The organism is Kocuria gwangalliensis, assembly GCF_039544365.1.
Classification (GTDB): domain Bacteria; phylum Actinomycetota; class Actinomycetes; order Actinomycetales; family Micrococcaceae; genus Kocuria; species Kocuria gwangalliensis.
Map to the genome: position 1 here is coordinate 114,851 of NZ_BAABLN010000009.1, position 57,671 is coordinate 172,521.

The window sequence follows — 57,671 nt, forward strand, 5'->3', positions numbered from 1 at the left end:
CCATGAGTTCTTCGGCCTTCTTGTCCGGTCCGAACGCCGTTCGGCTGACCACGGAGAACACGATGGCGGCAATCACGGCCAGCAGAATGATCGACCCCACGATGATGGCCAGCAGACGAATCCGCTTTTTCTTGGCCGGATCCATGGGTTCCCTGGGCGTTGGCGGTGCCGCCGAGGGGGCAGCACCCGAGCCGTACGTGGGACCGGAGCCGGGCTCGGAAGCCGGCCGTGCGGCGTCGTCGTCGTCGTGCGGAGCGTGTCCCGCAGCCGTTGCCGCCGCACCGCCCGCCATGGCGGCGGCCGCGGCGACAACGGAGGACCGGCCCCGCGCTCGGTCCGAGCCGCGCAGGGCCCGGTTCACGCCGCCGGGGAGCACACCGACGAACGCCGGCGCCACGAACCGTGCGAGCGCCTCGATGGCGGCGCCCCAGAGCAGAAACACGATGCACGTCCACGCGACGGGACGCACGGCCAGGACACCGTCCAGGCCGAGCAGCCCGCCCAGCTGGCCGGAGGCGCGCAACAACCACGTGAGCAGCAACCCGAGCAGCAGATAAGCAACCGGCAAAACTGCCCACGACTGCACCGTGCGGGCAACCCGCTGATCCACAGGACGCACGTGCGCCCAGCTCAGCGCGGCACACACCGCCGAGACCACTGCCAGCAGAATTAGGAGGAGCATGGCCCACACGGGCTGATCACCGTCGGTCCACAAATAGGCGACGTTCGAGGATCCCGAGGCCTCCGCGAGCCAGCCGCCCGCACCGGTGATGGTGACGGCGGACAGGTGCGAGAGCACGAACAACATCCCGGCTGCCACGGGCACCCAGAGGACCGCCGAGAATCCCGCCGCGGCGCCACCCTCCACCAAGGCGTAGGTCACGATTCCGAGGCCCGCCAGGACGCAGAACACCAGGAGGTGAACCACAATGGGGCGGAGCACATGGAGCAGGCCCGGAGCATACCGCTCGGTGGTGGTCACCACGCGACCGGGTGCGGGTTGTGCGACACGAACGTCGAGGGCCGCGGCAGTGCTCAACACCCCCACCAGGAAGGCCACGGCGACCAGGGCAAAGCTGACGCCGGTCAATCGCATCTCAAGGGTGGACAGGAACAGGGGAACCTCCGTGCGCACCACGGTGATGGCCGTGACGATGAGTGCCGTAACCGCCCACGCCAGGCCCGCGATGGCCGCCATGAGCCACTGGACCACGCGGTTGTCGAGGGTGAGGCGGCCACTGAGCTTGCGCGCCAGTAGCCACGCGGTGGCAATGCCGCACAGCAGCGGGAGGTAGAGGGGGAAAATCAGCCCCATGGAGGCGCCTTCCCCGGCTCCACTCATGACCAGACGGAGCGGGGCCAGGAACGCGAGCGCCGCCAGTTGGAAGGGGAGACAGAGGAGCACCCACAACTGGTTGCCGTCCGTGGTCGTGTCCAGACCCCCGGTGACGTCCGAGGTGAGGTCATTGGTCGACGAATCCCCGGACAGTGCGAGCCCCACCACGGTGATCAGAAGGGCGAGCACCGTGGCAAGGACGGTGGCCAGGTAACCGCCGACTCCCGCCAGCACCGGAACGAGCCAGTGCCTGCCGGTCATGGCGCGCAGGGGCGCGGGCAGTTGCGACCCTGCGGCACCCGGGGCGGTGGCAGGGCTCTCGCCCGCGGGTCCACCGACCGCCGGCATGGCCTTGGTTGTTTGCGAACCCTGCGGTTCGTGCTCCGGTCGCGGTTCGCCCGCCGGACCGTACGCTGATGAAGACATAGCCTCTCCCCTTACTGAGTGTTTCTTACAGATCCTGCGGTCCCAACGGGATGCCCAGCACGTACCAGACCACGAACAGCGCAAACCAGCCGACCAGCATGGCAAGGGAAATGGGAAGCACCAGTGAGATCAGCGTGCCCACGCCGGCATCCTTCTGGTAGCGCCGCAAGTACCCCAGGACCAGCGCGAAATACGGGCTGACCGGGCTGATCACATTGGTGGGTGAATCGCCGATCCGGAACAGCGCCTGCGTCATTTCCGGTGACACGTTCAACAGCATGAGCATGGGGACCATGACCGGCGCCAGCAGCGTCCACTGCGCGGAACCGGAGGTGATCAACAGGTTCATGACCGCCACGATGGCCACCACACCGGTGAACGTGATGATCGGGTGCAGCCCCAGTCCGCCAATGAAGTCCGCGCCGTAGACCGCGAGCACCGGGCCGATTCCGGACCATTGGAAGTACGCGGTGAACTGCGCGGCCGCGAAGAACAGCACGAGCACCGGCGCCACGGAGGACAGCCCCTTGGCCATGGCTTCCGGGATCTGCCGGGCCCGGGTCATGGTGCCGGCGGCGCGACCGTAAACCCAGCCCATGACCGCGAACATCAACGCGATCACAATGCCCACGTTCAGCAGCAGCGGGGACATCAGGATGGAGCCGTCCTCGGCGCGCAGGGGTGAGCCCGGGGTCAGCAGTAACGCCAGGTACATGGCGAGCATGACGGCAAAGGCAATGCCGCTGTTGCGCAGGCCGCGCTTCTCACGGGGGGTGAGAAACATGTCCTCGAAGCTGCCCATGTTCTGTTCCTTGGTGTCCGTGTCCTCCTCGATGGCCTCCCCACGTTTGGCCAGCACGGTTTCGGTGACCACGGTGATGATCGCGGCCAGCACCAGGGATGAGACGAACGTGAAGAAGTAGTTGGAGATGGGGGTGACCAGCACGCTGTCGTCGATGAGGCCCGCAGCCGCCGTTGTAATGCCCGCGAGCAACGCGTCCGACGCCGTGGGCAACAGTGACGCGTTGAAGCCCGCCGCGACCGCGCAGAACGCAACGATCAGCCCGACCACCGGCGAGCGCCCGGCAGCTTTGAAGGCGAGCGCGCCGAGCGGGATGAGCACCACGTACATGGCGTCCGCCGCGATCGAGCCGGCGATCCCGGTCAGCGCGAGCACGAACGTCAGCCACTTGGGGCCCACGCGCGAGACCGAACCGCGCAGCGCGGCCGAGAGCATCCCGGATTCCTCGGCCACCGCAACGCCCAGCAGGATCACGACCACCAGGCCCAGCGGCGGGAACTCCACAAAGTTGGTGACCGCGTCCGAGACGATCTGCCGCAGGCCCTCCGGGGCCAGGAGGTTGGTGACCTGGATGGTTTCCTCCGTGGCCGGGTTCACCGCGCTCAACCCCACCGCGGAGAGGATCCAGCTGAGCAGCAACACGATGCCCGCCAGGATGAAGAACAGCCAGAACGGATCCGGGAGTTTGTTGCCCACCCATTCGATCCAGTTGAGCGCCCTGAGCAGCGGGCCCTCGCCGCTCTTCGGCTTCTTCCGGGCGGTGGTTGGCTGCGATGACGAAGACATGGCGCTGCTCATTTCTCGAGGCGGTCACGATCGGTTGACGCCCAAACTACCCGCCGGTTGAATGTCCGCCAGTGATGGCGGGCCGTGGCGCGCTTGTGCGCGCGAGCGTTACGAACCGTGCATCCCGCGTCACCTCGCCCGCCGCCGAGTTAAGAAGCCGGGTCGAGAAGGAGCCCGATAACGGGTGTAGCCTCCTAGAGGCTTCCGTGCCGCGCGGCACGCATTTTCTGAGCAAAGCCTGAGCAGAATCACCTACTGAAGGTAGTCCCGTGAGCGAATTCCCCGCTGCCCTCAAACGCGGCCTGACCGTGCGCCACGTGCGTTTCATGGCGCTGGGCTCGGCCATTGGAACCGGCCTGTTCTACGGTTCCGCCTCCGCCATCCAAGCCGCCGGTCCCGCCGTGCTGTTCGCGTACATGATCGGCGGCGCGGTGGTGTTCCTGGTAATGCGCGCGCTCGGCGAGATGGCCGTGCTGCACCCGGTGACGGGTTCGTTCGGTCAGTACGCGGGCCGCTACCTGGGACCGCTCGCCGGTTTCATCACGGGGTGGACGTTCGTGTTCGAAATGGCCATCGTGGCCCTGGCGGACGTCACGGCCTTCGGCATTTACATGCAGTTCTGGTTCCCGGACACACCCCAGTGGATCTGGGTTCTGGCCATCGTTTTACTCATCACGGGCTTGAACCTGCTCAACGTCAAGGTGTTCGGTGAGCTGGAGTTCTGGCTGACCCTTGTGAAGGTCACGGCCATCATTTTGATGATCGTGGGCGGTTTCGCCATCCTGGTCTTCGGCTTCTCCGTCCCCTCCAGCACACCGCCCGGGCTGCACAACCTGGTTGATCACGGCGGCCTGTTCCCCAATGGCCTCACCGGCCTGTTGCTGTCCTTCTCCGTGGTGATGTTCGCGTTCGGTGGCATCGAGACCATTGGCATCACCGCCGGTGAGGCCAAGATCCCCTCCAAGACCATCCCCGCCGCAATCAACACGGTTCCCGTGCGCATCCTGCTCTTCTACGTGCTCACACTCTTCGTGCTCATGTGCTTGTTCCCCTGGAACGAGGTCACCGGTGAGATCAGCCCCTTCGTGCAGATCTTTGATTCCCTGGGCGTGCCCTTCGCCGCGCACATCCTCAACGCGGTGATCATCACGGCCGCGATCTCCGCCATCAATTCGGATATTTTCGGTTCCGGTCGCATGGTCTACGGTCTGGCCCAGCAGGGTCACGCGCCCCGCGCCTTCACGCATGTGGGCCGCACCGGCGTTCCGACCCTCACGGTTGTCTTGATGGCCGGAGTTCTGGTGATCGGCGTGATCCTCAACGCCGTGATCCCCGAAAACGTCTTCCTGATCATCGCCTCCCTGGCCACGTTCGCCACGGTATGGGTGTGGATCATGATCCTGCTGTCCCACGCGGGCATGTCCCGCGAACGGGCCCGCGCCGGTGCCCCGCGCAGCTCCTACCCGCTACCCGGCGGCCGCGTGAGCACCTACCTCGCATTGGCGTTCATGGCTTTCGTGATCGTGCTGCTCGCCTTCACCCCGGACACTCGCATTGCCCTGATCGTGGGCCTCGCGTGGCTGGTCATCATGACCGGCGTGTTCTTCACGTTCGTCAAGGGCAAGGGTCGCCAGCGCACCATTCTTCCCGACGACGACGCCGCTCTCACCGGCGACCCCACCGGCGACGGTTCCAGCGCGAGTGCCGTTCAGTAAGTATTCCGATCCCTGAATGTCGCCACTAGCCTTGTGATGACACGACATTCAAGGAGGCATCATGGCCACCGTGATCATCCGGAACCTCGAGGCCCAGGTCATTGCTGCGCTCCAACGCCGCGCAACTTTTCACGGCCGATCCTTGGAAGCGGAAATCCAATCAATCCTGTCGGAGTCCGTGGCTGAATCATTGGGCCGCCAGACCCAGGGCCTGGGAACGCCAATCCAAGAATCATTGAGGTTTTCTCACCAGGATTAGCTTTGGGGCGGCGGCATCAATCAGCACCCGGGGCGAGGTGACATGGCGTAGGGCCCTCGCCCAGGATGGGTAGTCGACCAAGACCGCCGTCCGCTGCAAGGACCCTACGTGTTCAACTATTCTGCCATCTGCGACGTCCCTGTCGAGACCTTGGAGTTCCTCACCGGCCTGCTCCACCGCCACCGCACCACCCACGACCGCCGCCCCGCTCAGCGAGCCGGCACTGTTGGCACCCAAGCCAAGCTGATGCTGCAGCAATTTCCGCGACGCTACCCGCGTGGCGGCCCTGGGCCGGGACCATGGGCTGTCCCAGGCCACGGCCTACCGGTATATCTGCATGAGGGCATTAAGGTGCTCGCCGCCCAGGCACCTGACCTGCATGAAGCCCTTGCCCGGGCGAAGACCGACGAGCTGCCTTATCTGACCTTGGACGGCACGCTCATTCCCACCGACTTCGCTGGCCGAACGCACCGAGGCCGGCAATCACGCCTGGTACTCGGGTAAACACAAAAAATTTGGCGGCAACATCCAAGTCGTCGCTGATCCGAGCGGCTTTCCGTTGTGGACCTCCCCAGTGGAGCCCGGTTCCACCCACGACATCACCGCCGCCCGAAAACACTGCCTGGGGGCGCTGTACCCGGTGGCTGCGGCCGGGTTGCCGACCCTAGCGGACAAGGGCTACCAAGGAACTGGCATCGGGGTGCACACCCCGATCAAGGGCGCCAATCTGGGGATTGGCAACCGTACGTACAACGGGCTGCTCACCAGGATGCGGGCCATCGGGGAACGGGCCAACGCGCTGCTGGGCCAACGCTGGACCGCCCCACGCCGCGTCACTCTCTCGCCCTCACGAATCGGGGATATCGTCGCAGCCGCTCTCGTGCTCACAACCCTTGAACATGGAACCCGGTGAGAAAACCTCCCTGTGGCTCCTGTGGGGTCCTTTCCCGCAGCTCCCAGCTTCCCCAAATCCGGGTCATAATGCATCAACATACCGGGATGCCTTGGAACAGACCGCCGGGACGCGCCTGCTCCCCTCCTCATCAAGGACAGCTCAATCTTCCACGCCCTGGCGGCCAGTCCTTGATATTCATCATATCCCTATGGTACCTAATCCTTCGCGCCACTGGGAAGGCGTTCTTTTGTGGACTCAAAATATGTGATCCAAATTTTGAATTTCGCATCCAAGCATGCGAATAGAGTGGCAAAGTCGCCACCCTATTCGCATGCGTCTAAAGAATCTTGAATAGCTCAATCCTCAAGCGCTAGCTCCTTGCGCCCGTTTCGATAATTCTTGAAAGCGAGAACTGAACTCGTTGCAAAAATTCCAAAGGCGAATATCCATAAAATGCCAGAGAAGTCTTTCATGGAATCAAGGGATGCTACCAGCAGACATATAATTCCGAGAATGAGAAAAAAGTTGATTTGATATTTTTTCCCCATCATGCCATGGCCTGACCGGCGCAACCGCCAATAGTAGTACCCGTAATTCCTGCTGTGGAGGTTGCACAAACGACGCAGCCGAGTCCTGCGGTTGCAGCGCAGGCAGCTCCGCATGCAACGCCAATTGCAGCGATGGCCCAGGAGGCAATACCAGCATTTGAAAGGCAGCTGTTGAACGTGTCCCAGTTGAAGCCGACAGTCGCCACACCGTTGCTGCTTTGACTTTGCTGGGGATCCTCTACTAACTGGTCAACTTGCTTGGTACCGTCTTGCCAGAGTTGCACCGTTCCGGAGGTTGAACTCTTTTCGGTGAGGACAATTTCACCGGTGGATACTAGGTTTTCATCAGAATCAAAGTAGTAGCTCGCGCCAGACTCCTTCAGAACTCCATCCGCGCCCTTGAAAGGTACACGTAGCATGGAGTACCCTTCCTCCGTTTTTAGAACAAAGGCGTTTTCCGCGTCGAGCTGAAGTCCACTGTCGGAATTAATGCCCTTTTCTTTTATATCCGCTAGAAGGTTTTCAGTTTCCTGGGAGCTGCCCTTTGTAGTATTTTTAAGCAAACTCTCTGCATTACTCTCAAACGAGCCGCTTCCCTCGACGAAACTGGAAGCAAGCTCCTGCTGGGAGGATGATGTAGTGGTACTGATCTCACTTTGAGCAGGCGGGCCAGAGGAGAATAAGACTGATGATGCAGCTAAGGAAAGACCAGTGGCAAATGTGGTAATAGTCGTTAACATAAATAAAAGTACCTTTTTTTATCGATTTAATGCTCTTGGCATCCAACGTAACTCAATATGCACCCTAGATCCACGGCTTCCAAAGGTGTGTCGTACGACATGCACCGACCCACGCACCTAGCCGTGTCGGTCACCGTGGCGACCGTGATTTTCGCCCTGGCACATGTGGCACCTCAGCTCATGCCCTACATGCTGGTTCTTGGATTGTCGACGTGCTGGTTGGGGATTTTCCACCGGAATATCTGGGCTCCTTTAATCCTGCACGTCACTCTCAACGCCATAGCATCCTCGGTGCTACTTAGTGCCCTGTGAGAGCCCCGGGGTTACACCCTCGTCCGACCGAATCACCACTTTTACCTGAGCGGTCTGCCCTGCCTCGATCGACAAGCCCTCACCCCGCCACCACCCCATGAATTCACGAGCGGTGAACACCGGCTTGCCCCACTTCGCCGCATTCTTGGCCTTGTTGGATTGAGAACCATCCTCGGCGGTGACTAGAACATCGCAGCGGGTCTTGGTCACATTGACGACCGGGCGCAATCCCCGCTCCACGGCCATGTCCTCCAGGCCCTCCCGAGGGACTTCTCGCCCATCAGCACCGATGACCGTTCCGGTGAAGCAGATGCGAGCGCCGGGAACCAGCACGGAGTCGATGTCCTGGGCTGAGTCAGCAGCCTCGCCCAGGATGTGCTCACCGGTTTGCTCTTCCACCACACGGATGACGCCGAGACTGTCGGCCGACAGTCCTCCGCGCTTCACAGCTTCCCGTAGCTTCTCGGCGAGAACGCCATGCGGATTTCCCGCGGCATCCGCACTGCACCGAACGGTGAACTCCGCCCCCTCACCGGGCCTGGGCATCAGATACCCGGAATGATCCTGAGCCTCCGGGAACGGATCCGCCATGGCCTCGGAGACGTCCTGTCCCGCGACCAGGTCCCGCACCGCTCGGGCACGCTCAAGGGCGGTCGGCGCGTCGAGGGCGCGGCGCTGCTGCGCGGAAAGTCGCGTTGCGGCGACGTCGTACCCCATGGGCATGCGCGTGACGTAACCGGTGCGTTTGAGTTCGTAATCGAGGTACCCGAGCTGCCGATCGATGTTGATGCCCACCGGAATGCGGCCGGCCAGGTGCGGGGCGAGCGCGGCCCACGCATCCGTGAGGAGGGGCGCGAGTTGCACCTGACCGGCGGCGATGTCGTAGGCAACGCGGGCGTCGCCCATGTCGCGGGTGGGGTTGACCAGGGTGCTGAGCTCCAGGCCGTCGTCGGTGACCAGGGCGAGTTCCGCGGGGCGGGGACGCCAGCGATCACCTTCGTCGCCCACGCTGCAGATGCCCAAATAGACGTTGCCCTTGGACGGCTGGACCGCGTGGGAACCGGACCGTAGAAATCGGCGGATGCGCTGGTCCACCTTCAAGTCGCGCGGCAGGACGTTGCGGCGCAGCACGAGCCCCTCGAAGGATGTGCAGCGGCTCAGCGCCACGTACAACTGGCCGTCCGCGAATGTGCCGCCCGTCAGGTCGACCACCACGTTGTCGAGGGTTTGGCCCTGGCTCTTGTGAATGGTGATGGCCCACGCGAGGCGGAACGGCAGTTGGGTGTAGGTGCCGATCACCTCGTGGCGGAGCGTTCCGTGCTCGACGACGGGTCGCGTGACCTCCCACAGGTTGGGTTCCACCTTCACGAAATCCCCATTGGGGAGTTCGACGAAAACAACCAAATCGCCGTCGTCCCAGAAGTAGTCGGCCACCTTGGCGATCGTGCCGTTGACCCAGCGATCGCCGGGATCGTTGGTGAGCATCATGACCTGCGCGCCGCGCTTGAAGACCAGTTCCTTGTCCACGGGGATCTCAAAACCGTCCAGGTCGCCGGTGAGAATCGCGGCGTGATGGATCGGTTCCTCCTCGATCTGCTCGAGCATCCTGCGGTTGCGTGATGTGGCCATGCGGTTGGTGGTGGTCAGCGTCAGCCAGAATTCCTCGATGGGAGGCGTGAAGTCGGGATCCGTGCGGGCATTGAGCTCTCGCCGGGCCTCCTCGAGCAGGCTGCCCTCACGCACGGCATTGAGAATGTCGACCAGACGGTTGTCACCGATCTGCCGGAACACCGTGCTCAGCTCGACCGTGGCGAAATCCTCCGGGTGGTAGGTGTCCGCGGAGAAGAAGTACGGGGTCTTGTAGCGGGTGGAGAAGTGTTCACGCTCGTAGTCGGTGACCACGGGAGGCAGCTGATAAAGATCCCCGACCAGCACCAACTGCACCCCTCCGTACTTCCGGCCGGGCTTGGGGCCAAACCTTTCCAGCGCAGCCACCAGGCAGTCGAAGAGATCGGCACGGACCATGGAGGCCTCATCCACGATCAGGGTGTGCAGTTCCCGCAACGTCTGGGCGAACCTGCCGGGGAAGTACTTTCCGGTACGCACCTGCTCCGGGGTCATGCCCGGATACAGCGACAGCAACCGGTGGATCGTGTAGCCCTGCACGTTGAGCGCGGCGATCCCGGTCGGTGCCACGACCACCACGTTCCGGCGCGTGTGGGCCATGAACTCGCGGATCAGCGTGGACTTACCGGTGCCCGCCTTGCCCGTGAGGAACACATTTTCACCGTGATGCAGCCGCTGCAGGGCGTCCTCGAATTCGCGAGTGACGATCAGCTCAGGGGTATCAATGGGATGCACGGGGACCATTCTCTCAACCTTGTGAGCATCGTGCGCGGTCGCGCTGCCTGCGCCGCACAATCCCACGGTGTGTCTGCGCATCGGCGTTGTTCGCGCTGAACACGAACGATGCCGGACCGGTTTCGCACGAACAGCGTGATGTGAGGGAAACGCACGCGCTAAGTCTCATGTGATGGAAGTGCCGAAATCCTGCCCGGATCCGGCACTTTCTCCACACCAGATTGCCTCGCTGCAATTGCCTCACATGCCGCTTCACCTCGCCCGACGACGCCGCCCCTGGTTCCGCGCCTCGCCTCACCACGCCTGCGCCCCGATCCACAGCACACCGCGTCCGGCACCTCCCTGTGCCCACTTATAGTCAACTAGACTTTAAGATGTTAGAGTCATTTTGACACTAACCGAACGGCTCCGCGCCACGGCAAGTAGACAAGGAGCCACCGTGACCGATCAGCGTGTGCTCCTGGCCGTATCCACCGTGATTTTCACCGTCCGCCCCACCGGCGAGAACGGTTGCCACGAGCTGTGGCTCCCCCTGGTCCGCAGGATCCGCGACCCGTATCGCGGCATGTGGGCCCTACCCGGCGGGCCACTCCGCTCCAACGAGGCCCTCGAGGATTCCGCCCTGCGCGACCTCACCCTCACCACCGGCCTCACACCCACGCACCTGGAACAGCTGGCCACGTTCGGCGGCCTGACCCGGTCCGCCGCCGCCGAGGAACGCCAAGTCACGGTCGTTTACTGGGCTTCACTTCCCCCACAGGAAGCGGCCATGGGCGAGAACGACATCAATGTCACCTGGCTGCGCGCCACCGACCTCCCGGATCTCGCCTTCGACCACTCGGACATCGTCACCCACGCCCTCGATCGGCTGCGGAAGCGAATTGCGGAGCCCACCGTGGCCCAGGCGTTCCTCCCGGAGGCGTTCACGATCGCCGCGCTACGCGAAGTACACGAAGCAATTATCGGAGACCCCCTGGACCCCGCCAATTTCCGCCGCCACGTCCTGTCATCCGGGCAGCTCGAGGACACCGGCGAGCGCCTGGAAGGCACCCGACATCGACCGCCCAAGCTCTACCGCTTTGCATCGGCCAAGCCGTCCACACTGTTCAGTCATCCCACGTCAGACCGTACCGAGGAGACCTCATGACCTCCGTAGCCACCCAGCTCAATCTCCTGCCCGCGCGCCCGTCCGGCACCGCCGTGACGCTCGAGGGCGGCTCGTGCAACAGCTCGCTCACTCAGGATCCGTGGGAGTTCCCCACCCCGCTCGTGGACGGTTACGGGCCCGGAGCGTCCCAGAACGACGTCGCTCCGGCCGGCTCCCCCGCCCAACCCACCATTCCACAGCGCTACCGTGATGCCTCTCCCGAGGAGCTGGACGCCATGATCGTCGCGGCCAAGGAAGCCCTGGGCGAGCGCGCCGTCGTGATGGGGCACTTCTACCAGCGTGATGAAGTGGTCAAGCACGCGGACTTCATCGGTGACTCGTTCCAGCTCGCGCAGCAGGCCAAGGCCCACCCGGAGGCGGAGGCCATTGTGTTTTGCGGCGTGCACTTCATGGCCGAGACCGCTGACATCCTCTCCCGGAACAACCAGTCCGTGATCCTGCCCAATCCCGCGGCGGGCTGCTCCATGGCGGACATGGCCGACGAGGCATCCGTGGCGGATTGCTGGGCGGACCTCATGGACGTACTCGGCCCGCACGCAGTGGACGAGGACGGCCAAGCCGTCACGGACGAGAACGGTCAACCCCTCGCCTCCGTGATCCCCGTGACCTACATGAACTCCTCGGCCGCGCTCAAGGCGTTCTGCGGCCGCAATGGCGGCATTGTGTGCACGTCCTCGAACGCGCAGACCGTCCTGGAGTGGGCGTTCAAGCGCGGCCAGCGCGTGCTGTTCTTCCCGGACCAGCACCTGGGGCGCAACACCGCCAAGGCCATGGGCGTGCCGCTCGAGCAGATGCCCATATGGAATCCGCGCAAGGAACTGGGTGGCAACACCGCACAGAACCTCAGGAATTCCCGTGTGATCCTGTGGCATGGCTTCTGCTCGGTCCACAAGCGCTTCACCGTGGGCCAGATCGACCAGGCTCGCGCGGACTACCCCGGCTGCACCGTGATCGTGCACCCTGAGTCCCCCATGGAGGTCGTGGACGCCGCAGATTCCTCCGGTTCCACCGACCACATCCGCAAGGCCGTTCAAGCTGCCGAGCCGGGTCAGACCTTCGCGATCGGCACCGAGATCAACATGGTCAACCGCTTGGCCGCCGAGCACCCCGATCACACCATTTTCTGCCTGGATCCCGTGATCTGCCCGTGCTCCACCATGTACCGTATCCACCCGGGTTACCTCGCGTGGGTTCTGGAAGAACTGGTGGCCGGTCGCGTGATCAATCAGGTCTCCGTCTCGGACAGCGTTGCTCAGGAGGCCTCCGTGGCTCTCGAGCGGATGCTGGCCGCCGTACCGAAGAAGTGACTGATGACTGACGTGATCGTCGTCGGCAGCGGGGTTGCCGGCCTCAGCGCGGCGCTGTCCGCGGCTGAGACGGGCGCCCGCGTCACCGTCATCACCAAGGCCTCGCTCACCCTCACCGCAACTGATCGCGCGCAGGGTGGCATGGCCGCAATGACCAGCAGCCTGCCCGACGGCCAACCCAAGGATTCCGTCCAGTTGCACGTCCAGGACACCCTGGTCGCGGGCGCGGGTTTGTGCGAGCCGCCGGTAGTTCAGGGCGTGGTCCAAGATTCCGCCGACGCCGTTCGCGACCTCACCGACCGCGGCGTCGCCTTTGATCGCGTGGCGGGGCCCGGATCGCCCTGGGTTCAGGGTTTGGAAGCGGCGCACAGCGTGTCCCGGATCCTGCATGCCGGAGGTGATGCCACGGGTCACGCGATTCAGGAGGCGCTGTCCGCGCGGACGCGTGATGCCGCGGCAGTCGGAGATATACGACTTATGGAATACACACTGGTCACCGGCGTGCTGACTGATGGTCAACATGCCATCGGCGTCACGATCCGCCCCGTACTTTCAGACGGCCAGTTGGGCGCCGAGGAGTTCCTCGCCGCCGATCACGTGGTGCTCGCAACCGGTGGTGCCGGTCAGCTGTATCCGTATACGACCAACCCCGAGGTGGCCACCGGGGACGGCATCGCTCTGGCTCTGCGCGCCGGCGCCGAGGTTCGGGACCTGGAGTTCTTCCAGTTCCACCCCACGGCGTTGGCGGCACCGGGATCGTTCCTGATTTCGGAGGCAGTCCGCGGTGAAGGTGCGGTACTTCGTGATCAGCACGGTCACCGCTTCATGACCGATGTGGACCCGCGCGCAGAACTCGCGCCGCGAGATGTCGTGGCCCGGGCGGTCTTCGCGGTTCGCACCGGCTCTCCGAATGGCGCCGTGTACCTGGACTGCTCGACCATCCCCGTTCCGGAGGGACTGTCGCGAGCGGAGTTCCTGGCCCGGCGGTTCCCGACCATCGACGCGAGCCTCAAGGCTCACGGCATCGACTGGTCCACGGAACTCGTTCCTGTGAGCCCGGCCGCGCACTACCACATGGGTGGCATTGTCACCGATGAGCTGGGGCATACCACCGTGGCCGGCCTGTGGGCCGCCGGGGAGTGCTCGAGCACCGGCATGCACGGAGCCAACCGTTTGGCATCCAACTCCCTGCTGGAAGCGGCCATCTTCGGCCGGCGCATCGGTGAACTGGTGGCCGAATCGACCCCGACCTCGGACCCCTGGTCGGCCTCTCACCGCACTGAACGAGAGCCCCGCGAGCTCCCACGTCCGCACCCGGACGCCGCCGGGCCATTCTCTCGAGAAGCCCTCCAGCACGCCATGTGGCAGGGCACCGGTGTCTTCCGCACGGTGGAGGGCCTGGAGCAGGCGAAGGCGAGGCTGGGAGGCTGGCTGTCGGCAGCGTCGTCGTCGTGGGATGTAACCGAAGCCCCGGACACCCTGGCCGACATCGAAGATCAAAATTTGTTGACCGTGGGGCATGCCCTGGTGACCGCCGCGCTGTCCCGCACCGAATCCCGCGGGGCCCATCAGCGAGCCGATTTCCCGGCCACCGATCCCCGCCAAGCCGTAAGCACCCGGTGGGTTGCCGCTACAGCAGCGGTGCCCGCCCACGAAAGGACAGTCCATGCTGACTCGCTCGGCCGTTGAAGCCGTGATCCGCTCGAGCCTCGCCGAGGACGCGCCGTGGGGTGACATCACGTCGGAACTCGTGATCCCCGCGGAGGCCACCGCCACCGCGACCATCACTTCGCGTGAGGACGGAGTGTTTGCCGGCGAAGAGGTTATCCGCACGGGTTTCACCACCGTTGACCCGCGGCTGGAAGTCACGCTCCACATGCGCGATGGCGACCCGATCACTCCGGGAACCGACATCGCGACCGTTATCGGACCCGCGCGGCCCCTGTTGACCGCCGAACGCACGGTGCTGAACCTGGCACAGCGGATGTCCGGGATCGCCACGCTCACCGCCCGCTACGTGGCCGAGGTCGAAAAGGCCGTTGCGGAGGTGGAGGGCGCCAATAAGCTGCCCGCCGGGACCATTACCCGCACCCGGGTGGCCGATACCCGCAAGACCACCCCGGGACTGCGAGCGATGGAGAAACACGCGGTGACCTGCGGCGGCGGGCACAATCACCGCTTCGGGCTCTCGGACGCTGTAATGCTCAAGGACAATCACCTGGCCGTGCTCACGGCCGGTGGTGCAACAGTCACGCACGCACTGCGCGAGCTGCGCCGACATATGCCTCACACGACACATATGGAGGTCGAGGTGGACCGGCTCGATCAGATCGAGGATGTCCTGGCCGGCGGTGTGGACACCATCATGCTGGACAACTTTGCCCTCGCGGACCTCATCAGCGGCGTGGCCATGGTGGACGGCCGGGCAATTGTGGAAGCCTCGGGCGGCGTCACGTTGGAGACCATTGGCAAGATCGCATCCACGGGCGTGGACGTCATCTCGGTCGGGGCGCTCACCCATTCGGTGCGGGCGCTGGACCTGGGCCTGGACATTGCGGTGCGTCAGTAGGACGGGCCAATCGGTACCGCCTTGGACCCCAGGTCCCTGAGGGAACCGGTCAAGGAGTTCGCCCCGCGAGCTTCGACGACGCAACGGCGGGGCGATTCCTCCGTGCTCACAATGTTCAGCTCCAGGTAGTGCCCCTGCACTGATGTGCCCATGTACTCCGCCGCGCGCTCATCGCACTGCAGGTCCGCGGGATTGGCTGGGTCCTCACGGAACACGACCTCCCCGGTGTGCTCCTCACTGCACGGCACGATCTCGCCGGCTAGGCCGTCCACGCACTCCCTGAAACGTTGCCCATTGTCCTGCCGCAGGATGTCCTTGAAACTCTGCTGGAGATCAGTTCCGGCAAGCCGTGCGGAGCATACGCCCTCCACTTCACCGGTTTGGATGTCCTCGTGCAGCACGTCCAGGTCGGAGTTTCCTCCCGCGTATCGGACGAAATCTTCGATACTACACGCGACGGAAGCAGGAATGATCTCGGCTGAATGAGGGACATCGCACGGCACGGAAACAAACGTTTCGTCCTCTATCCGGCCGCATGTTCCAGGCTTCGGACCGGCCACCGGTGCGGGTGTGGGAGTATCTTCTTCCTGGATAGTCTCCGTGGTCTCCGGGGAGCCCCCGGCCGGGGAGGTCGTTGCCGTGGGTGAGAGGCTGGTTTGGGTGTCCCCGCCACCGGGAGGCAGATTCAGTACGCCGAAGATGATGGCCACGACAACCGCCGCAACGGCCGCAAAAACCTCGATAACCCGCAAAACTTCGCCGCTGTTTTTTCTCTTCGACGTTATACGCCGCTTCTTTCCTTTGTTCTCCTCAGGGGAAGAAGGGGAATCCGCCACAATATTCTCCGGTTGGACCTTCGAACTACTGGAGCTCGACGTCGTAGATCACGGCCTGAACTGAACCCTGGTAGCAGTTCTCGTTCTGCTCATCCAGGTAGAACTGGATTTTGAGGGCGTTGACATCGGCCACCGGGACCGAGAAATCCTGGACCTCGTTGAAGGGAATCGTCTGTACATACAGCTGCTTGTTGTTTCCTTCTACTCGTACCGTGAGCGTCTGGTCACTGGACCGGGAGTCGTTGTTCTGCCCGACCTCGAACTTCAGGTCGTCGAAGTTGTTGGCGAGCCGCAGCTCCAGAGTGGGCACCGAGTCCCCGAGGCCGCAGGTACTAACTTCACGCGCAATCCCGGACACTGACCCCCGATCTGCCACGTCATATCGGCCCTCGGTCCAGTCGCTGTCCGGATTGAAAAAGTCGGCCAGGACCAAAGTTTGGCCCTTCACGTCGGGCGGCAACGCCCCGCCGGACGTCGGTTCGGGATCGGCTGAGTTGGTCGATCCGCCCGTGGCAAAAGAGTCCCCCGTTGCGTCCCCGGAAGGTGTCGAGGATTCTTGGTCCTCGGTGGGGGTGGATCCGGGTGAGGCCTCCTCAGTGGGGTTGGCGCCGTCGTCAGACGTAGCGGTGGGGGAGCTCTCGATGGTTGGGGAGGTTTGCGAGGTCATTTGGGCCGTGGCGGCGGGTTGCGTGGTCTCGGTGCCACCGGACGTCCCGGTGCCGCCACATCCTGTCAGGGCCACCAACACAACTAACCCGGACGTGACGATCGGAAGCTTACGCATGTCTCCCCCTCAAGGCCCTAATGTGATGTACAACACATAGTGTGTCATATTTTCTTCATGTTCTTTCGTCGGATGGCGTCACGTTGAAGACGGTTGGCAAGATCGCATCCATGAGTGAGGGCGTGATCTCGGTCGGCACGCTCACCATTCGCTGCGGGCACTGGACCCGAGCCTGGACATGGCGGTGAATTAGCCCTTATCCACGACGTAGTTCAGGATTTGATACCTCTGTCCAAATGTTTCTTATTTTGATATGTTTCTCACTATGCGAAACGGGTTCTATCAAGAAACAGTTGTTCTACCGCGCTGTCTTGAGATCCTTGCTGCTGCGTTGCCAGACTCCTGGGGCCTTGAAACGGTCAGTCCCAAAGACTTGGGGCACTCGTTCGCGGATGCCCTTGTGACCATTACACCGCCATCTGGATCTCCCGTGGTCCTGTCGGTCGAAGTGAAAGGCGCAGGTCTTCGAACAGACACTATCGCCCACCTGAGGTCGACCTTGAGTGACATTCATGGGATCCCGTGCTTGTTATCGGAGTACTTTTCTCCACGCACTCGAGAAGTCATGGCCGAGGTGGGATTCAGCGGTATGGATACCACTGGGTGGGTCCATATCGTCAGCGATCAGCCCCCGGTACTCATTGACCGACCGGGCGCTACTCGGGCACCTCGAGAACCTAGAAACGAGAATATTCAGCGTTTGACCGGCGCCTCCACTGCGCGGGTACTTCGTTACCTGGTGACAGCGTCTTTGCCACGCGGGATACGAGAGATTGCTGATGGCTGTCATGTGAGTCCGGGCACGGTCTCCAAGTTGTTACCAACACTCGAACGCGAAGGCGTCATAGCACCTCGAGGTCGACGTGGCCCCGTGGCCTCCCTCAACCGGGAGGGTCTGATTGAGCGCTGGGCCGAGGACTATTCACTGGCTAAGGGCAACTCCCGTGTCGAGTCGTTCCTGGATCCCCGCGGCCTCAAGCACGCAGCTGAAGTACTGGCGCGCGACGGGCGCGCCGTTCTCACCGGTGTCCACGGAGGCCTCGCCTATTTGAATGACGGTCAGACCCCCGTAGTCAGCGGCAAACAAATCGCCGCGTACTGTGACGCCCCACAACGAATCGCTCGTGAAATCGGCCTTTACCCCGTCGATAAATCGCAGGCCAACGTGGTGTTGATAGTCCCGAAGGACCGCGAACTCCTCCGGTGCACCCGATACAGCGAGAGAGCCAATGGCTGGGTGGCCCCATTGGGCCAAGTCTTAGTAGACCTGAGATCCCTTCCCGGCCGGGAAGCCGACTTAGCCGACCAGATCATGAGTTCCCTCTCCGAGCAAGGCCCCGATCCGGATTCCGGATGGACCGTGTGGGCTGAGAAAAAGGATGCGAGAACGGGATGAGTCTTCCTCCGGAGTACATAGCAGCTAGGTCGGTCCTACTGGACGGCCTCGAGGCATTACGCGATCACTTGGATCACGTCATACTGATCGGTGCTCAGGCCGTCTATCTATGGGCCGGCGAGGGTGACTTCTCGGTTTCCATCATGACCACGGATGCAGACCTAGCTCTCAATGCCGCTGAACTGAGTCCTAACCCGCTGATTCAAGATGTTCTCAAAAAGAATGGGTTCATCACGAAAACTGGGGGCAATCCAGGCCAGTGGACCGGGCCAGCCGGGATTGCGCTTGACCTCATGGTGTCAGAGCATCAGGCGGGTGTGGGCAGAAGATCAGCCAGAATTCCTCCGCACGGCAGGGAGACCGCAAGACGTGGCCGGGGACTTGCGCCCACCCTGGTGGATTTCGAAACCAGAACGCTTGGCGCTTTAACACAAAACGACGGTCGAACGTGCCAGGTGAACGTGGCGGGGCCAGCAGCGCTCATCGTAGCTAAGTGCATCAAATTGAAAGAGCGGCTCGAAGACAAGGACAACAACAAACGGGATCGAGTCAAACCGAAAGACGCTCTCGATATCTTGCGTCTTTTGAGGGCTGTTGAACTCGACAAGATTGTCGACGGTTTTTCCCGCCACCAGTTGGACAAAGCTGCCGCCCAGGAGTCGGACGAGGCATTAGCTTTCCTCGTTGCGCAGAGCACGGCTATAACGCCTACTCTTCCCCGTCTGGCCGAAGTAGCCGCGGCAGGCGACGAATCTGCTGCGCTCAGTTTCACCATCCTGGTACAGGAACTGTCGGATATTCTTAGCCCCCGCGTATGACAGCGCGCAGCGAGGGCGGTATCGAAGGACTTTTGTTTCTCGTATCAGGCTGTTTCGCGCCTCAAGAAACATCAAGGAATACGAAACGGCTGGGATCGTCAGCCCTTACCCACAAGCGTCAACAACACCACGGAGTCCTCATGAGCGCGCAGGGAATGTCGCTGCTGAGGGATCACGGCGTGGTCGGCGGAGTGGAGCATGATCGACTCCTCGCCGGCAATCAGTTGGACCTGGCCGATGATCACCTGGATCGTGGCCTCACCCGGATTTTCATGTTCTTTGAGATCCTGGCCTTGAATCAACGCAATCAGGGTCTGCTGCAGTTTGCGCTCGCGGCCGCCGTACAGGTTGTGCGCGGATCGACCGCTGGACGATTCGCGGGCCTTATTCAGCATGGACTGGGCAATGGTGGTCAGCGTGTTTTCTTCCATACTCTATTTTGCAGCACTCCGCCCCTCGGCGTCACTGTCATCACAGGTCAGCCACCCCGAAAGGTCACACCATGATTTACCTGGATCACGCAGCCACCACAGCGCCGCGCCGCGAAGTCATTGAAGCGATGTGGCCGTGGCTCACCCAAAATTTCGGCAACGCATCCAGTCATCACGAACGCGGTCAGCACGCCGCTCGCGCACTGGATGACGCCCGCGAGCGCATTGCCGCCGTTTTGGGAGCCGACCCGAGTGAAATCATCTTCACCTCCGGCGGCACCGAGGCGGATAATTTGGCGGTCAAGGGCATTGCGTTGGCTCGCAGGGAGCGCCGGCCGGAATTGAACCGAGTCCTGGTGAGCTCCATCGAGCACGACGCCGTTCTGGAATCCGCCCGCTCACTCGCCCGGCACGAGGCCTTCACCGCCGTCGAGTTGCCCGTGGATTCGGCGGGTTTCGTCACCCCGGACACCTTCCGTGCCGCCCTGGCCGAGGACGACGCCGCCCGCTCCCGATCCGGTAGCACCCCGGGGTCCAGCTCGGTCGCCGTGGCTTCCGTAATGCTCGCGAACAACGAAGTTGGGACCGTACAGAACATTCCCGAGCTCGCCCGGATTGCAGCGGAGTTCGCAGTTCCACTGCACACGGACGCGGTCCAGAGTGCGGCAACCCTTCCGTTGGACGTCAACGAGCTCGGTGTCAGCGCGCTGAGTCTGGCGGGGCACAAGTTCGGCACGCCTCAGGGCCTCGGACTGTTGTGGGTCAAACGTGGCACTCCCCTGCGCACGCTCATGAGCGGTGGGGGCCAGGAACGAGGGCGCCGCTCGGGCACCTCCAACGTGGCCGGCGCTGTGGGACTGGCCACCGCCCTTCAGCTCGCGGAGCGGGAACGGGAGGAATACGCCGCCCGGGTCACCGCACTGCGGGACCGTCTGATTCACGGGATCCTCGGCTCCGTACCGGGCGCACTCCTCACCGGCCCGGACCCGCGTGAAACCGGAGCGTCGCCGGGGTTGAACGGGATCTCGCGCCTGCCGATCAATGCGTTCTTCTGCTTCCCCGGCGTGAACGGTGAGACCGTGCTCGTGGATCTGGAGAATCAGGGTGTGTTGGTCTCGTCCGGGTCCGCGTGCGCGACCGGCTCCTCGGAACCGTCCCACGTGCTCACGGCCTTGGGCATTCCCGCCGAGGTGGCCACCACGTCCGTGCGCTTCAGCCTGGGCAGGGAAACCACCGAGGCGGATATCGACCACGCGATCCGCGCCACCGCGCAGATCATCGCCGAGCTGCGCGGTGGTACGAGCTGATCCGCACACTGTAAGGCCCGCTGAGTCTTACGGTGTGACCTCATACGGCGGGGTCTCACCGCGCGCCATGGCCACGGCATTCTCCGCGGCCTTGCGCGCCATGCCCGAGCGCGAACCGACCTCGGCGGAGCCCACGTGAGGCAGCAGGAACGCGTTGGGCAAATCGGCCAGACCCTCGGCCAGGTGGGGCTCGTTCTCGAACACATCCAACCCGGCGGCGAAGATCTCACGATCTCGCAGCGCTCGGACCAATGCATTTTCATCAACTACCGGGCCGCGGGCCGTGTTGACCAACACCGCGGTGGACTTCATCCGGCGCAGCACTTCCGCGTTGATCAGGTGGGTGGTGTCCTCCGTGAGCGGCACGTGCAGCGAAATGTAGTCGCTGGTCTCGATCAGTTCGTCCCACGGCACCTGGGTCACGCGTCCGGCCAGATCTCCCAGCTCGTCCTCGGACACCGGGCGGTCCTCGGGCGGGCGCTGCGTGAAAATCACCGTCATCTCGAACCCCAGGGCGCGATGGGCCATGGCTTTACCGATGCGCCCCATGCCCGCGATCCCCAGCGTGGCACCGGTGATGTCCTGGCCCACCAGCAGGTTGGGTCCGATGCCCGTGAACTTCCCCTCCCGCAGGTATTCCGAGGCCTCATGCGCGCGGCGAGCGGCACCCAGCAGCAAGAGCATGGCAGTGTTCGCGGTCGCGTCATTGAGCACGTCCGGGGTATTGCCGACGGCGATCCCGTGGTCTGCGGCCGCGGCCACGTCGATGTTGTTGTAGCCCACCGCGTAGTTGGCGATTCCGCGGATCTTTGCCTGGGCCAGCAGTTCGGCATCGAACTTGTCGGAAACCTGCGGGAGCACCACGTCGTACTCGCCGCTCGTCACGGCCTCACGCAGTTCGTGGGCGCTCATGCCGTCCTTGATCACGACGTCGCCCGCTCCCTTCAAGATGGACGGTCCCGGCTCCGGGATCTCTCGGGTGACCAGAAAACGAGGTGTACTCACGGCTCTCCTCAGGTATGAAAACGGCTCGGGGAAGACGAAACCCCGCACGGCAACGAATGCTGCCGGGCGGGGTTCCGATTCACCTCACAGGGGTGGGGTGCGGGTTGGAATCCTCAATCAGATGAGGGACTTGGCGCCGGTGCGAGCCTTCTCGAAACGCTCTGCGACGTCTGCCCAGTTGACGATGTTCCAGAAGGCCTTGACGTAGTCTGCCTTGACGTTCTGGTAGTCCAGGTAGAACGCGTGCTCCCACATGTCCAGCTGCAGCAGCGGGATCGTGGCAACGGGAACGCCGTTCTGCTGGTCGTACATCTGCTCGATCACCAAATTGCCGGCAATGGGCTCGTACGCCAGGATTGCCCAGCCGGAGCCCTGAATGGTGGTGGCAACGGCGGTGAAGTGCTCACGGAAGTTGTCGAAAGAACCAAAGAAGTTGTCGATGGCTGCTGCGAGCTCACCCTCGGGCTTGTCGCCGCCCTCCGGGGAAAGGTTCTTCCAGAAAATGGAGTGGTTGATGTGGCCACCCAGGTTGAACTGGAGATCCTTGGAGAGCTTAGCGGCACCGGCAGCGTCACCGTTGGCGCGAGCCTCTTCCATCTTTTCGAGCGCAGTGTTGGCACCGGTCACGTAGGTGTTGTGGTGCTTGTCGTGGTGCAACTGCATGATCTGAGCCGAGATGTGGGGCTCCAGAGCGGCGTAGTCATACGGGAGATCGGGCAGTGTGAACTTTTCAGCCACAGAGAATCATCCTTCCTAGCGCTTGGTGTTGATAATTCCACCTAACGCCAGGGCACTCAGCAGGGTCAAGAAGGTTCCGCCACTAGCGTAGGAAAGATACTTTCCATGTCATAAGTTGTCATCTGAGTGTCTTATTCTCGTGTACGTGCCTGATTCATTCGAAGAACACCAAACCGCACCCGGCCCCATCATCGCGGCGCGCTCCGAGCACGCCCAGGGCATTGTCGACCTGCGCAATCGGATTGCCAGATGGCTCCAAGGGCGCGGAATCGACCAGTGGCGCGAGGGCGAATTCGACCCGGGGGATGTGGCCGAGGAAATTGAGCGCGGCGAGTGGTCGGTTATTGAATCCCCCGAGGATCCCACCGTGGTACTGGCGAGCGTCCAGGTGCTGTGGGAGGACCTGAGGATCTGGGGTGCGCAGGAAGAGCCCGCCGGTTATGTGCACGGAGTGGCCGTGGATCGTTCACTACGCGGTACTGACACGGGTCCGGCGCTGGTGCGTCACGCGGAGAAGGTCACGCGGGACTCGGGCCGCCATGTGGTGCGCCTGGACTGCGATGTGAACAGCCCACGACTGGCCGAGTTCTACCAGGGCCTGGGCTATCAACCCTGCGGCACCCAGGACTTCTACGTGGCCCACCAGGATTTCCACGTGAGGGTGCTGCGCCACGAACTCCGGTTGGACTGATCCCCGGGTCAGCCACGACCATCATGAAAAGGGCCCAGCTTCCTTGGCCGCTGCTCCTCCGGCGGGAAACATGTCGCGCATGTTCCGACCCGCGACGCGCATAAACCGTCGAGCCACCATCTGAGTCAGAGTCTTCTTCCACCGCAACGATCCGGTCAGGCGATACATCGCATCCACCGTGACCAGGGTGCCCTCCCCGTACGACTTCCAGGAGTACTCGATGGTGACCTCCACGAACCCCTTGGTGGTCCGCTGAACGTAGGACACCCCAGGGGTGCGACAAGCCACGATCATCACATAATCGAAGGACAGTGGCCCCACGTGGACCGTGAACTCCATGGCGTCGCCCACGTCCATCGGCACGCGAGGATTTGCAGGTGCCATGAGATCCAAGTTGTTCCACGTGGCGATGGAACAGGGTGCCAGGAGCGCGCGTTCGAACTCATCAGCGCTCACCGACACAAAGTCCTGCGCACTGATGAGAAACCCGTGCGGTATATCCGTTTCATGCATGGTTCATCCCTAAGATCGGTCCCCGGACGCGGCTTCTCCCACGCTTCCGGCCAGCCCGCCGGTCAATCTGCGCCCACCGCGTCAATACTTCTCATCTTGGCGCACGATTCTTGGAAATCCACTCCCGCAACGCCATCGAAAAGCTGTGCACAGGGGTGGAGAAAGTTATCCACAGGTGTGGACAGGATTGGGAATCGTTCGAAGACTTGTCTGACTGCCTATCGAAAAGAACATTTATTTCGATATAAATTGGCGTGGTTCCACGGATTTTCGGGAGTTCCCACTCGAATACACGTGCACAACAACGGTGAAATCACACCCGTGTGAGTTATCCACGGTGTGGACAACTCCTGTGGATAACCGGCGTCCCGGTGATGCACCAGATGGTGAGAAGAGGACCCCGCCCGGCCCGCCGGGCGGGGTCCTGCGTCGTCAGCGGCGCGTATCGGACAGGATTTCCACCCTCGTGCACGGCGTGTTCACGTTGTCTTTGCTGGGGATCACCCGGATCCACCAGAAGCAGTGGGCGTCCAGCAGAATGCCGCCGCGCAGGTCAAGGGTGTTGTTGCCATGCAGTTCCACACCCTTGGGTAGGAACCCGGACAGCGTTTCCCCGGTCACGAACTGTGACCAATCGCTGAAGTTGGCCAAGCACAACACCACACTGTGTTCTCCGGGGCGTTGGTAGCCCAGCACATGCAGGTTGTGGGTTTCGAAGGGGATCAGTCGGGTGCCGTCGAACTCCTCGGTCTGCTGCCGGACCGAGATCATTCGTTGGATGCCACCAAAAATACGCCCCTGCACGGAAAAGAGATCGTGGCGCCGTTCGTAATCGGACTGCGAGTATCTCGGGCGATGGACCCAGCGGGCATCGAGAGCGTTGTCCGGGTTGTGGTCCCACTTCGGGTCATTGAGCTGACCGACCTCGTCCCCCAGGTAGATCAAGGGGATCCCGCCGGTGCTCATGGCGAGCGAGTAGGCCAGTAGGATGCGATCCGCTGCCGGGCCGGGCTCGGTCTCCAAACCCATGAGAGAAGCCGTAGTGCCGCAGATCCGACAGTCACCGGTGCGCGGGTTGTCCTGGAACGCCACACCATGGGCAAAACTGCCCGCAAACCGGCCGGTGTAGAAACTGTTCAGGAAGCGGCGGTGATCGTGTCCGTTGATCCCCAGCCGAGCGGCGTCCTCGTCCGAAAACGTCCAACCAATGTCATCGTGACTGCGCACGTAGTTGACCCAGGCGGTGCCCTCTGGAGTGGCGTGCCGCTCGTTGAGCGCCAGTTGCAACAGGGCAACCTTGCGGGTCGCGCTGGCCTCCCATCCAAGAGCCATTTGCAGCGGGTTGTACGACAACGCGCACTGATCGGTGTGGATGTAGCGAATCACCTCGTCCGGGTGCACGATGGCCTCGGACTTGAACTCAGTGGCGGGGGCGGCCAGCTTGACCATCGCGTTGAACGCTCGCAGCAGATCGTGGACCTGCGGCTGGGACTCGCACGTAGTTCCCAACTGCTTCCAGATGAACGCGACCGCATCCAACCGCAACACCTGCGCACCCTGATTGGCCAGAAACAGCATTTCGGACGCCATGGCCCGGAACACCGCCGGGTTGGAATAGTTCAGATCCCACTGGAAGCGATGGAACGTGGTCCACACCCAGCGGGGATCTTCCTCCGAACCACTAGCGGCGCGACCGGCGGGGGTTGCATCCACTCGGGTGAACACCCCCGGATGGTCATCAGGGAAAATCTCGCGCGCGGTTTCCTCGAACTGGGCGGGCACGGTGCGGTTCGGATAAATCCAGTAGAACTGCTCGTAGAACGGGTCTCCCGCCGCGGCGGCCTTGGCCCATTCATGTTCGTTGGAGGTGTGGTTGAAGACGAAATCCAGCACCAGGACAATGCCCTCAGCGCGCAGTTCCTCCGCAAGCTGTGCCAGGTCGTTCATGGTACCCAGCGCCGGATCCACACGCCGATAGGAGGAGACGGCATATCCGCCGTCCGAATTGCCCTCGGGGCACTCGTACAACGGCATCAGGTGCAGGTAATTGAGCCCCAGTTCCTTGAAGTACGGGATGCGCTCACGCAATCGGGCAATGGTCCCGGCGTAGCGGTCCACGTAGCAGACACCGCCCACGGCCTGCCGGGACAGGAACCATGACGGCTCCGCCTCTCGGTCCCGATCCAGCACCTTGAGGTCGGCCGGACGCTGCGCGTAGGAATCCCACGCGGTGAGAACACTCGCGGCTACAAGGTCCCAGAAGTCCGAGCGCTGCCCGTACACAGCGCCCAGTCCGTTCTCGAGTTGCTCGGCGTGGGAACTGAGTCGACGCAGAAAGACCTCGCGATCGGCCGCGGAGACATGATCATCCTGGGTCAGCTGCCATCTCATGGCGCCGATGAGCTCGTCAAGGCTCGTAACGGTCGGGAGGATTATTTTTTGGTGCACCACAGCGGTCTCCTCGGTCTCCCCACGGCAATAGATCTGTGAGGTGGTTCCGAGCTCGAAATCCCCCTTGACGCCGAGCCCTTGCGGACAGTGCCACCATCCGGAGGATCGTGGCTTCCCCAGCATAGACATGTTGGTTAGTGCCCTAACAAGGTGGCGCGTACGTGTCGCGCTCCGTGGCCCGCCGGTTACTGCACAGGTTGTGCACAGAGTTGTCCACAGGTGTGGAAAACGCGGCGTGTCGAATGAAAATTGACCTGCTCGAATGACGCATTCGAGCAGGTCAATCCCGTTTTGTCAGAGTTTCCACTAACTGTGGACAACCCCTGTGGACACTAGGACTGGTAGCCGTTCTCCGTCAACCATTCAGCGGCAGCATCGGCCGGGTTCATTTGCTGTTCACCGCTGACCTTCCTGTTCAGGTCGATCAGATCCTGCGTGGTCAGTTTGCCCGAGAACTCGTTCAGGGCGTCCTGGGCCTCCTGCGGCAGGCGGTCCGGGGCGGTCAGCGGCAGGACCTGCTGCGCAATGAAGTTGTTCTTGGGATCCTCCAGTACCACCAGGTTCTCGTCCTCGACGGCCGGGGTGGTCGTGAAGATATTGGCCACCTGCACATCACCGCTGGTGAGAGCTTGCACGGTCAGGGGGCCGGAGCCGTCATTGATGGGCTCGAAGGACTTGAAGGTGCAGTTGTACTTCTCCTCCAGGCCTTTCACACCGTAAGCGCGTTCCTGGAACTCGGGCGGGCCGGCCATGATGAACTCACCACACACCGGGGCCATGTCCTCGATGGACGTCAAAGAGTGCTCATCCGCGGTGGCCTGGGTAACCACCAGGGAGTCCTTGTTCTCGGCGTCAGAAGCCTCCAACACGGACAGCCCCTCGGCTTCCAGCGCGCCCGGAAGCGCGCTCATGATGTCCTGAGCGGAAGACTGGGTGGCCTCGGGGTCCGCGAAGAGCAACAGGTTGCCGGAGTAGTCGGGAACCACATCCACCGAGCCGTCCTTGATCGCCCCGGTGTAGGCCTCGCGAGCGCCGATGCCCGCTTTGGTCTCCACCGTGAGACCCGCATCCCTGAGCACGCCCGCGTAGAGTTCCGCAACCACCTGGGACTCGGGGAAGTCCGCCGAGCCCACGGTGACGGTCCCCGAGGACCCGCCCGAAGCGGCGTCGTCCCCGGAATCGTCGAGCGGATCGGAACCACCGCCGCACGCGGTGAGCACCAGCGCCAGTGCGAAGAGCCCGGCCAGCCACGCGCCCGCGCGCCGGAAAAGGGAAATATTCATGAGCGTTCTCCTGCCAATCTAAGCCCCGGCGAGGTCACCAGGCGTTGAATCAGAGCCAAAATCCCGTCCGCGGCGAGCGCGAGCACCGCCACGAGCACCACGGAGGCCAGCATGCGTGAGTAGTCGCGCACGGCCAGCCCGTCAATCAAGTATCGACCCAGGCCACCCAGGTTGATGTAGGCCACAATGGTCACGGTGGCGAGCACCTGCAGCGCCGCGTTACGGATGCCACCCAGGATCACGGGCAGCGCCACGGGGATCTCCACGCGGGTGAGCGTCTGCCGTTCGGTCATGCCCATGGCACGGGCGCCGTCCACGAGCGCGGGCGATACCGAGGCCACACCCGAATACGTACCGGACAGGATGGGTGGGATCGCCAGCAGCACGAGCGCCAAAATGGGCGGCAGGAGACCCAGCCCCATGAGCAGGGTGAACAGGGTCAGCAGGCCCAGCGTGGGCAGTGATCGCAGCGCGCCGGTAATGCCGACCACCACACCGCTGCCGCGTCCGGTGTGTCCCACCCACAGGCCCAGCGGCACGGCGATGATCAGTGCAATCGCCATGGTGAGCGCGGTGTAGCCCAGGTGTTCAAGCATGCGTTGCGGGATACCGGCGGCGCCGGTCCAGTTCATGGGATCGGTGAGAAATGCCAGGGCCTGATCGATCAGGTTCATGCCTTCGCACCTCCGGATTCGACGGCGGCGATGGAACGGGCGTGCTGGGAGTCCTCGTCCCGGGTCTCGTTGTCGTGGCCCGTGAGGGAGCGCTTGCCGGTGCCGCCACCGCGCCCCTTGCGACCCCCGTTTCCGGTGCTGACCTGACCGGCACGGCGCCACCGCGTCAGCACATGGCCGATCAGGCGCAGCAGTTGGTCCAACACCACTGCCAGGATCACGGTGGCCACAATGCCCACCAGGATTTCGGACATGATGGAGCGCCGCAGGCCATCCGTGAACAATGTGCCCAGGGACTGGATACCGATCACGGCACCCACGGAGACCATGGAAATATTGGACACCGTGGCCACGCGCAGCCCCGCGATCAGCACGGGCACCGCCAGGGGAAGTTCCACACCGAAGAATCGGCGCACCGGTTTGTACCCCATGGCGGTTGCGGCCTGCAGGATGTCCTTGTCCACGGCCTCGAACGCGTCCACGCACGAGCGCACCAGAATGGCGATCACGTACAGGGTCAGCGCCACGATCACGTTGATCAGCGAGGTCATTTGCGTGCCCAGGATCAGGGGCAGCACCACGAACAGCGTGAGCGAAGGGATCGTGTACAGCAGCGACGATCCGGTCACGAACAACGGCCGCAACCACGTACTGCCGGCGGCCAACCGGGCCAGGGGAACCGAGATCAGCAGCCCCACCACCACGGGAAGCACCGATTGCAGCAGGTGGGTGCCCGTGAGTTCGAAGACCATGGACCAGTTGTTCGACAGCCAGTTCACGGCCGCTCCCGCCGGTCGGAGCGCTCGTTGCGTTGCTCCTCAATGGCGCGCATGATTTCGTCGCCGCGTAAAACCCCGGCCACGGAACCATCCTGGTGAACGGCCACGGCCTGCCCGGACGGCGAGGACAGTGCGGCGTCCAGGGCGGTACGCAGCGAATCGCCGGCGCGCCACAGGGTGCCGCCCACGCGCAGTTGCTCGCGCGGGGCCGGGTTGCCGGCACCGTCCACGGGCAGCCAGCCCAGCGGCGCGTTGCGTTCGTTGACCAGCAGGATCCAGCCCTGCGACGACGCCGCTCCCGCGCCGATCCCGGCGCCCGCGTGCGTGGCGTCGTGGGCGCCGTCGTCGGTAACGCCGGTGGTGCCGTCTGCCTGCCAGGGAGCGGTGTCGCCGCGAGCGGAGTCGACCAGCGAGCGCTGGCCGGTGTCCGCGTTGAGCACCGTGACGGGGTGAACCGCCACCGGGGCGCGGTCGAAGGTCAGGGACCGGAAGCCACGGTCGCGGCCGATGAAATCCGCCACGAAGTCGTTGGCGGGCGCGCGCAGCAGTTCTTCCGGGGTGGCGTATTGGGCCAGCTTGCCGCCGCGGGCGAACACGGCCACGCGGTTGCCCAGGGTGATGGCCTCGTCGATGTCGTGGGTGACGAACACGATGGTGCGGTGCAGTCGCTGCTGCAGGTCCAGGAGTTCGCGCTGCAGGTCCTGCCGCACCACGGGGTCCACGGCGGAGAAGGGCTCATCCATGAGCAGGATGGGCGGATCGGCCGCGAGCGCTCGGGCCACGCCCACGCGCTGTTGCTGGCCGCCGGACAGTTGCGCCGGGTAGCGGGTGGCCAGCGACTCGTCCAAGCCCACGGAGCCGAGAAGTTTACGAGCGTTGGTGCGTGCGGTGGACTTGGACACCCCGTTCAGCCGGGGAACGGTGGCGATGTTGTCCTCCACCGTGCGATGGGGCATGAGCCCGGACTGCTGCATCACGTAGCCCATGGAACGGCGCAGTTGCGCGGCGGGAACGTCTGCCACATTGCGGCCGTTAATTTCCACCGTGCCGGAGGTGGGTTCCACCATGCGGTTGAGCATGCGCAGAGAAGTGGTTTTGCCGCAGCCGGAGGGGCCCACGAACACGGTGAGTGAGCCGGTGGGGATCTCCAGATCCAAGTGGTCCACAGCGGTGGTCCCGTTGGAGTACACCTTGCTCACGCCTGAATAGCGAATGGCCGTTTCGGTCATGCCCTGAAGTCCCTTCCGTGGCGTGCTTTTATCCTATCCACGGAAATCATCAGTACTCCGTTATGTCACGGTGTTGTCCCGCGGTTAATTTTGCGGCCTGTTCTCATGCGCGTGTTGGCATGCGTTTCGTCATCGTCAGTTTTGCGCTCAGCCAAGAATTCGGCCGGGATGCGGTCCGCACCGGCGACGTTCGTGAGCAACTGCGGGTCAATGGGAACCCCGCGGCGCAGCACACTGATGCCGCCCCCGGGTTCCTGAAGGACGCACGCGATCTCTTGGTACGAACGGATGCCCGCTTTGCGCAATGCGCCGTTCAACTCCCCCGGGGTGATGTGCGAGCGCTTGAGCGTTTTGTGTTGAATCTGCGGCCCGATCATGAGCAACCGCGCCGGGCTGTTCATGAACCTCTGCACCCGCAACGACGAACGCAATTGTCCGAACCCGGCCTCCAGGATGAACAGTGTGGCAAGGCCCAGGATGCCGCTGGTCAGGGTGGGCGGGTGACCCAGGATCACGCGGCCGGCCACCGAACCGAGCATGATCGTAATGACCACGTCAAAGGTGGACATGGCCGTGAGCACGCGCTGCCCGAAGATCCGCACGAACAGCAGGAACGCCAGGTAGATCCCCACCGCGGACAGCACCACGGCAAGTGCGTGGGCTCCGGTGATCCCCAGCTCTTCGAACAGCTGGTCGGGTAGCGAGGCGCTCATGGGCATGACCACAGATTAGGCCCGCTCACTCGGCCGTGGAGAACTGCGTTTCATACAGTTCCGCGTACCGCCCGTTGACCTCGAGCAATTGCCGGTGCGTGCCGCGCTCCACGATCCGGCCGGCCTCGATCACCAAAATCTGGTCTGCCTGCCGGATGGTCGAAAGTCGGTGGGCAATCACGATGGCCGTGCGGCCAATCATTGCTTCGCTCAGGGCGGCCTGCACGTGGGCCTCGTTGGTGGAATCCAGCGCGGAGGTGGCCTCGTCCAGGATGACCACGCGCGGTTGGGCAAGCAGCAGCCGGGCAATGGTCAGGCGTTGCCGCTCACCGCCGGAGAGTCGGTAGCCGCGTTCTCCCACCACGGTGTCCAGTCCGTCCGGGAGGGACTCGATCACGTGCTTCATGCGGGCGCGGTCCAGCGCGTGCCACAGTTCCTCGTCGGTGGACTCCGGACGGGCCAGGGCCAAGTTTGCGCGGATGGTGTCGTGGAACAAGTGCCCGTCCTGCATGACCATGCCCACGGTGTCCCGCAGGGATTCGAAGGTGGTTTCGCGGACGTCCTGGCCGCCCAGTCGTACGGCGCCGGTGTCGACGTCGTACAAGCGCGCCACCAGCTGGGCGATCGTGGATTTACCCGCGCCCGAGGACCCCACCAGGGCCACGGTGTGACCGGGCTGGGCATTGAAGGAGATCCCGTGCAGCACTTCCTCACCGCCGCGCGAGTCGAGGACAGCGACGTCCTCCAGGGAGGCCAGCGAAACCTGGTCGGCCGAGGGGTAGGCGAAGTGAACACCGTCGAATTCCACGGACGCGGGGCCGGGAGCAATGGGGCGAGCATCGGGAGCCTCGCGGATCAGGGGTTTGATGTCCAACACCTCGAACACACGTTCAAAGCTCACCACGGCACTCATGATGTCCATGTGCGCATTGGCCAACATGGTCAAAGGCGTATACAGCCTGGTCAACAGCATGCCCAGGGTGACCACGGCGCCGGCGTCCAGATGACCCAGGATCGCCTGGGCACCGCCCACCCCGTACACCAGCGCGAGCGCCAGAGCCGAGACCAGGGTCAACGCGGTGACGAACGTGGTTTGCAGCATGGTGGTGCGAATGCCGATATTGCGCACGCTTGCCGCGCGTTCGGCGAACTGTCGGGACTCACTGGAGGGGTCGCCGTAGAGCTTGACCAGCGTGGCACCGCCCGCGGCGAAACGCTCGGTCATCCGGATGGACATTTGCGCGTTGTACTGCGCGGATTGCCGTTGCAGACCGGCCAGCCGACCGCCCATGGCGCGGGCGGGAATCAAGAAGATGGGGAGCAGCAGCAGCGACAAGCCCGTGACCTGCCACGAAATGGTCACCATGACACCCACGGTGAGCGCCAGCGACACCACGTTGGACACCACGCCGGACAGGGTGCCGGCAAAGGCGCGCTGTGCGCCGATCACGTCGGTGTTGAGTCGGGAGACCAATGCGCCCGTGCGGGTTCGGGTGAAGAAGGCCAGCGGCATGGTCTGCACATGGTCGTACACGGTGGTGCGCAGGTCGTAAATCAAACCTTCGCCCACGCGCGAGGACAACAGTCGGTTGAGCACGGACAGACCGGCATCCAGCAGTGCCACAATGGCGATCCCCACGGCCAGCCACACCACGGCCGAAATATCCTGCCCGCCGGTAATGGCATTGACCACGCGCCCCGCGAGGACCGGCGTCACCACGCCGAGGATTGCCAGCACCACGGAGACCACGATGAACAGCGCAATGGTCTTACGATGCGGGCGCGCAAAGGTGAGGATGCGCTTGATGGTGGCGCCACTGATCCTGCGCCCCTTGTACTCCTGGCCCTTGACGGTGCCCATCATGACCCGGTGCGGACTGCTGTTCATGCTCACCCCGCCACTCTAGACCCGCAGGAGAGAGCCCGGAGTAGCTCTACCGGCGGCGGTCAGCGGCGCATGGGCCCGTGCATCAGGCGATCGAGCGCAAACCCGTTGCCACGTCCTCGGCCGGCCCACGGTTGAGCGCCCGGCCGATCTCCACGAGTTGCCCCACCTGCTCGGAGCTCAGCCGGTCGAAAACGATCTCTCGCACATGACGCACGTGAGCGGGCGCGGCCTGCTGGATGCGCTCGATTCCCGCGTCGGTGATTTCGGCAATGACCACGCGGCGATCATCGAGGCGACCTTCACGGGTAACCAGACCGGCCTTTTCCATGCGCGCCACGATGCGTGAGAGCCGCGACTGGGACGTGTTGGTGGCTGCCGCGAGTTCGGACATGCGGTGCCGATGGTCGGACGCTTCGGAGAGCATTGCCAAAACCAGGTATTCCGCCAAAGACATATCTTCCTCGCTGCGCAGCTGTGTTTCCACGGCACCGGGCAGCCGGAACATGATCGACACGAGCGCCAGCCATGCTTCGCGCTCATCCTCGGACAACCATTCTGTATCGCTCATACCCTCGATTCTAGGTGGAATATATTGACGCGACAAATATTGTCCTCTAGAGTTACTTGCAACAGAAACTATTTTGGGAGGAAGTAACCGTCATGAACATGACCGTTCTCGACCGTCATGAGATCTCATCGGTCCCCCGCTCCGCCGCGCAACCGCGCTGGCGGGACGGCGACGCACCGTTGCCCTCCATTTACCTGAGCCACGGCTACCCGGGGCTGCTCGATGACGCGCTCTGGCTCTCCGAGCTTTTCGAGTGGGCCCTGACCATGCCTAAGCCGCGCGGTGTGGTCGTGGTGTCCGCGCACTGGGAGAACGCCCCCACCTCCATCACTTCGCCCACCGCACACACCCCTTTGGTCTACGATTTCGGCGGGTTCGAGCAGCGCTTTTACGAACTCACCTACCCCACCCCGGACGCTTCAACCCTGGGCGCGCGGATTGCCGCAATGATGCCGAACAACGAGTCCCTGCACATCGACCACAACCGCGGCTTGGACCACGGCGCCTGGGTTCCGCTGCGCGCGATGTACCCGTTGGCAGATGTCCCCGCGCTGCAGGTCTCGATGCCCACCCACTCCCCCGAGCGCCTCATGGACCTGGGCCGCCACCTGCGCCAGTTGCGTCACGAGGGTTACCTGGTGATTGGTTCCGGATTCATGACGCACGGCATGCCGTCGCGTCAGCTGCTATTGGGAACCACGGTCGAGCCCGAGTCCTGGTCTGTGGACTTCGATGCGTGGGCCGCCCAGTTGCTCGCCGACGGCGATGTGGCCGGCCTGTCCCGCTTCCGCACCGACGCCCCGGGCATGCCGCACGCCCACCCCACCGTGGAGCACTTCACGCCCCTGTTCATTACCCTGGGCGCGGCGGACAATCCCGAGGGTTCAGTGAAGACCACGGTCGAGGGCTACAAGCTCGGCTTGTCCAAGCGCTCGTTCCAGCTGGCCTAGCTGATCACCGTTCGACGACGCCGCTCGCCCGCCCTACGCGGGCAGCGTGCGGTTGCGTCCGGCGAGCGCTACGAACACACCCTGGGCGATGATCACCCCGAGAATCGTGAGCAGCGGAATGGTCCAGGTTCCCGTGGCATCACGCAGCACGCCGATCATGACCGGACCCAGCGCGGCCAGCAGGTAGCCGATGCTCTGCGCCATGGACGACAGTCCGGCCGCCTGGTGATAATCCACGGTCCGCAGCCCGAACAGCGCCATGGCCAGCACGATGGCCCCGCCGGTGCAGAAGCCGATGAACAGCGCCCACAGCAGCGACAGTCCGGGCATGGTCAGTAGTCCGATCACACCGATCACGGCCGAGCTGGTGAACAGGATGCCCAGCCCGGACTGGCTGCGGGTCCTGGGGATCATGGCTGCCGTGAAGAGGGTGCCCACCAGCCCGCACGCCTGGAACGCGAAGTGGTACCACCCGGCCTCCACCGCACTCGCACCGTTGAACACCTGCACCGCTGGAAGCCAGGTGACCATTGTGTAGTACACGGTGGACTGCAGCCCCATGTACGCGGTGACCTGCCAGGCCAGCGCGGAGCCCAAGGGGAGTTTGGCGTGGCGGCGAGCGGGCGGCGTCGTCCGTAATGCGCCGTGTTCGTCGCGCAGGTCGGGACGGCCGGGCAGCTCTTTGGTGAGTTTGCGCCGACCCAGGATCCACGGCAGGAACACGGCCAGGCCGATGATCGCCGTGCCGGCCCAGATCCCCAACGCGAAGCGCCAGCCTGAGGGCGCCACCTGCGCAATGGGGACCACCACGCCGGAGGCGAGCGCGGCCGTGAGTGCGGTGACCGACTGGTACACACCGGTCATGGGCCCGATCTTGTGCGGCCAATCGCGTTTGATCAGCGCGGGGATCAACACGTTCATCACCGCAATGGCGGCCCCCAGCAGCACGGTGCCGATCCAGATGAAACCGGGCCCGGGCGTGGAGCGAATGACAATGCCCAGCGCCAATACGGCGAGCGCCAGACCCAGCACACGTTCCAACCCGAGACTCTCGGCAAGCCGCGGCGCGAACGGCGAAATCACGGCGAACGCAATGAGCGGCAGGCTCACGAGCAGCGACGCCTCGAAGCCGGTCAACCCGCCCTGTTGTTCAATCTCCGGGAGCAGGGGGCCCACCGCGGTAATACCGGCGCGCAGGTTCGCGCCCAGCAACAACACCCCCACCAGCAGCAAACCGGCACGGTGGCCGCGGTTGACCCGGGGTTGAGCGGGACGCTCGGGCATGGCTGGACCACCTTTCTAGGACGTCATGCCACCATAATGGGAACCATGGATTCCATGGACACCTGGCCCACCCCCGTTACCGTTGACGACCGGGGTTTCGACCTCAAAGCCATGCAGCAGCTACGACGCAGCCCGTCCGCGACGCCCGCCGACGTCGCTCCCAATCCCGACGCCGTTGCGCCCGGTACCAGCGCGGCGACTGCCGCGGCGCCCGCCGCACCGGCCAAGGTGGGCACCCGTGAGAAGCTCGCCAATTCCATGATTCTGGTGATCCCGCTGGTGTCGGCGCTGGCCATCGTGCTGTGCTGGATGCGTTACGCGGACAGCAACAACGGCCTGTGGTTGGGGGCGATTGCCGTGATCCTGGTACTGGCCGCGATCACGTGGATCTCCAGCGTAAAGAAGGCCTTCGCCCGCGCACAGGGCCACCTGGCCACCCGTTTGCCCGGAGTGATCGGCTACGGCGTGGGCATCATTCGCGAGGTGGATGTGGAGTCCCCCTTTGACGAGAACGGCGTCTCGGACACCGTCGCCGCTCACCTGGTGCTGTCCGTGAACCCGGTGCAGGGCCCCAACTTTCAAGCGCCGGTGGATGCCGTGTACAACACCTCGGACTCCGAGAAACTCACCGTGGGCGCACACGGGCCGGTGCGCTACCTGCGTTCCGATCCCGAGAACACCGTGAGCATCGAAACTCGCCTTAACGATGCGCGGATCCGCCAGATCTATCAGGGTGCGGCAATGAACTGACCGTCTCACGAGTACATCGTGGACATGCGAACGGCCTCTTACCGGAAGGTGAGAGGCCGTTTTCGCGGCGACGCAGCGGCGTCGTCGGGGGAAGAGCTACTTGACCTGGTGCGAGTCCTGGGTGCCGGGGGCGGCGGGGCGCGAACCCGACTTGTTGGCCAGGTTGGCGCGCAGCGAGGAGGAGCCCATGCGCTTGGACGGCTTCTCGTCCGTGATGGGAGCCGCGGACTTCGTCTCGGAGGGGGCGGGCACGGTCTCCTGCTGTTCGGTGTCCGTGTCAGGGTCGATCACCACGCGCGTGTTGTTTTCCACCGAGGAACGCTTGAACTCGCGGGGAGCGCGAGGGGTGTCGTTAACTGAGGTGACCGAGACGGCCATGACGTTGAGCACGATGCCCAGAATCACGAAAATCCACGCCGCCACGGGCATGGAACCGAGCTCGAACAGCAGACCGATCACCACCAGCGCAATGGAGGTGATGTACGCGGGAGTCTTGACACGGTGGAAGTTGAACTTCATACCTCTATTTCATCATGACTGGCTGACATGCGCCTGACGGCGGTGACTTCACTCATAACTTAACTGCTTGTCAGGGCCGCGCGAACAGGAGTTCACTGGTACAAGTTTCCCTACGAAAGGATTTTCATGCCTCGCAATGCAACCTTGACCCTCAACGACGGCAACGTCATTCCCCAGTTCGGCTACGGCGTGTGGCAGGTCGACCCGGACGTCGCTGAAGAAGTGGTCACCAAGGCCCTCGAGATCGGGTACCGCCACATCGACACCGCCAAGATCTACGGAAATGAAGAAGGTGTGGGCCGCGCCATCGCGAAGAGCGGCATTGCCCGCGAGGACCTGTTCATCACCACCAAGCTGTGGAACGACGACCAGGGTTACGACTCCGCGCTGAAGGCCATCGACGGTTCCCTGGAACGTCTGGGCCTGGACTACGTGGACCTGTACCTCATTCACTGGTCGCAGCCGAAGAAGGGTAAGTACTTGGAGACCTGGAAGGCATTCCAGGAGATCAAGGCATCGGGCAAGGCCCGGTCCATCGGCATCTCGAACTTCGGTGAGGAAGCCTTCCAGGACATCATCGACACCGGTGACATTCCCGCCGCGCACCAGATCGAGTTGCACCCCTACTTCAACCAGAAGGCCATGCGCGATTTGGATGCGAAGTACGACATCGTGACCGAGGCCTGGTCCCCGCTGGGTCAAGGCAAGGCCGACTTGCAGGACGAGACCATCGCCCAGATCGCCGAGGCTCACGACGCCACCCCGGCTCAGGTCATCATTGCGTGGCACCTGGCCATCGGCAACGTGGTGTTCCCCAAGTCCGTGACTCCCGAGCGCATCGAGGAGAACTGGGCCGCGCAGGATCTCACGCTCAGCTCCGAGGAGATCGCCCTGATCGACGGTCTCACCCGCGAGGACGGCCGCATCGGTTCCGCCCCGGAGGACTTCAACGACTGATCGCTAGTGCTTCTAGTGAACGGCCCCGGTCCCAGCAATGGGACCGGGGCCGTTTGCGAGATTCCTCTACCGGTGACGTCGGAACCCAGCCATTTATGTGTCTCTGACATCTGTGGCGCAGGTTCGCACGTGGACGCAGGGTGTCAACCTGCGCCCGAAATGTCACCGGCAGGGACATCCGCAGTCACGACGGCGCCCGCCCCGATCTTTGCCCCAGCGCCCACGGTAATGGGGCCGACTACCTTGGCGCCCGAGCCGATCAGTGCGCCGTCGCCGACAATCGCGTGGCGGCGGTGCCCTGACCCGCTGGATCCACGGCAGAAATGGCACGGGCGTCGTCGAGAACACTCGGGTGGGGTAACGAAAACATGTCTCCAGCATAGAAAAGTTAAACGGCCCGGGACCGCCCATCTGAGCCCGACCGCCCGGCAAAACCGGACCGATCACAGGCGACAGGGCCCGGAAGTTTCGCGTTAGCTCCCCTAACAGGTGCAGAATTGGACGTTATGACACACAACACCCCGGGGGAACCGCGCGCCACAACCGTGCCGGTGACCCCCAATTCGCACATAGCTCCGCAAGATCCCAGCGGAAAAACATTCTTCGGCCAGCCGCGCATGCTGTCCCACCTGTTCAGCGTGGAGATGTGGGAGCGATTCTCCTTCTACGGCATGCAGGGCCTGGTCCTGTACTACATGTACTACGCCGTTACGGACGGTGGCCTCGGAATCCCCGAGAACGTGGCCGTGGGCATCGTGGGCGCGTACGGCGGTAGCGTCTACCTCAGCTCGATCCTGGGCGCGTGGGTCGCCGACCGACTGCTCGGTTCCGAACGGACCATGTTCTACTCCGCGCTGCTCATTATGGCCGGTCACATCTCACTGGCTCTGATCCCCAACGTGGTCGGTTTGGCCATCGGCCTGATTTGCATCGCCATTGGCTCCGGTGGCCTGAAAACCACGTGTGTCGACATGGTCGGCCACCTCTACGAGCGTGAGGATCCGCGCCGTGACGCCGGTTTCTCGCTCTACTACATGGGCGTCAACATCGGCGGTCTGGCCGGCCCGCTGCTGACCGGTGCCGCGTGGAACGCCTGGGGCTTCCACTTCGGTTTCGGTCTGGCCGCGATCGGCATGGCCATCGGTCTGATCCTCTACACGCGCGCTCGCCGCAAGCTCCCCCAGTCGATGCACCACGTGCCCAACCCGCTGCCCCGCTCGGAATACGGCAAGTGGATCGCCATTGCCCTGGCTGCCGTTGCCATCATCATCGTGGCCGCGCTACTCGGCCTCCTGAACGCAGCAAACCTCGCCAACGTCATCACCGTGGTGGTCATCGTGGCGGCCGTTGCGATCTTCGCCCTGTTGTTGCGCGACAAAGATCTCAGCTCGGACGAGCACTCCCGCGTGATGTCGTTCATCCCCATGTTCATTGCCACCGCGGCATTTTTTGCGCTGTTCCAGCAGCAGTTCACGGTGATCGCGATCTACGCGGACACCCGCCTCAACTTGAACCTCTTCGGTTGGGAAATGCCCCCGTCCTGGGTCCAGTCGATCAACCCCGTATTCATCATCCTGTTGGCACCCGTGTTCGCCGCCGTGTGGACCAAACTGGGTCGCCGTCAACCCACCACCCCGGTCAAGTTCGGTCTGGCGTTGCTGCTCATTGGCGCCGCGTTCCTGACCTTCCTGCCCATGGTGGGCCACGTGTCCGTTCCGTTGTTGTGGATCGCCTTGATCCTGCTGATCGCCACGCTCGGTGAGCTCATGCTCTCCCCCGTGGGCCTGTCCCTGACCACCAAGCTGGCTCCGAACAAGTACCCGGCGCAAATGGTCGCCCTGAACAACCTGGCGGTCTCGCTCGGTACCACGCTCTCCGGTGTGCTCGCGGTCTACTACACGACCGACACCGAAGGCACCTACTTCGGCACGCTGGGCATCATCACCGCGGTCCTGGGTATTGTCCTGCTCCTGCTGGCCAAACCCATCACGCGCCTCATGCGCGGCGTCCGGTAATTTCTTCGCCCACGACGACGCCGCTCCGGCCGTCGCGAGCGCCCCGTACCTCTCTGCGAGGTGCGGGGCGCTCTGCACATCGTGTTGCCCTAGGCAAGGGTGACGTGAATCGCCTACATTGACCTCACGTAGCAATTACGTTCGGCACCGCCTCACGACCCTCGGTCTCACCGCCGGTCGTGGACAGCGCCCATTTGTAGCAAGAGGTACTCATGAGCAACGAAACATCCCCCGGCCAAGGTGGCCCAGCGGCGTCGGCGGGAGTCAAAGGCAACGATCCGAGAACCGGCGAATCCCACGAGCTGAAACGGGTCATGGGGCCCGGCCTGCTGCTGTTGTTCATCGTGGGCGACATCCTGGGCACCGGTGTGTACGCACTGACCGGCAACATTGCCGGCGAAATCGGCGGTGCCGCCTGGGCGCCCATCCTGATCGCGTTCGTGGTGGCCACCATTACCGCGTTCTCCTACCTTGAACTGGTGACCAAGTACCCCGGCGCCTCGGGTGCCGCGCTGTACACGCACAAGGCCTTCGGCATCCACTTCATGACCTTCTTGGTGACGTTCGCGGTGCTGTGTTCCGGCCTGACATCGGCCGCTACCGCGTCGTCCGCGGTGGCATCCAACTTCGCCAAGGGCTTCCACCTGGATCTGAGCCCGTTCGGTATCACCGTGGTGGCCATGGTGTTCCTGGGCATCCTGGCGCTCATCAACCTGCGTGGCGTGTCCGAGTCCGTGAAACTCAACGTGGTGCTCACCTGCATTGAACTCACGGGTCTGCTGATCGTGATCCTGGTCGGTTTCTGGGCCGCGTCCCAGGGTAACGCGGACTTCAGCCAGACCGTGGTGTTCGAAACCTCCGAGGACAAGGGTATTTTCATGGCCCTGACCGCGGTGACCTCCCTGGCGTTCTTCTCGTTCGTGGGGTTCGAGGATTCGGTCAACATGGTCGAGGAGACCAAGGACCCCACCAAGAACTTCCCCCGCGTCATGCTGTTGGGCCTGAGTATCACCCTGGTGGTTTACGTTCTGGTCTCGATCTTCACCGTGGCGATCGTTCCCATCGGTCAGCTCGGCGAATCCACCACCCCGCTGCTGGACGTGGTCCGCATTGGCGCGCCCGGTGTTCCGATCGACGCCATATACCCGTTCCTGACCATCATTGCCGTGGCCAATACGGCGTTGATCAACATGCTCATGGCGTCTCGATTGCTGTACGGCATGGCTCGTCAGGGTGTGATTCCCGGCATTCTCGGCAAGGTACTTCCGGGACGCCGCACGCCGTGGACCTCCATCATCTTCACCACGGTGCTGGGCATGGTGCTCATCCTGATCGTCAACAACTTCATGGGTAAGTCCACGGCCTCCGCGCTGGGCGGCACCACCGCGTTGCTGCTGCTGGGCGTGTTCACCGTGGTCAATATTGCGGCAATCATCTTGCGCCGTGACAAGTCCCAGGAAAACCACGCGTACTTCCACGCACCCAAGGTGCTGCCCTACCTGGGCGCCATCACCTGTGCCTACCTGTTGGGCCCGTGGGCGCAGGATCCCATCGAGTATCAGATCGCCGTGATCCTCATTGGACTGGGTGTGGCCCTCTGGCTGCTGAACTTCCTGTACGACCGCCTGTTCACGGGCCGCCGCGCACGGTTCCATCACCCCGAAGATCTCGCGCACCTCGAAGACCCCGACCGCTAAACGCATCCGTTCCACACGCCCCAGGGAGACACCCATGAGCATTGTTGTCGGCTACCTGCCCACCCCCGCCGGACGCGCCGCCCTGCGGGCCGGCCTCGACGAAGCGAAACTGCGATCCAGCAAGTTGGTCATCGTCCAGGCCCCCGCGCCCAAGCAACGCTTCGGGCGCCCCGCTGAGCAGGCATCACCGGCTGCGGCGGCGGAGGATCAGGAACTCCTGGCCGAGAGTGGGATCGAGCATGAGCTGGTGTCCGTCCACCCGGACAGCGACCCCGCGGACGCCATCCTGGACGCGTGCGAACGCGTCACCGCCGAGTTGCTGGTCATCGGCACGCGCAAGCGCACGCCGGTGGGCAAGCTCATCATGGCACCCACCACTCAGCGCATCCTGTTGGAGGCCTCGTGCCCGGTGCTGTGCGTCAAAGCGGGTTACACCGTGGACGACTGATTCCTTCGGCCCCCTTAGGCCGCCCGGTCCTCCTCCGACTCGTCCAGGTCGAAGGCCGGGCGGTTTCTTTCCGCCGTCACGGTCTCGCTCCACGACGACGCCGCGGTCGAGCCAGTCGCGCCGCTCGTGACACGCGTATTTTGGGGAGCGGGCACCGTGGCGTCCGCCTGCGACCACCCGAAGCCGTATGCCAACGCCGGCACCAGTGCGTTCGCCAGGGAACCACCGATCATCACGCCCGCCCAGGCCACCGGGATGGAAACCAGCACGTCAAGCGGATAATGCGCTGCAGCGTATATTCGGCTTGCCCCCACAAGTGCCACGGCCGCCAACCCGAACCACAAAATCCGGTTGCGTTGGGAAGATCGGAAATTCACGAGCATGAGGGCCAAGACAATGGCCAATGCGCCACCGGTGTGTCCGGAGGGGAACGATGTGGCGCCTTCGAGATGGAGGAGCTGCTCGCCGGCCGGCAGGGACGGACGGGGGCGCTCCGCGGCGACCTTTACCAAACCAATGGCAGCCCAACCTGTGAGGGAGGTGATGAGGAAGGCCGTGGCATCCAAGGGTCTCCGCCGGAATACGGCCAACCACCCGGTGATCGTGGCAATGATCAACACGATGCCCGCGTTAGAGAACACCACGTGGATCGCCATCGCAAGGGCGTCAAAAGGTGCGTTGCGGTATTGGACGAGCCCCTCGAGCAACGCGGTCTCCCCGTGCGTGATTTCCGGTGAAACCACCAGCAATCGACCGACGGTCGCAACCAACAGCACCGTGACCAGAGGTACGGCCACTCGATGTTGCAACTGCGGCAAGCGCCACGGGGACCCGCCCGGCGAGGGGGAAGTTTTCTGCGCCGGATAGGTCATGGACCAATGGTGTCACTCAACACCGAATGATTGCTGACATCGCGAGTCAGCCGCTGCGAGCCTGAAGTTTTCACGTGAAACGAAAACAAGAATTTAACCCTTTAAAGTTTGTATTCTGGTTCTTGCATATTTAAAAAGTCTTGATTGTGACCCTGGACGGAATCGACTGTTCTACTCTGCCGTTATGACTGTGAACTGATCCGACCCAAGGAGGCACCATCCCCATGAACTCCCAGTACCCACAGGTCTCTCAAGACGATGCGCTCAAGCACATCGACAACAGTGGCGTAGCAATTTATTGGCGCCCCGGGTGCCCATTCTGCGAGCGCCTTGAATACAAGCTGGGTGAAGACGGCCAGAAGGCTACGTGGACCAATATTTGGGAAGATGCGGCGGCCAAGGAATACGTTGCGTCCCTGAACGACGGCAATTCCACGGTTCCCACCGTGGTCACCAAGGACACCCACTTCATTGCCGCGGATCCGGATGCCCCCGACCAGGTTCGTCAACTGCTGGCCAATGCCACCCCCGCGACCGCAGACTGAGACAGTCAGTACCGGTAATCGCAGAAAGCAGGATGACTCATGGCCGATCATTACCACTCCCCCGAAGACCTCAAGCTTCTGGGCGAGCTGAAGAAGCTCGCACCCGATGAGTTCACCAAATTCGCGGCCTTCGACGCAGCCATCGGCCGCGAGGGCGGTCACATCGACCCCCTGAACCGTGAGCTCATTGCCATTGGTGTCGCGCTGACCACCCAGTGCCCCTACTGCTTGGAGGTGCACACCAAGAAGGCCAAGGCCGCCGGTGCCACCCGCGAGCAGATCGTGGAGGCAGGAATGGTGGCCGCGGGTCTGCGTGCCGGCGCGGCCGTGACGCACACCGCCATGGCGTTGCGGTTGTTCGACGAAGCCTGAGCACGGTCACACCAGCCGGGTGAAGCCGCGCCGCCCGCATTGTGGGAGCGCGGCTTCGCCCTGTTGAGCTGGCTTTTTGTCTTCGAAAATCGAAGGCAGGCTACACTCCGGGGCAAGAGAATCTTCACAGGAAATTGAGGACGACGATGTCCCTGCACTCCACGACCGCTCGGAACGAGGCGGCCCCCGGCTCACAAACATCACTGCGTGTGGCCAATCAGCGCCGGGTGATCGAAACCATGCGCACGTTGGGCACCACCACCCAAGCCACCATTGCACGTGAAACTGCGCTGGCACCGTCCACGGTGTCGTCCATCGTTCATGAAATGGTGACCGCCGGGGTGCTCGCCATGGATTCATCGCACGGCGGGCGCCGCGGACAACTGGTCCAGTTCAGCGACGACGCCGGCTTCGTGGTGGGCCTCGATGTGGGCCACCGCCACCTCACCGTGGCCGTTGCGGATCTCAACCAGAACATCAAAGCACGTGAACGATTCGACCTGCCACGCGGCCATTCAGTGACCGAAGTGTTGGACACCGTAGATTCGACATTGGTCTCCATGGTTCGAAAGCTGAAGCTGTCCCGAGCCAAGCTGCTCGCCGCCGGACTGACCCTGCCCGCCCCGGTGGATCTCGAGGGACGCGTGGTGAGTGCGGGAGCGATCCTCCCGGCCTGGGCCGACACCGATGTCCGTGCGGCCGCCTCGATTCGACTGGGGCTTCCCGTCACGGTGGAAAATGACGCCAACGCGGGAGCCGTGGGAGAGTTTGCCCAGGGCAGGGGACGGGGCGTGCAGAACATGGCCTACATCAAGGTCTCCCACGGTGTGGGTGCGGGCCTGATCCTCAACGGTCGACTGTTCCGTGGCGCCACGGGATCCGCCGGGGAACTCGGCCACATGACCCTGGACGAACAGGGTGCTGTCTGCCGCTGCGGCAACCGTGGATGCCTGGAAACCTTCATCTCCTCCGAGGCCGTCCTCGGCCTTCTGGGCACCACCCGGGGTCCCGATTTCACGGTGGCGGACCTCGTCGACGCCGCCCTGGCCGGTGACGTCGGTTGCGCGCGAGTCATCGGGGACACCGGCCGCACCCTGGGCACCACCGTGGCCAACCTGTGCAACATCATCAATCCCGAGCTCGTGGTCGTGGGTGGCGAATTGGCGCGCGCCAATGATTTGTTGCTGGGGCCGTTACGGGAAATCGTGTCCCGCTACGGAGTGCAGGGCTGCACCCGGGACCTCACCATCAGCGCCGCTGAACTGGGCCCGGAGGCGCACCTCACCGGGGCCCTCATCATGGCGCTCGAGAATATTTCGCTACCTCTGTGAGACACAGCCAACATTTTTGTGTTCAAGACATGGACATTTAGTGATCTGAGTCCTAATCTTGATCCACTACCGGCAAGCCTTCTTCCGGCTAGCGTCCCCACCGCGTCCTATGCCTTGGGGCCCGCCTTCTTACTTCGTTACAGCAAGGGAGCTGCGCGATGAGCCAAGCAGCGCAAGCAGTACCGTCGGAGCGCCACGACGCGAACACCGGCACAGTCATCAGAATCACCACGGTCGCGGCCTTCGGTGGTCTGCTCTTCGGATACGACTCCGCCGTGATCAACGGTGCGGTGTCCTCCATTCAATCCCGTTTCGATGTGGGCCCCGGCCCCCTGGGCTTCGCGGTGGCTGCCGCCCTGTTGGGTGCAGCGGTGGGTGCCTTCTTCGGCTCGCGCATCGCGGACCGCACCGGCCGCATTCTGATCATGAAGATCGCTGCGGTGTTGTTCCTGGCCTCCGCGATTGGTTGTGGCCTGGCCAATGACATCACCACGCTGGTCATTTTCCGCGTGATCGGCGGCGTGGGCGTGGGTGTTGCCTCCGTGATCGCACCCGCCTACATCGCCGAGGTCTCCCCCGCACACCTGCGCGGGCGCCTGGGCTCTTTGCAGCAAATGGGCATTGTGCTCGGTATCTTCCTGTCGCTGCTGATCGACGCGCTGCTGGCGCACTGGGCCGGCGGTGCCGCGAACGAGCTGTGGCTGGGTCTTGAGGCCTGGCGTTGGATGTTCCTGGTCATGGCCGTCCCCGCGGTCATGTACGGCATCGGTGCCTTCACCATTCCCGAATCCCCGCGTTACCTGGTCTCCCGCGGTCGCGAGGACGAAGCCCACTCCGTGCTGACCAGCATCCACGGCGATCGGGTGGCCGAGGAACGCGTGGCCCGCATTCGCGAAACCATCAACAAGGAACACACCCCTCGCCTTGCCGATCTGCGTGGTTCTCTGGGTGGGCTCAAGCCCATCGTATGGGTCGGTATCGGCCTGGCAGCCCTGCAGCAGTTCGTGGGCATCAACGTGATTTTCTACTACTCCAACGTGCTGTGGGAGTCGGTGGGCTTCTCGGAGTCCGATTCGTTCGTGATCTCCGTGGCCACCTCCGTGACCAACGTGCTGGTGACCATTGTCGCAATCTTCCTGGTGGACAAGGTGGGTCGCCGACCGCTGCTGCTCGTGGGCTCGACCGGTATGGCCGTCTCGCTCGCGACCCTGGCCGTGGTCTTCGCAACCGCCAGTAAAGTCATGGTGGACGGCCAGCTCACCCCGGCCCTCGGCCCCGTGGCCGGCCCGGTCGCGCTGATCGCCGCCAACCTGTTCGTGATCTTCTTCGGCGTCTCGTGGGGTCCGCTCATGTGGGTTCTGCTGGGCGAGATGTTCCCCAACCGCATTCGCGGCGCCGCGCTGGCTGTGGCCGGCGCCGTGCAGTGGATCGCCAACTGGGCCGTCACCGTCACCTTCCCCGCGCTGTCCAACTTCTCGCTGGGACTGGCCTACGGCATTTACGCGTTCTTCGCGGTGGTCTCACTGATCTTCACCATCAAGATGGTCTCCGAGACCAAGGGCGTGGAGCTCGAGGACATGCACGACTGACGCCCCGTCACCCGACCACGAGCGCCCCGGTTCCGTACGCGAGTACGGAACCGGGGCGACGTCGTTCCCGCCGCCTGTCGCGCGGAACCACGGGAGGGTCATAGTTTGTCGAATTAACCAATATGGGGCCCCGATACGCCCGTCCCGCGCGTTCTCGGGTAGTTTCGACTCTGGTATTCGCGGACGATCCCCGTGGAATCGCCCACCATCTCCACGACTTTTCAATGGCGAAATGAGGACCTCACGGTGACCCAGAATTCTTCGGAACACTCCACAGCAGGACGTAAATCGGCCGGCCACGTGATCGTGGATTCACTCGTGGCCCACGGCGTGGAACGCGCCTACGTGGTACCCGGCGAGAGTTACCTGGATGTGCTGGACGGCCTCTACAAGTCCCCCATCAACACCGTGATCACCCGCCACGAGGGCGGTGCCGCCTACATGGCCGATGCGGACGGCAAGCTGAATCCCGTTCCCGGCGTGGCCATGGTCACTCGCGGCCCCGGCGCCGCCAACGCCCACGTGGGGCTGCACACCGCGTGGCAGGATTCCACCCCCATGGTGCTGTTCGTGGGCCTGATCCCCTTTGAGCACCGCGAGAAGGAAGCGTTCCAGGAATTCGATCCGCACCAGTGGTTCGCCTCCGGCGCCAAGCGCGTGATGGTTCTGGACCACGCCGAACGCGCCTCGGAGTATGTCGCTGAAGCCATGTTCGCCGCGGCGTCCGGCCGACCCGGCCCCGTGGTGGTCGGGCTGCCCGAGGACGTGATCACCCGCGAAATCGATGCGACCCTGCACCCGCGGATCCCCGTGGCCGGCGGCGGCATGACGGTGACGGATTGGAAAGCCCTGGAAAACGCGCTCAAGGAGGCCGAGAAGCCCCTGTTCGTGACCGGCGGTAACGACTGGACCCACGAGGGCGCCGAAAAGTTCACCCAGTGGCTCGAAGAGCGCCACATTCCCGCCGCCGCGGAGTGGCGCACCGAGGGAACCGTGCCGTTCAACTCCCCGTCCCACGTGGGCCCCATCGGCTACGGCCGCCCGCGCCCCACCTACGACCTGCTCGAGGAAACCGACCTCTTGGTGTTCGTGGGAACCGTGCCCGGCGACGTGATCACCAACGGCTTCCTGGTGCGTCAGGACTGGTCCAAGAAGAATTTCATCGTGACCATGGACCCGTCCATGCGTGGCCGCTCCGGTGCCGTTTCGCACCAGATTGTGGCCAAGCCGGACGTGTTCGTGCGAGACCTGGTGCGCATGGAACTCCCGGTCAAGGACGGGTGGAAGGACTGGTGCGCGCGCATGCGTCAGCAGCAGGTCGAGTTCGCCGAGCCCAAGGACGCCCAACCCGCTGACGGCCCGGCCACCATGGACACCATGATGGCCAACCTGGTGGCGACCCTGCCCGAGGACGCCATGGTGACCTTCGGCGCCGGCGAGCACACCAACTGGGCGCACCGCTACTTCCCGACCAACGGTTACGCGTCCATGATCTCGGCGCGCAACGGTTCCATGGGGTACTCGGTACCCTCCGCCGTGGCCGCCTCCCTGAACTACCCGGGCCGTCGCGTAATTTCGATTGCCGGAGACGGGGAGTTCCTCATGAACGGTCAGGAACTGGCCACCGCCGCCCAGTACGGTGCCACGCCGCTGGTCATCGTGATGGACAACCAGGAGTACGGCACCATTCGCACCCATCAGGAACGCCAGTACCCCGAGCGCGTGTCCGGTACGCAGTTGAAGAACCCGGACTTCGCGGGCATGGCCACCTCGTTCGGTGGTTTCGGTGTGCGCGTGGAGCGCGAGTCGGAGATCCCCGGTGCACTCGAGCAGGCCTATCAAGCGATCGACCAAGAGGGTAAGTTCGCGCTCATCCACTTGATCGTGGAACAGCGCCGCAAGGCATACTGAATCGAACATACAGCCAGGTCAGATTGCTGACGACGCCGCCCCCGGCACCTTTCGAGCGAAAGGTCCGGGGGCGGCGTCGTCGCGTTTCGCTCGGGTGGGCTACCGCAGCGGATGCTCGGCCTGGTCCTTGTGCATGCGGCCCGCGAATACCGCGACCACGCCGAGCAGAGGCGTCAGGACGGCCACACCCCAGAAGATCGCCTCCGGAGGCAGGATCTGCGAGACCGGCCCCGCCACCGCCATGGACACGGGCATGAGTGAGAGGGACACGAAGAAGTCCAGGGACGAGATACGGCCGAGCATGTGCACCGGCACGCGGCGCTGCAGCAACGTGCCCCAAATGACCTGCCCCGCGCCACCGGTGGCACCGAACACGCACAGGGCAATGGCCATGACCCACCAGGAATCGGTCATGCCCACCAGGCCGAAGGGCAGCGTGCCGAAGCCCCACAACCAGATCATGGTGGTCAGATAATGACGTGGCAGGGGCATGGACGCCGTGATCAGCGAACCCAGCGCCGTGGACACCCCGTACAGGCCGAGCATCGCGCCATAGCTCGCCACGGAACCGCCCAGCCGATCCACCACCAGGAACGGGACCAGGACTTCGAGCGGGCCGATGAACAGGAACACCGCGGTCATGGCCCACAGCAGGGTCCACAACAACCACGGTGTACGCACCGAGTAGAGGAACCCGTCCGCCAGATCCCGCAGGATCGACGTGGTCGGCACCGCCGTGGAACCCTGCGATTCTTCCTCCCCGAACCGGCCGGTCGTGGGAATGCGCAGGAACAACATCAGGGTGAAGGCCGCCGCGTGGCACACGGCAATCGCGACCACTGCGAGCGCGGGGAAGGCCAGACCCGCCAGGAAACCGCCCACCGCGGGGCCGGCGGCAATCTGCAACAGGGGCCTGGCGGTTCCTTCCACGCCGTTGGCGGCCAACAACTGGCTGGCGGGCAGGATCCGCGGCAACGCCGCCGAATAGGCGGGATAGAAGAACCCCAGAGCCCCCGCAAAGACGAACCCGGCAACGGCCAAGTGCCACAGGGCGAGGTTATCGGTCCAGGTCAGCAGCACGATCACGGCGGCGGTTAGCAAGTTGATTGCCTCGACGCAGCGCAGGATGAGACTCAACCGGACACGATCCGCGGTCACGCCGCCCACCAGGACAAAGGCGACCGCTCCCACGGCACCCGCAGCGGTGACCATGGACAGGTCCACCGCCGAGCCGCCCAGCGCCATCACCTTGGCAACCAGTGCCACCGCCCAGAGACCGGATCCGAACACGCTCATGCACATGGCAAATGCCAACACCGCGTAGGCGGGCGTGCCAAAGGGTTTGAGCGCGCGGGGAAGTGACATTTGGTCCACCCTATAAGTACCTGTCGGACCCGTGGTATCAGAACCGATCCCGCAGACGGGGGCGGCCCCTGAAGTACCGTTGAAATCATTAGCTTTTTCAGTCTCCCAGCAAAGGAGTTCCCCCGTGCGCGCAACCCACGTGCCCGAAACCGGCGTGATCACCGTGCGTGAGTGGCCCACGCCCCGGGCCACCGAGCCGGGAACGTTCGTGGTGCGGATGACGGCGGCGTCGGTCTGTGGATCGGACCTGCACGCGGCGCTGCACGGCACGCTGCACCCCATGGGTCCCGAGCGCGCGGGCTACCCGGGCCACGAGGGTGTGGGCGTGGTCGCGAAATCCAACTCCCAGAAATTCCCCGAGGGCACCGCGGTGCTGTGCGTTCCCCCGGGTGAGTTCGGCGGGGCCTTCGCCGAGTACATGCTCCTCGATGACGACCACGCGGTCGCGCTGCCCTTGGATCTGGACAGCAACGATCTCACCCAGATGCGCCGCTACATGATGGCCCAGCAACTGGGCACCTGCATTTACGCGTTCGACCTGTACTGGCCCACCGAGGTTCCCGCACGCACTGCCGGCACGTGCGTGATCATGGGCGCCGGTTCCGCGGGCTTGTTCTTCCTGCAGGACGCGAAGCGCCGCGGGTTCAAGCACATCATCGTGTCGGACAAGCAGCCCGCCCGTCTCGACATCGCGCGCACGCTCGGTGCTCGCACGGTGCTGATTCCGGACGAAGACCTCGGTGCCGTGGTCTCCGAGCTCACCGGCAACAAAGGCGCGGATCTGGTGATTGAGGCCGTCGGTTCGGATGAGCTGCGCACCCAGGCCGTGGGCATCGTGGCCCACCGCGGCATTGTGGGCTGGTTCGGTCTGTACGAGAGCTTCGAACCGACCCTCGTGCCGATCTTCGAGGTCTTCCGCAAGTGCGTGCGCCTACAGGGTTCCGTGGCAGCCCAGTCCGAGCCCGGTCTCAAGTCCTTCCATGAAGCAGTGCGTCGCATCCACGACGGCGAGGTGGACGTCGACTACTGTTTGGGCCCCACCCACACCCTGGACCAGGTGGCCGAGGTGCTCCGCATTGCCGAACGCGGCGGTGAAGGCCAGGTCAAGTTCACGATCGTCCCGTAACCCCGCCCCGCTCGCCCGCCGACGCCGCCCGGGAGACTCGATCAGGGCACCGAGCGACGGCTTTGCCAGACGGTGGCCGCTACGACGCGTCCCGCGGGAGGGGCAGGGTCACCGTAAAGCGACATCGACCGTGTGAGTCCTCGCCAACCGATATGGAACCACCATGGGCGCGCACGATCTCGCGACTGATGGCCAAGCCCAGCCCGGAACCCCCGGTGTCGCGAGCGCGCGAGGCGTCCAGCCGGACGAACCGCTCGAAGACCTTCTCCTGATCCTCGGGCGCAATGGCGTCTCCGTCATTGGTGACGGTCAGCACCGCGTTCCTGGCCACCGTGCTGAGGCGAACCTCGATCAGCGATTCCGCATGGCGGCCCGCGTTGGACAGCAGGTTCCGCACCACTTGTTGCAGTTTGGACGCGTCCGCGCGCAACCGCACCGGTTCGATGTAGACCGTCAGATCTTGCCGGAGCGCCGGCCTGATGCGGGCGATCTCCTCGGAGACCACCTCGTCCATGTCGGTGTCGGCCACGCGCATGTCCAGGCCGGCGTCGTCGGCGCGCGCGAGCGTCAGGAGGTCCTGCACCAGCTGGCCCATACGCTGTGACTGGGAAACGAGCACCGGCGACAGTTCCTGCCAGGTCTCCCCGGAGGGATCGTTGCGGGCCACGTCCAATGTGGCGGACAGCGTGGCCAACGGCGAACGCAGCTCGTGCGAGGCATCGGCCACGAAGCGCCGTTGCGCCAGGTCCGAAGCCTGGAGCCGGTCGAGCATCGCGTTCATGGTCGACGCCAGCTGAGCGATCTCGTCCCGGGTGGGTGGCACGTCCACGCGTTCGTCCAGATTGGCTCCGCCAATGGTGCGCACCTGATCGGTGATACGCCGCACAGGTCGCAGGGAACGCCCGGTGAGCCACCACATGGTCAACGCACCCAACAGCACCAGGAGCGGGCCCACGGCCAGCACGAAGATCGCGACCACGGTGAGGGAGCTGGTCTGCAGGTTCACGGGAACCGCAACGACCAACGTGTGTGGTTCGTCGTTGACCACGATGCCTTCGGAGACGTAGACGAAATCATTCGGGATGCGCAGCAGCGAGTCGTTGTCCGTGCGTGATTCGAACGTGTCTCCGGGGGTGAGAACCGGCGAGTTCAAGTCGATGTCCCCGGACATCGGGGGTGAAGAGGCCACCACCGAGCCCTCCTGATCGGTGAGCTGCACCAGCACGCCGGGCTGGCCGACCGCGCGGAGCAGATCGGCGGGATCCGCGCGGGACCACACGTAGATCACGCGGCCGTCGGGGGGTCCCTGCTCATCCACCAGCCGCGAGAGCACCTGCTGCTGGCTCGTCACCGCTTGGTCATGGGCGGTGGACACAATGTTGCGCTTGAGTACCTCCAACAGCAGCACACCGGACAGCACCAGCACCACGATCATGAGCAGAGCGGCCGCCGCCGTGGTCTTGCGCCGCACGCCCCAGCGACTGCGAACGCCCTTCATGCTCACGGCGCGGGGGTGTCCGCAACCAGCCGGTACCCCATACCGCGTACGGTCTGCAGGGTATTGAGGCCAAAGGGTACGTCAATTTTCTTGCGCAGGTACCCCACGTAGACCTCCACAATGTTCTCCGAACCCTCGAAGGCGGCGTCCCACGCGTTGTCCATGATCTGCAGTTTGGACACCACCGTGTCCGCGTTCTGCATGAGGTACTGCAGGATCACGTATTCCTTGGCGGTCAGCTCGATGACCGCGTCCCCCCGGGTGACCTTGTGCCGGGTCGGGTCCAGCTCCAGACTGCCCACGGTGATGTTGACCGGCCGTTCGGGGGCACCGCGGCGCATGAGCGCTCGCAATCGGGCCACCAGGACCATGAAGCTGAACGGTTTGGTCAGGTAGTCGTCCGCACCGAGGTCGAACGCGTCGGCCTCGTCGTACTCGCCGTCCTTGGCGGTCAACATGAGCACGGGCGTCCAGTTCTTCTCGGCGCGGATCTCCTTGAGGATTGTGTACCCGTTCTTTCCGGGCAGCATGAGATCCAGCACGATCACGTCGTACGGGTTCTCATGGGCCAACCACGCACCAGTGACGCCGTCGTTGGCCACATCCACCACGAACCCCTCATTGATGAGTCCGCGGCGCAACGACTCCGAGAGGTCCACTTCGTCATCGACGATCAACAATCGCATATTTATTCCTTCGTCAGTTCATGTCCATGCCGCTTGGCCACCACGGTATTCCAGAGTCCGGCCGCGACACAGCACCTGGGATGTGCCGTGGGAGCCGCGCGGATCAGATCGGGCGGGGCGCGGGAGCCCCGGTGAGAACCAACGGGGCGTCACGGCCGTGACCGCAGACAGACTCTGGTTGCGTGAGACCAGAATGCTCCCCGTTCACTGAAAGGAATCTGAGCGCGGCCTCCACGTGGGCTCACCGGGTGGTGGTCCGTCCCGTGCCCGTTCGAGCGCGGTAGCGCATATCCGCCACGGCCACGACCAGGGCCGCGATGACCGCCAGGGCCGTGGCCGCGAAGCCCGCCGTAATGGCCTGTCCCCAGTCGGTGTGGGCCAGCACGCTGAAGGACACCGCGGTGATCATGGCGATCCCGATCGAGGTGCCGATGCGTTGGCCCGTCTGCATGATGCCCCCGGAGCTGCCGGCGTACTCCACGGGCACCTCGGCCAGCGTGAGGGTTTGATTGGGGCTGACCACCGCGCCCTGTCCCAGGCCCACGAACGCCAGGGTGGCCAACAACCACCATTCGCTGACCAACCCGTGTTCGCGCAACTGGATGATCATGACACTGAGGGTAAGGCCGACCAGGACACTGAGCATCCCGGCCACCACGACCTTGCGCCCCAATCGCAGCACGTGCCGCCCGGCCCAGTTGGAGGCCACGGCACTGGCCACGGCGTTGGGGAGCCCGATCATTCCACTCTCCAGGGCGGTGTGACCCAACCCCTCCTGCATGTACTGGGCCACGAGCACCCAGATGCTGGTGATGCCCAGGAAGTACAGGCCGATCAGAACCGATCCGTGCAGGAAGCTGCGCACACGGAAGATCGACAGATCCACCATGGGGCTGTGTCCGCTCTGCTTGTGTTTTTTCTCCCATACCGCCCAGCCGCCCAGCAGCAGCAAACCCACGGGTAGCAGGGCCCACACCCACGCTGAGGCCGCCGTGCGCGCTTCCATGAACGGCAACAGCAGCGCCAGGATGGCCAGTCCCAGGACCACGGCGCCCACGGGGTCCAGCTCTCGCAGTGTCTTCCCCAGGCTCTGCCCGCGTGTGCACTTGAACAGGGGTTTGGGGAACCACAGGAACGCCAGAACCAGGGCCAGGATGCCCACGGGAACGTTGACCAGGAAGATCCAGCGCCAGCCCTCACTCGGGCCGCCGATCTGGATGAGCAGACCGCCCAACAGTGGGCCAACCCCAACGGAGATCCCCACCATGCTGCCGAACATTCCGAAGGCCTTACCGCGTTCGGCTCCCCGGAAGTACTGCTGGATCATGCCAATGCCCTGCGGGTTGAGCAGCCCGGAGCCCAGGCCCTGCACGAAGCGCGCCACCGTGAGGGTGGTGGGGTCACCGGCCATTCCCGCCGCCACCGAAGCCACGGTGAACACCACCACGCCCGCAATGAACATGAACCCCCGCCCGAAGATGTCCCCCGCACGGCCCGCGGCCACGAGCACCACACCGAAGGTCAACGCGTAACCGGAGAGCACCCACTGCAATTGGGATTGACTGGCGCCCAGGCCTTCCTGGATGGAGGGCAGACCCACGTTGAGGATGCTCACGCCCACCAGGGACATGAAGATTGCCACGAGAAGTACGGCCAGGATGCGCCAGCGGCGCGGATCCGGCTGGTCGGTGCCCCCAGCGGCGTCGCCCCCGGAAGCCGGGCCGGTAGTGCGATGGGGGCCCGTGGTCGGAGCGGAAGGGCAACGATCGACGTGGGAAGTCGAGGCGCGGCTGTCGTGGGCGGGTGTATCGGAGGATGAGTGGCGGCCCATGGTGTGGTTGACGTCTTTCTGTCGTGGCCGGTGGGTGAACTGTGTTCCCCGCAGAAGAAGCGTGTCGGCACCCTGCGCCGACGACTCCGGGACTTCACGCCCGGCCGGGGAAAGTCGCGCGCGGGCCTGCGTCCGGCACAGCAGCCTTCTCCCAGACATCAGCAACGCGCGGAGTCGGGAGTTCATTCCACCCCCATGGCCTGGACCGCGCGCCCATCGCTGCGTGATCTCAGAGGCCCACAAGTTCCAGGACATGCCCTCGGGCCACCGACCACGCCGGATGGTCGGGCACGGTCCAGGAGTTGTGGTCCGCGTTGGCCACCACGGACAGTTCTGCCGGATCATGCCCGGCCGTGGCAGCTGAGACATAGTCCCGGGCCTGATGCGCGGGTATCAGGTCGTACACGCCGGCCATCGACACGCATCCGAGCGGCTTCACGGTGGGATGCGCCCCGACCTGATCTTCCTCGAGCTGGGAGCGCGACGCCGCCCACGTGGCCAAATGCCCACCCGCGCTGTGCCCGAGCAGCACCGTGCGTTGCCCGTCGAGGTCCACGGGTGCGTGCTCCGCGAGGTGCGGAACGAAGTCAACTCCCGCGGCGACATCGTACCCGGCCGCCGGCCAGCCCGCACGGGCCGGGCCACGATCCCTCTGATCGGGATGAATGGTCCCCCGGTAAGTGATGGCCCACACCGCCACCCCGTACGGCCCGGTGGTCACTCCCGGTTTCTCTGCGGCGCCGCAACCGGCGAGCGCAGCGTCGGCGCCCGCGCCCGCGCCCAGAACGGCAACACCCAAAGCGCCCCGGAACACCGCCCGGCGGCTCAGCTGCGCAGACTGATCGGCCATGTCGTCCCCGGCACCTCCACGAATCCCCGCGGATCACGCGCCATCTCACCGGTGTGCGACACCCGCGAGAAGAATATGCTGTCAGATACCACCCAGCGTACGGGCACGCTCCGTGGCCCACGGAGGCACGCGGTGCAACAGAAACACCTCGCGTGCCCACGCCTCGGAGGATTGTCATGACCACTGCGGTTTTTCACCGGTTCCGAGCCTGGTTGTTCGCAGACCAGGAGAACTCGGCGGCCTACCACGGGCCGCATCAACGCCCGCGTGAAGACACACGAACCCGCCCCTGGTGGGCCGTGATGTGCCTGTCCGGTGTGGACTATTTCTCCACGCTGGGTTACCAGCCCGGCATTGCGGCCCTGGCGGCCGGTTCGCTGGCTCCCGTTGCGACACTCGTGTTGGTGCTCGTCACCCTGTGCGGTGCCTTGCCCGTGTACCGCTGGGTTGCCGCGGTCAGCCCCCACGGCGCGGGGTCCATCCGCATGCTGGAGAAACTGCTCCCGCGGTGGAACGGCAAGATCGCGGTGCTCGTGCTCCTGGGATTTGCGTGCACCGACTTCATGATCACCATCACCCTGTCCTCCGCGGACGCCGCAACCCATTTGGTGGACAACCCGGTCATGCCACTGCACGGCAACGATGCCAAGTTGTGGATCACCTGTGGTCTGATCACGCTGCTCGCCGCCGTGTTTCTGAAGGGGTTTCGCGAGGCCATTGCCCTGGCCGTTTTCCTGGTCCCCATTTACCTGGCCCTCAATGTCGCGGTCATGGCGGTGGGGTTCGAGCGCATCCTGACCCATCCCGAGGTTCTGAGCGGCTGGGCGTCCGCGGTGACCACCCAGCACTCCAATCCCTGGACGGCCCTGCTCCTGGCGGTTGTCGTGTTTCCGAAACTCGCCCTGGGCATGTCCGGATACGAGACCGGAGTCTCGGTCATGACGCAGATCCACCCGGGGTCCACTGCCGACGCCGCCAAGGCCGGCCACGGCGCCGTCGCCGGCCGCATCAGAGGCGCCCGCAAGATGCTGACACTGGCCGCCGTGATCATGGCCGTCATGCTCCTGTCTTCGTCCATGGTCACCACTCTGCTGATTCCCCCGCAGGAATTCGCGCCCGGCGGGCGGGCCAACGGTCGCGCACTGGCGTACGTGGCGCACGAGTACATGGGGCCCGTCTTCGGCAGCGCATACGACCTGTCCACCATCCTGATCCTGTGGTTCGCCGGGGCCTCCGCGACCGGGGTGCTGGTTCTCATGACCTCCGCGGCGCTCGCGGTCACGCTGTCCGCCGGACATCGTGGCCGCCCGCGCCTCGCCCGGGGGTACGGACTGATCACGGCAGTGTTCCTCTACACGACCGTGGCCAACGTGGTGGAACGCCCGGACGGCATCAAGATCGCGGCGGTCTTCGTGTTCTGCATCCTGGTGATTTCCTTCGCCTCGCGCGTGTGGCGCGCCTCGGAGTTGCGCATCACGGACCTCCGCGCCGATTCCGCCCTGCGTACCTCGATGACCGCTTCTCGCGGCCGCGCCGTCCAGTTGATTCCGCGCAACCCCGACCCTCAGGGCGTGGACGAGGACTACCAGCAAAAACTGTCCGTCGAGCGCCGTTCTCAAGCCCTGGTCGAGGATTCGGATGTGTGGTTCGTGGAGGTCAAACTGCGCGATCCGTCCGATTTTTCGGACAAGGTCTCCCTGGTCTCACGCACCGTGTGTTCGCACCACATCATTCACGTGGACGGCTC

General features: G+C 63.9%; 51 protein-coding genes and 2 pseudogenes (2 of these 53 running past the window's edge). 26 read left to right on the top strand and 27 right to left on the bottom strand.

Features of this window, described 5'->3' with window-relative positions; translation table 11 throughout:
* Positions 1–1,762, bottom strand: partial view of a zinc ribbon domain-containing protein gene (locus ABEA06_RS04725; RefSeq protein WP_345310745.1) — the 5' portion only. 890 nt of this gene lie to the left of the window's left edge; the window shows 1,762 of its 2,652 coding nt (coding positions 1–1,762); it begins with the start codon at positions 1,760–1,762; the stop codon falls past the left edge of the window.
* A gap of 25 nt (positions 1,763–1,787) precedes the next feature.
* A complete protein-coding gene (locus tag ABEA06_RS04730; RefSeq protein ID WP_303382360.1) occupies positions 1,788–3,350 on the bottom strand; it encodes an AbgT family transporter in 1,563 nt (520 codons plus the stop codon).
* A 326-nt stretch (positions 3,351–3,676) separates the two neighbouring features.
* On the opposite strand from ABEA06_RS04730, the gene ABEA06_RS04735 reads away from it, so the two are divergent.
* From ABEA06_RS04735 to ABEA06_RS04745, 3 genes and pseudogenes are all read left to right on the top strand, one after another.
* On the top strand, positions 3,677–5,065 hold the full coding sequence (locus ABEA06_RS04735) for an amino acid permease (protein WP_345310785.1): 1,389 nt from the start codon (positions 3,677–3,679) through the stop codon (positions 5,063–5,065).
* A 61-nt stretch (positions 5,066–5,126) separates the two neighbouring features.
* Entirely contained in the window at positions 5,127–5,324 is a 198-nt protein-coding gene (locus ABEA06_RS04740; RefSeq protein ID WP_345310746.1) for a FitA-like ribbon-helix-helix domain-containing protein, read from the top strand.
* A 108-nt stretch (positions 5,325–5,432) separates the two neighbouring features.
* Positions 5,433–6,237 (top strand): annotated as a pseudogene (locus tag ABEA06_RS04745) (transposase family protein).
* Between the two features lie 529 nt (positions 6,238–6,766).
* On the opposite strand, the gene ABEA06_RS04750 reads toward ABEA06_RS04745, so the two are convergent.
* Positions 6,767–7,507: a hypothetical protein gene (locus ABEA06_RS04750; protein ID WP_345310747.1), complete on the bottom strand. Its 741-nt coding sequence runs from the start codon at positions 7,505–7,507 to the stop codon at positions 6,767–6,769.
* A gap of 99 nt (positions 7,508–7,606) precedes the next feature.
* On the opposite strand from ABEA06_RS04750, the gene ABEA06_RS14540 reads away from it, so the two are divergent.
* Positions 7,607–7,819 (top strand): CPBP family glutamic-type intramembrane protease, encoded by a 213-nt coding sequence (locus ABEA06_RS14540; RefSeq protein ID WP_425559493.1) that lies wholly within the window; start codon positions 7,607–7,609, stop codon positions 7,817–7,819.
* Here ABEA06_RS14540 and ABEA06_RS04755 read toward each other — a convergent pair.
* Positions 7,802–10,189, bottom strand: coding sequence for an AAA family ATPase (locus tag ABEA06_RS04755; RefSeq protein WP_345310748.1), 2,388 nt, complete (start codon positions 10,187–10,189; stop codon positions 7,802–7,804). The two genes, ABEA06_RS14540 and ABEA06_RS04755, sit on opposite strands and share 18 nt — an antisense overlap.
* 430 nt (positions 10,190–10,619) lie before the next feature.
* Between ABEA06_RS04755 and ABEA06_RS04760 the strand changes: the two genes are divergently transcribed.
* Genes ABEA06_RS04760 through nadC form a run of 4 tightly spaced genes read left to right on the top strand, consistent with a single transcriptional unit; the run spans position 10,620 to position 15,224 of the window.
* Positions 10,620–11,327 carry an NUDIX hydrolase gene (locus ABEA06_RS04760; protein WP_345310749.1) on the top strand — a complete coding sequence of 236 codons (708 nt, stop codon included), beginning with the start codon at positions 10,620–10,622 and terminating at the stop codon, positions 11,325–11,327.
* On the top strand, positions 11,324–12,655 hold the full coding sequence (gene nadA / locus ABEA06_RS04765; RefSeq protein ID WP_345310750.1) for a quinolinate synthase NadA: 1,332 nt from the start codon (positions 11,324–11,326) through the stop codon (positions 12,653–12,655). Before ABEA06_RS04760 ends, nadA begins: the two co-directional genes overlap by 4 nt.
* Before the next feature lie 3 nt (positions 12,656–12,658).
* A complete protein-coding gene (nadB, locus tag ABEA06_RS04770; protein ID WP_345310751.1) occupies positions 12,659–14,344 on the top strand; it encodes an L-aspartate oxidase in 1,686 nt (561 codons plus the stop codon).
* Complete coding sequence (gene nadC, locus ABEA06_RS04775; RefSeq protein WP_345310752.1) at positions 14,322–15,224, top strand: carboxylating nicotinate-nucleotide diphosphorylase; 903 nt, start codon at positions 14,322–14,324, stop codon at positions 15,222–15,224. Before nadB ends, nadC begins: the two co-directional genes overlap by 23 nt.
* On the opposite strand, the gene ABEA06_RS04780 is transcribed toward nadC, so the two are convergent.
* Both ABEA06_RS04780 and ABEA06_RS04785 read right to left on the bottom strand, forming a co-directional pair.
* Complete coding sequence (locus tag ABEA06_RS04780; protein WP_303383448.1) at positions 15,218–15,976, bottom strand: hypothetical protein; 759 nt, start codon at positions 15,974–15,976, stop codon at positions 15,218–15,220. The genes nadC and ABEA06_RS04780 overlap by 7 nt on opposite strands.
* A 109-nt stretch (positions 15,977–16,085) precedes the next feature.
* Positions 16,086–16,844, bottom strand: coding sequence for a hypothetical protein (locus tag ABEA06_RS04785; protein WP_345310753.1), 759 nt, complete (start codon positions 16,842–16,844; stop codon positions 16,086–16,088).
* A gap of 589 nt (positions 16,845–17,433) precedes the next feature.
* On the opposite strand from ABEA06_RS04785, the pseudogene ABEA06_RS14545 reads away from it, so the two are divergent.
* The 3 genes and pseudogenes from ABEA06_RS14545 to ABEA06_RS04795 form a co-directional block, all read left to right on the top strand.
* Positions 17,434–17,679 (top strand): annotated as a pseudogene (locus tag ABEA06_RS14545) (helix-turn-helix domain-containing protein); the annotation flags it as partial.
* A gap of 36 nt (positions 17,680–17,715) precedes the next feature.
* Entirely contained in the window at positions 17,716–18,240 is a 525-nt protein-coding gene (locus ABEA06_RS04790) for a hypothetical protein (protein ID WP_303383450.1), read from the top strand.
* The gene (locus ABEA06_RS04795; RefSeq protein WP_345310754.1) at positions 18,237–19,058 is read left to right on the top strand and encodes a GSU2403 family nucleotidyltransferase fold protein; all 822 of its coding nucleotides are present in this window, start codon (positions 18,237–18,239) and stop codon (positions 19,056–19,058) included. The genes ABEA06_RS04790 and ABEA06_RS04795 overlap by 4 nt, the downstream gene beginning before the upstream one ends.
* Before the next feature lie 98 nt (positions 19,059–19,156).
* Here ABEA06_RS04795 and ABEA06_RS04800 read toward each other — a convergent pair whose 3' ends face one another.
* A complete protein-coding gene (locus ABEA06_RS04800) occupies positions 19,157–19,489 on the bottom strand; it encodes a cupin domain-containing protein (protein WP_345310755.1) in 333 nt (110 codons plus the stop codon).
* Positions 19,490–19,560: 71 nt separating this feature from the next.
* Here ABEA06_RS04800 and ABEA06_RS04805 point away from each other — a divergent pair, with 71 nt between their 5' ends.
* Positions 19,561–20,796 carry a cysteine desulfurase family protein gene (locus ABEA06_RS04805; RefSeq protein WP_345310756.1) on the top strand — a complete coding sequence of 412 codons (1,236 nt, stop codon included), beginning with the start codon at positions 19,561–19,563 and terminating at the stop codon, positions 20,794–20,796.
* A gap of 27 nt (positions 20,797–20,823) precedes the next feature.
* Here the strand turns inward: ABEA06_RS04805 and ABEA06_RS04810 are convergent, their stop codons facing one another.
* Both ABEA06_RS04810 and ABEA06_RS04815 read right to left on the bottom strand, forming a co-directional pair.
* Positions 20,824–21,801: a 2-hydroxyacid dehydrogenase gene (locus tag ABEA06_RS04810; protein WP_345310757.1), complete on the bottom strand. Its 978-nt coding sequence runs from the start codon at positions 21,799–21,801 to the stop codon at positions 20,824–20,826.
* 117 nt (positions 21,802–21,918) lie between these two features.
* Complete coding sequence (locus ABEA06_RS04815) at positions 21,919–22,539, bottom strand: superoxide dismutase (protein WP_345310758.1); 621 nt, start codon at positions 22,537–22,539, stop codon at positions 21,919–21,921.
* Positions 22,540–22,684: 145 nt separating this feature from the next.
* On the opposite strand from ABEA06_RS04815, the gene ABEA06_RS04820 reads away from it, so the two are divergent.
* Positions 22,685–23,230, top strand: a complete 546-nt coding sequence (locus ABEA06_RS04820; protein ID WP_303383135.1) for a GNAT family N-acetyltransferase — start codon at positions 22,685–22,687, stop codon at positions 23,228–23,230.
* Positions 23,231–23,251: 21 nt separating this feature from the next.
* On the opposite strand, the gene ABEA06_RS04825 is transcribed toward ABEA06_RS04820, so the two are convergent.
* The 9 genes from ABEA06_RS04825 to ABEA06_RS04865 form a co-directional block, all read right to left on the bottom strand.
* Complete coding sequence (locus ABEA06_RS04825) at positions 23,252–23,743, bottom strand: SRPBCC family protein (protein WP_303383136.1); 492 nt, start codon at positions 23,741–23,743, stop codon at positions 23,252–23,254.
* 432 nt (positions 23,744–24,175) lie between these two features.
* Positions 24,176–26,134, bottom strand: coding sequence for an alpha-amylase family protein (locus ABEA06_RS04830; protein WP_425559494.1), 1,959 nt, complete (start codon positions 26,132–26,134; stop codon positions 24,176–24,178).
* Positions 26,135–26,526: 392 nt separating this feature from the next.
* Positions 26,527–27,477, bottom strand: coding sequence for an ABC transporter substrate-binding protein (locus ABEA06_RS04835; RefSeq protein WP_345310760.1), 951 nt, complete (start codon positions 27,475–27,477; stop codon positions 26,527–26,529).
* Positions 27,474–28,151 (bottom strand): ABC transporter permease, encoded by a 678-nt coding sequence (locus tag ABEA06_RS04840; RefSeq protein WP_345310761.1) that lies wholly within the window; start codon positions 28,149–28,151, stop codon positions 27,474–27,476. Before ABEA06_RS04840 ends, ABEA06_RS04835 begins: the two co-directional genes overlap by 4 nt.
* The gene (locus ABEA06_RS04845; protein ID WP_345310762.1) at positions 28,148–28,930 is read right to left on the bottom strand and encodes an ABC transporter permease; all 783 of its coding nucleotides are present in this window, start codon (positions 28,928–28,930) and stop codon (positions 28,148–28,150) included. Before ABEA06_RS04845 ends, ABEA06_RS04840 begins: the two co-directional genes overlap by 4 nt.
* Positions 28,927–30,159 carry an ABC transporter ATP-binding protein gene (locus ABEA06_RS04850; protein WP_345310763.1) on the bottom strand — a complete coding sequence of 411 codons (1,233 nt, stop codon included), beginning with the start codon at positions 30,157–30,159 and terminating at the stop codon, positions 28,927–28,929. Before ABEA06_RS04850 ends, ABEA06_RS04845 begins: the two co-directional genes overlap by 4 nt.
* 65 nt (positions 30,160–30,224) lie before the next feature.
* A complete protein-coding gene (locus ABEA06_RS04855; protein ID WP_345310764.1) occupies positions 30,225–30,878 on the bottom strand; it encodes a DUF421 domain-containing protein in 654 nt (217 codons plus the stop codon).
* 19 nt (positions 30,879–30,897) lie between these two features.
* Complete coding sequence (locus ABEA06_RS04860; RefSeq protein WP_345310786.1) at positions 30,898–32,736, bottom strand: ABC transporter ATP-binding protein; 1,839 nt, start codon at positions 32,734–32,736, stop codon at positions 30,898–30,900.
* A 106-nt stretch (positions 32,737–32,842) separates the two neighbouring features.
* The gene (locus ABEA06_RS04865; protein ID WP_303383014.1) at positions 32,843–33,328 is read right to left on the bottom strand and encodes a MarR family winged helix-turn-helix transcriptional regulator; all 486 of its coding nucleotides are present in this window, start codon (positions 33,326–33,328) and stop codon (positions 32,843–32,845) included.
* 92 nt (positions 33,329–33,420) lie between these two features.
* Between ABEA06_RS04865 and ABEA06_RS04870 the strand changes: the two genes are divergently transcribed.
* Positions 33,421–34,278 carry a dioxygenase family protein gene (locus ABEA06_RS04870; RefSeq protein ID WP_345310765.1) on the top strand — a complete coding sequence of 286 codons (858 nt, stop codon included), beginning with the start codon at positions 33,421–33,423 and terminating at the stop codon, positions 34,276–34,278.
* Positions 34,279–34,311: 33 nt separating this feature from the next.
* Here ABEA06_RS04870 and ABEA06_RS04875 read toward each other — a convergent pair whose 3' ends face one another.
* Positions 34,312–35,562, bottom strand: a complete 1,251-nt coding sequence (locus ABEA06_RS04875) for a CynX/NimT family MFS transporter (RefSeq protein ID WP_345310766.1) — start codon at positions 35,560–35,562, stop codon at positions 34,312–34,314.
* 45 nt (positions 35,563–35,607) lie between these two features.
* On the opposite strand from ABEA06_RS04875, the gene ABEA06_RS04880 reads away from it, so the two are divergent.
* On the top strand, positions 35,608–36,312 hold the full coding sequence (locus ABEA06_RS04880; protein ID WP_345310767.1) for a hypothetical protein: 705 nt from the start codon (positions 35,608–35,610) through the stop codon (positions 36,310–36,312).
* 96 nt (positions 36,313–36,408) lie between these two features.
* Here the strand turns inward: ABEA06_RS04880 and ABEA06_RS04885 are convergent, their stop codons facing one another.
* Complete coding sequence (locus tag ABEA06_RS04885; protein ID WP_345310768.1) at positions 36,409–36,831, bottom strand: hypothetical protein; 423 nt, start codon at positions 36,829–36,831, stop codon at positions 36,409–36,411.
* A 126-nt stretch (positions 36,832–36,957) separates the two neighbouring features.
* Here ABEA06_RS04885 and ABEA06_RS04890 point away from each other — a divergent pair, with 126 nt between their 5' ends.
* Complete coding sequence (locus ABEA06_RS04890) at positions 36,958–37,788, top strand: aldo/keto reductase (RefSeq protein ID WP_303383019.1); 831 nt, start codon at positions 36,958–36,960, stop codon at positions 37,786–37,788.
* Between the two features lie 143 nt (positions 37,789–37,931).
* Here the strand turns inward: ABEA06_RS04890 and ABEA06_RS04895 are convergent, their stop codons facing one another.
* Positions 37,932–38,069, bottom strand: a complete 138-nt coding sequence (locus tag ABEA06_RS04895) for a DapH/DapD/GlmU-related protein (RefSeq protein WP_425559495.1) — start codon at positions 38,067–38,069, stop codon at positions 37,932–37,934.
* A 225-nt stretch (positions 38,070–38,294) separates the two neighbouring features.
* Here ABEA06_RS04895 and ABEA06_RS04900 point away from each other — a divergent pair, with 225 nt between their 5' ends.
* The 3 genes from ABEA06_RS04900 to ABEA06_RS04910 all read left to right on the top strand — a co-directional run bounded on the left by ABEA06_RS04900 (position 38,295) and on the right by ABEA06_RS04910 (position 41,948).
* Positions 38,295–39,803: a peptide MFS transporter gene (locus ABEA06_RS04900; RefSeq protein WP_303383582.1), complete on the top strand. Its 1,509-nt coding sequence runs from the start codon at positions 38,295–38,297 to the stop codon at positions 39,801–39,803.
* A 212-nt stretch (positions 39,804–40,015) separates the two neighbouring features.
* Positions 40,016–41,500 carry an APC family permease gene (locus tag ABEA06_RS04905; RefSeq protein ID WP_345310769.1) on the top strand — a complete coding sequence of 495 codons (1,485 nt, stop codon included), beginning with the start codon at positions 40,016–40,018 and terminating at the stop codon, positions 41,498–41,500.
* Positions 41,501–41,534: 34 nt separating this feature from the next.
* On the top strand, positions 41,535–41,948 hold the full coding sequence (locus tag ABEA06_RS04910; protein WP_345310770.1) for a universal stress protein: 414 nt from the start codon (positions 41,535–41,537) through the stop codon (positions 41,946–41,948).
* Positions 41,949–41,962: 14 nt separating this feature from the next.
* On the opposite strand, the gene ABEA06_RS04915 is transcribed toward ABEA06_RS04910, so the two are convergent.
* Positions 41,963–42,820, bottom strand: a complete 858-nt coding sequence (locus ABEA06_RS04915; protein ID WP_345310771.1) for a phosphatase PAP2 family protein — start codon at positions 42,818–42,820, stop codon at positions 41,963–41,965.
* Between the two features lie 224 nt (positions 42,821–43,044).
* On the opposite strand from ABEA06_RS04915, the gene ABEA06_RS04920 reads away from it, so the two are divergent.
* The 5 genes from ABEA06_RS04920 to ABEA06_RS04940 all read left to right on the top strand — a co-directional run bounded on the left by ABEA06_RS04920 (position 43,045) and on the right by ABEA06_RS04940 (position 48,568).
* Positions 43,045–43,365: a glutaredoxin domain-containing protein gene (locus ABEA06_RS04920; RefSeq protein ID WP_345310772.1), complete on the top strand. Its 321-nt coding sequence runs from the start codon at positions 43,045–43,047 to the stop codon at positions 43,363–43,365.
* A 39-nt stretch (positions 43,366–43,404) separates the two neighbouring features.
* Positions 43,405–43,737, top strand: a complete 333-nt coding sequence (locus ABEA06_RS04925) for a carboxymuconolactone decarboxylase family protein (RefSeq protein ID WP_303382089.1) — start codon at positions 43,405–43,407, stop codon at positions 43,735–43,737.
* A 146-nt stretch (positions 43,738–43,883) separates the two neighbouring features.
* Positions 43,884–45,068, top strand: a complete 1,185-nt coding sequence (locus ABEA06_RS04930) for an ROK family transcriptional regulator (RefSeq protein WP_345310773.1) — start codon at positions 43,884–43,886, stop codon at positions 45,066–45,068.
* Between the two features lie 158 nt (positions 45,069–45,226).
* Entirely contained in the window at positions 45,227–46,657 is a 1,431-nt protein-coding gene (locus tag ABEA06_RS04935; protein WP_303382091.1) for a sugar porter family MFS transporter, read from the top strand.
* A gap of 246 nt (positions 46,658–46,903) precedes the next feature.
* Positions 46,904–48,568 carry a thiamine pyrophosphate-dependent enzyme gene (locus tag ABEA06_RS04940; protein ID WP_345310774.1) on the top strand — a complete coding sequence of 555 codons (1,665 nt, stop codon included), beginning with the start codon at positions 46,904–46,906 and terminating at the stop codon, positions 48,566–48,568.
* 99 nt (positions 48,569–48,667) lie between these two features.
* Here the strand turns inward: ABEA06_RS04940 and ABEA06_RS04945 are convergent, their stop codons facing one another.
* Positions 48,668–49,933 (bottom strand): MFS transporter, encoded by a 1,266-nt coding sequence (locus ABEA06_RS04945; protein ID WP_303382093.1) that lies wholly within the window; start codon positions 49,931–49,933, stop codon positions 48,668–48,670.
* 124 nt (positions 49,934–50,057) lie between these two features.
* On the opposite strand from ABEA06_RS04945, the gene ABEA06_RS04950 reads away from it, so the two are divergent.
* Positions 50,058–51,059 carry a zinc-binding dehydrogenase gene (locus tag ABEA06_RS04950; RefSeq protein ID WP_345310775.1) on the top strand — a complete coding sequence of 334 codons (1,002 nt, stop codon included), beginning with the start codon at positions 50,058–50,060 and terminating at the stop codon, positions 51,057–51,059.
* Between the two features lie 79 nt (positions 51,060–51,138).
* Here ABEA06_RS04950 and ABEA06_RS04955 read toward each other — a convergent pair whose 3' ends face one another.
* The 4 genes from ABEA06_RS04955 to ABEA06_RS04970 form a co-directional block, all read right to left on the bottom strand.
* A complete protein-coding gene (locus ABEA06_RS04955) occupies positions 51,139–52,557 on the bottom strand; it encodes a sensor histidine kinase (protein WP_303382105.1) in 1,419 nt (472 codons plus the stop codon).
* Positions 52,558–52,559: 2 nt separating this feature from the next.
* On the bottom strand, positions 52,560–53,243 hold the full coding sequence (locus ABEA06_RS04960; protein ID WP_303382095.1) for a response regulator transcription factor: 684 nt from the start codon (positions 53,241–53,243) through the stop codon (positions 52,560–52,562).
* A gap of 241 nt (positions 53,244–53,484) precedes the next feature.
* A complete protein-coding gene (locus ABEA06_RS04965; protein WP_312396530.1) occupies positions 53,485–54,885 on the bottom strand; it encodes an MFS transporter in 1,401 nt (466 codons plus the stop codon).
* A 418-nt stretch (positions 54,886–55,303) separates the two neighbouring features.
* Positions 55,304–55,924 (bottom strand): alpha/beta hydrolase, encoded by a 621-nt coding sequence (locus ABEA06_RS04970; RefSeq protein ID WP_312396533.1) that lies wholly within the window; start codon positions 55,922–55,924, stop codon positions 55,304–55,306.
* A 176-nt stretch (positions 55,925–56,100) separates the two neighbouring features.
* On the opposite strand from ABEA06_RS04970, the gene ABEA06_RS04975 reads away from it, so the two are divergent.
* On the top strand, positions 56,101–57,671 hold the 5' portion of the coding sequence (locus ABEA06_RS04975) for an APC family permease (protein WP_345310776.1). 217 nt of this gene lie beyond the right edge of the window; 1,571 of the gene's 1,788 nt are visible here — the first part of the coding sequence; it begins with the start codon at positions 56,101–56,103; its stop codon lies off the right edge, out of view.

Coding starts and splice junctions, on each gene's coding strand:
- ABEA06_RS04800 (WP_345310755.1), bottom strand. CDS start 19,489: ATGGAAGAAAACACGCTGACCACCATTGCCCAGTCCATGCTGAATAAG.
- ABEA06_RS04905 (WP_345310769.1), top strand. CDS start 40,016: ATGAGCAACGAAACATCCCCCGGCCAAGGTGGCCCAGCGGCGTCGGCG.
- ABEA06_RS04850 (WP_345310763.1), bottom strand. CDS start 30,159: ATGACCGAAACGGCCATTCGCTATTCAGGCGTGAGCAAGGTGTACTCC.
- ABEA06_RS04955 (WP_303382105.1), bottom strand. CDS start 52,557: ATGAAGGGCGTTCGCAGTCGCTGGGGCGTGCGGCGCAAGACCACGGCG.
- ABEA06_RS04875 (WP_345310766.1), bottom strand. CDS start 35,562: ATGCCCGAGCGTCCCGCTCAACCCCGGGTCAACCGCGGCCACCGTGCC.
- ABEA06_RS04930 (WP_345310773.1), top strand. CDS start 43,884: ATGTCCCTGCACTCCACGACCGCTCGGAACGAGGCGGCCCCCGGCTCA.
- ABEA06_RS04755 (WP_345310748.1), bottom strand. CDS start 10,189: ATGGTCCCCGTGCATCCCATTGATACCCCTGAGCTGATCGTCACTCGC.
- ABEA06_RS04900 (WP_303383582.1), top strand. CDS start 38,295: ATGACACACAACACCCCGGGGGAACCGCGCGCCACAACCGTGCCGGTG.
- ABEA06_RS04915 (WP_345310771.1), bottom strand. CDS start 42,820: ATGACCTATCCGGCGCAGAAAACTTCCCCCTCGCCGGGCGGGTCCCCG.
- ABEA06_RS04825 (WP_303383136.1), bottom strand. CDS start 23,743: ATGCATGAAACGGATATACCGCACGGGTTTCTCATCAGTGCGCAGGAC.
- ABEA06_RS04910 (WP_345310770.1), top strand. CDS start 41,535: ATGAGCATTGTTGTCGGCTACCTGCCCACCCCCGCCGGACGCGCCGCC.
- ABEA06_RS04740 (WP_345310746.1), top strand. CDS start 5,127: ATGGCCACCGTGATCATCCGGAACCTCGAGGCCCAGGTCATTGCTGCG.
- nadA (WP_345310750.1), top strand. CDS start 11,324: ATGACCTCCGTAGCCACCCAGCTCAATCTCCTGCCCGCGCGCCCGTCC.
- ABEA06_RS04925 (WP_303382089.1), top strand. CDS start 43,405: ATGGCCGATCATTACCACTCCCCCGAAGACCTCAAGCTTCTGGGCGAG.
- ABEA06_RS04865 (WP_303383014.1), bottom strand. CDS start 33,328: ATGAGCGATACAGAATGGTTGTCCGAGGATGAGCGCGAAGCATGGCTG.
- ABEA06_RS04735 (WP_345310785.1), top strand. CDS start 3,677: ATGGCGCTGGGCTCGGCCATTGGAACCGGCCTGTTCTACGGTTCCGCC.
- ABEA06_RS04730 (WP_303382360.1), bottom strand. CDS start 3,350: ATGTCTTCGTCATCGCAGCCAACCACCGCCCGGAAGAAGCCGAAGAGC.
- ABEA06_RS04920 (WP_345310772.1), top strand. CDS start 43,045: ATGAACTCCCAGTACCCACAGGTCTCTCAAGACGATGCGCTCAAGCAC.
- ABEA06_RS04805 (WP_345310756.1), top strand. CDS start 19,561: ATGATTTACCTGGATCACGCAGCCACCACAGCGCCGCGCCGCGAAGTC.
- nadB (WP_345310751.1), top strand. CDS start 12,659: ATGACTGACGTGATCGTCGTCGGCAGCGGGGTTGCCGGCCTCAGCGCG.
- ABEA06_RS04880 (WP_345310767.1), top strand. CDS start 35,608: ATGGATTCCATGGACACCTGGCCCACCCCCGTTACCGTTGACGACCGG.
- ABEA06_RS04785 (WP_345310753.1), bottom strand. CDS start 16,844: ATGCGTAAGCTTCCGATCGTCACGTCCGGGTTAGTTGTGTTGGTGGCC.
- ABEA06_RS04960 (WP_303382095.1), bottom strand. CDS start 53,243: ATGCGATTGTTGATCGTCGATGACGAAGTGGACCTCTCGGAGTCGTTG.
- ABEA06_RS04885 (WP_345310768.1), bottom strand. CDS start 36,831: ATGAAGTTCAACTTCCACCGTGTCAAGACTCCCGCGTACATCACCTCC.
- ABEA06_RS04935 (WP_303382091.1), top strand. CDS start 45,227: ATGAGCCAAGCAGCGCAAGCAGTACCGTCGGAGCGCCACGACGCGAAC.
- ABEA06_RS04945 (WP_303382093.1), bottom strand. CDS start 49,933: ATGTCACTTCCCCGCGCGCTCAAACCCTTTGGCACGCCCGCCTACGCG.
- ABEA06_RS04840 (WP_345310761.1), bottom strand. CDS start 28,151: ATGAACCTGATCGATCAGGCCCTGGCATTTCTCACCGATCCCATGAAC.
- ABEA06_RS04835 (WP_345310760.1), bottom strand. CDS start 27,477: ATGAATATTTCCCTTTTCCGGCGCGCGGGCGCGTGGCTGGCCGGGCTC.
- ABEA06_RS14540 (WP_425559493.1), top strand. CDS start 7,607: ATGCACCGACCCACGCACCTAGCCGTGTCGGTCACCGTGGCGACCGTG.
- ABEA06_RS04795 (WP_345310754.1), top strand. CDS start 18,237: ATGAGTCTTCCTCCGGAGTACATAGCAGCTAGGTCGGTCCTACTGGAC.
- ABEA06_RS04860 (WP_345310786.1), bottom strand. CDS start 32,736: ATGATGGGCACCGTCAAGGGCCAGGAGTACAAGGGGCGCAGGATCAGT.
- ABEA06_RS04870 (WP_345310765.1), top strand. CDS start 33,421: ATGAACATGACCGTTCTCGACCGTCATGAGATCTCATCGGTCCCCCGC.
- ABEA06_RS04855 (WP_345310764.1), bottom strand. CDS start 30,878: ATGCCCATGAGCGCCTCGCTACCCGACCAGCTGTTCGAAGAGCTGGGG.
- ABEA06_RS04750 (WP_345310747.1), bottom strand. CDS start 7,507: ATGTTAACGACTATTACCACATTTGCCACTGGTCTTTCCTTAGCTGCA.
- ABEA06_RS04830 (WP_425559494.1), bottom strand. CDS start 26,134: ATGAGATGGCAGCTGACCCAGGATGATCATGTCTCCGCGGCCGATCGC.
- ABEA06_RS04970 (WP_312396533.1), bottom strand. CDS start 55,924: ATGGCCGATCAGTCTGCGCAGCTGAGCCGCCGGGCGGTGTTCCGGGGC.
- ABEA06_RS04890 (WP_303383019.1), top strand. CDS start 36,958: ATGCCTCGCAATGCAACCTTGACCCTCAACGACGGCAACGTCATTCCC.
- nadC (WP_345310752.1), top strand. CDS start 14,322: ATGCTGACTCGCTCGGCCGTTGAAGCCGTGATCCGCTCGAGCCTCGCC.